This window comes from Pelomonas lactea (assembly GCF_043555885.1).
Lineage (GTDB): Bacteria > Pseudomonadota > Gammaproteobacteria > Burkholderiales > Burkholderiaceae_C > Pelomonas > Pelomonas lactea.
The window spans coordinates 112836-170506 of the sequence record NZ_JBIGHX010000002.1 but is presented as its reverse complement, the minus strand read 5'-3'; the positions used below and the strand labels follow the sequence as shown (position 1 = coordinate 170506).

45 protein-coding genes and 1 riboswitch (2 of these 46 cut by a window edge) are annotated in these 57671 nt (G+C 70.8%); of the genes, 23 read left to right on the top strand and 22 right to left on the bottom strand.

The window, feature by feature from the left end:
- The 10 genes in view from ACG04Q_RS05150 to ACG04Q_RS05105 are tightly spaced (at most 17 nt apart) and all read left to right on the top strand, a layout consistent with a single transcriptional unit that may run on beyond the window.
- Positions 1 to 339: the 3' end of a chemotaxis protein CheW gene (locus ACG04Q_RS05150; protein ID WP_394509800.1), read on the top strand. Its footprint begins 1293 nt before the window's first position; 339 of the gene's 1632 nt are visible here — the last part of the coding sequence; its start codon lies beyond the left edge, outside the window; it ends in the stop codon at positions 337 to 339.
- Positions 340 to 356: 17 nt separating this feature from the next.
- Positions 357 to 1472 carry a chemotaxis-specific protein-glutamate methyltransferase CheB gene (gene cheB / locus ACG04Q_RS05145; protein ID WP_394509799.1) on the top strand — a complete coding sequence of 372 codons (1116 nt, stop codon included), beginning with the start codon at positions 357 to 359 and terminating at the stop codon, positions 1470 to 1472.
- Between the two features lie 13 nt (positions 1473 to 1485).
- The gene (locus ACG04Q_RS05140) at positions 1486 to 2109 is read left to right on the top strand and encodes a HEAT repeat domain-containing protein (protein ID WP_394509798.1); all 624 of its coding nucleotides are present in this window, start codon (positions 1486 to 1488) and stop codon (positions 2107 to 2109) included.
- On the top strand, positions 2106 to 2987 hold the full coding sequence (locus ACG04Q_RS05135) for a CheR family methyltransferase (RefSeq protein ID WP_394509797.1): 882 nt from the start codon (positions 2106 to 2108) through the stop codon (positions 2985 to 2987). Before ACG04Q_RS05140 ends, ACG04Q_RS05135 begins: the two co-directional genes overlap by 4 nt.
- Positions 2984 to 3421, top strand: a complete 438-nt coding sequence (locus ACG04Q_RS05130) for a response regulator (protein ID WP_394509796.1) — start codon at positions 2984 to 2986, stop codon at positions 3419 to 3421. Before ACG04Q_RS05135 ends, ACG04Q_RS05130 begins: the two co-directional genes overlap by 4 nt.
- Positions 3418 to 5757, top strand: a complete 2340-nt coding sequence (locus ACG04Q_RS05125) for a chemotaxis protein CheA (protein WP_394509795.1) — start codon at positions 3418 to 3420, stop codon at positions 5755 to 5757. Before ACG04Q_RS05130 ends, ACG04Q_RS05125 begins: the two co-directional genes overlap by 4 nt.
- A complete protein-coding gene (locus tag ACG04Q_RS05120) occupies positions 5757 to 6017 on the top strand; it encodes a hypothetical protein (RefSeq protein WP_394509794.1) in 261 nt (86 codons plus the stop codon). The genes ACG04Q_RS05125 and ACG04Q_RS05120 overlap by 1 nt, the downstream gene beginning before the upstream one ends.
- The gene (locus ACG04Q_RS05115) at positions 6014 to 6382 is read left to right on the top strand and encodes a response regulator (RefSeq protein ID WP_394509793.1); all 369 of its coding nucleotides are present in this window, start codon (positions 6014 to 6016) and stop codon (positions 6380 to 6382) included. Before ACG04Q_RS05120 ends, ACG04Q_RS05115 begins: the two co-directional genes overlap by 4 nt.
- A gap of 12 nt (positions 6383 to 6394) precedes the next feature.
- Entirely contained in the window at positions 6395 to 7681 is a 1287-nt protein-coding gene (locus ACG04Q_RS05110; RefSeq protein ID WP_394509792.1) for a methyl-accepting chemotaxis protein, read from the top strand.
- Between the two features lie 15 nt (positions 7682 to 7696).
- A complete protein-coding gene (locus ACG04Q_RS05105; protein WP_394509791.1) occupies positions 7697 to 8938 on the top strand; it encodes a patatin-like phospholipase family protein in 1242 nt (413 codons plus the stop codon).
- On the opposite strand, the gene ACG04Q_RS05100 is transcribed toward ACG04Q_RS05105, so the two are convergent.
- The 6 genes from ACG04Q_RS05100 to glk all read right to left on the bottom strand — a co-directional run bounded on the left by ACG04Q_RS05100 (position 8930) and on the right by glk (position 18946).
- Complete coding sequence (locus ACG04Q_RS05100) at positions 8930 to 9664, bottom strand: sugar nucleotide-binding protein (RefSeq protein WP_394509790.1); 735 nt, start codon at positions 9662 to 9664, stop codon at positions 8930 to 8932. The genes ACG04Q_RS05105 and ACG04Q_RS05100 overlap by 9 nt on opposite strands.
- A complete protein-coding gene (locus tag ACG04Q_RS05095) occupies positions 9661 to 10959 on the bottom strand; it encodes an alpha-amylase family glycosyl hydrolase (RefSeq protein WP_394509789.1) in 1299 nt (432 codons plus the stop codon). The genes ACG04Q_RS05100 and ACG04Q_RS05095 overlap by 4 nt, the downstream gene beginning before the upstream one ends.
- A gap of 8 nt (positions 10960 to 10967) precedes the next feature.
- Positions 10968 to 12965, bottom strand: coding sequence for a S9 family peptidase (locus ACG04Q_RS05090; RefSeq protein ID WP_394509788.1), 1998 nt, complete (start codon positions 12963 to 12965; stop codon positions 10968 to 10970).
- A gap of 9 nt (positions 12966 to 12974) precedes the next feature.
- The gene (locus ACG04Q_RS05085) at positions 12975 to 14495 is read right to left on the bottom strand and encodes a tryptophan halogenase family protein (RefSeq protein ID WP_394509787.1); all 1521 of its coding nucleotides are present in this window, start codon (positions 14493 to 14495) and stop codon (positions 12975 to 12977) included.
- A 96-nt stretch (positions 14496 to 14591) separates the two neighbouring features.
- Positions 14592 to 17471, bottom strand: coding sequence for a TonB-dependent receptor (locus tag ACG04Q_RS05080; RefSeq protein ID WP_394509786.1), 2880 nt, complete (start codon positions 17469 to 17471; stop codon positions 14592 to 14594).
- Between the two features lie 482 nt (positions 17472 to 17953).
- Positions 17954 to 18946, bottom strand: coding sequence for a glucokinase (gene glk / locus ACG04Q_RS05075; protein WP_394509785.1), 993 nt, complete (start codon positions 18944 to 18946; stop codon positions 17954 to 17956).
- A gap of 321 nt (positions 18947 to 19267) precedes the next feature.
- Between glk and ACG04Q_RS05070 the strand changes: the two genes are divergently transcribed.
- The 5 genes from ACG04Q_RS05070 to ACG04Q_RS05050 all read left to right on the top strand — a co-directional run bounded on the left by ACG04Q_RS05070 (position 19268) and on the right by ACG04Q_RS05050 (position 27090).
- Positions 19268 to 21187, top strand: coding sequence for a glucokinase (locus ACG04Q_RS05070; protein WP_394509784.1), 1920 nt, complete (start codon positions 19268 to 19270; stop codon positions 21185 to 21187).
- 183 nt (positions 21188 to 21370) lie between these two features.
- Positions 21371 to 22528: an efflux RND transporter periplasmic adaptor subunit gene (locus ACG04Q_RS05065; RefSeq protein WP_394509783.1), complete on the top strand. Its 1158-nt coding sequence runs from the start codon at positions 21371 to 21373 to the stop codon at positions 22526 to 22528.
- 328 nt (positions 22529 to 22856) lie between these two features.
- On the top strand, positions 22857 to 24872 hold the full coding sequence (locus tag ACG04Q_RS05060; protein WP_394509782.1) for an ATP-binding cassette domain-containing protein: 2016 nt from the start codon (positions 22857 to 22859) through the stop codon (positions 24870 to 24872).
- A gap of 5 nt (positions 24873 to 24877) precedes the next feature.
- Entirely contained in the window at positions 24878 to 26260 is a 1383-nt protein-coding gene (locus ACG04Q_RS05055) for a TolC family protein (RefSeq protein ID WP_394509781.1), read from the top strand.
- 35 nt (positions 26261 to 26295) lie between these two features.
- Positions 26296 to 27090, top strand: a complete 795-nt coding sequence (locus ACG04Q_RS05050) for a glutaminyl-peptide cyclotransferase (RefSeq protein WP_394509780.1) — start codon at positions 26296 to 26298, stop codon at positions 27088 to 27090.
- Here ACG04Q_RS05050 and ACG04Q_RS05045 read toward each other — a convergent pair.
- Genes ACG04Q_RS05045 through ACG04Q_RS05010 form a run of 8 tightly spaced genes read right to left on the bottom strand, consistent with a single transcriptional unit; the run spans position 27074 to position 32385 of the window.
- The gene (locus ACG04Q_RS05045; RefSeq protein ID WP_394509779.1) at positions 27074 to 27868 is read right to left on the bottom strand and encodes an ATP-grasp domain-containing protein; all 795 of its coding nucleotides are present in this window, start codon (positions 27866 to 27868) and stop codon (positions 27074 to 27076) included. The genes ACG04Q_RS05050 and ACG04Q_RS05045 overlap by 17 nt on opposite strands.
- On the bottom strand, positions 27865 to 28350 hold the full coding sequence (locus ACG04Q_RS05040) for an SMI1/KNR4 family protein (RefSeq protein ID WP_394509778.1): 486 nt from the start codon (positions 28348 to 28350) through the stop codon (positions 27865 to 27867). Before ACG04Q_RS05040 ends, ACG04Q_RS05045 begins: the two co-directional genes overlap by 4 nt.
- Before the next feature lie 5 nt (positions 28351 to 28355).
- The gene (locus ACG04Q_RS05035; RefSeq protein WP_394509777.1) at positions 28356 to 28841 is read right to left on the bottom strand and encodes an SMI1/KNR4 family protein; all 486 of its coding nucleotides are present in this window, start codon (positions 28839 to 28841) and stop codon (positions 28356 to 28358) included.
- 5 nt (positions 28842 to 28846) lie between these two features.
- Positions 28847 to 29332 (bottom strand): SMI1/KNR4 family protein, encoded by a 486-nt coding sequence (locus ACG04Q_RS05030; protein ID WP_394509776.1) that lies wholly within the window; start codon positions 29330 to 29332, stop codon positions 28847 to 28849.
- A gap of 15 nt (positions 29333 to 29347) precedes the next feature.
- Positions 29348 to 30229 carry an HNH endonuclease gene (locus ACG04Q_RS05025; protein ID WP_394509775.1) on the bottom strand — a complete coding sequence of 294 codons (882 nt, stop codon included), beginning with the start codon at positions 30227 to 30229 and terminating at the stop codon, positions 29348 to 29350.
- Positions 30230 to 30231: 2 nt separating this feature from the next.
- Entirely contained in the window at positions 30232 to 30645 is a 414-nt protein-coding gene (locus ACG04Q_RS05020) for a hypothetical protein (RefSeq protein ID WP_394509774.1), read from the bottom strand.
- Between the two features lie 39 nt (positions 30646 to 30684).
- Positions 30685 to 31146: a YybH family protein gene (locus ACG04Q_RS05015; protein ID WP_394509773.1), complete on the bottom strand. Its 462-nt coding sequence runs from the start codon at positions 31144 to 31146 to the stop codon at positions 30685 to 30687.
- A gap of 60 nt (positions 31147 to 31206) precedes the next feature.
- Entirely contained in the window at positions 31207 to 32385 is a 1179-nt protein-coding gene (locus ACG04Q_RS05010) for an acyl-CoA dehydrogenase (RefSeq protein ID WP_394509772.1), read from the bottom strand.
- A 143-nt stretch (positions 32386 to 32528) separates the two neighbouring features.
- On the opposite strand from ACG04Q_RS05010, the gene ACG04Q_RS05005 reads away from it, so the two are divergent.
- Positions 32529 to 33446: a LysR family transcriptional regulator gene (locus ACG04Q_RS05005; RefSeq protein WP_394509771.1), complete on the top strand. Its 918-nt coding sequence runs from the start codon at positions 32529 to 32531 to the stop codon at positions 33444 to 33446.
- Here the strand turns inward: ACG04Q_RS05005 and ACG04Q_RS05000 are convergent.
- Positions 33436 to 34209 (bottom strand): hypothetical protein, encoded by a 774-nt coding sequence (locus ACG04Q_RS05000; protein WP_394509770.1) that lies wholly within the window; start codon positions 34207 to 34209, stop codon positions 33436 to 33438. The genes ACG04Q_RS05005 and ACG04Q_RS05000 overlap by 11 nt on opposite strands.
- Positions 34210 to 34374: 165 nt before the next feature.
- Here ACG04Q_RS05000 and ACG04Q_RS04995 point away from each other — a divergent pair, with 165 nt between their 5' ends.
- The 7 genes from ACG04Q_RS04995 to ACG04Q_RS04965 all read left to right on the top strand — a co-directional run bounded on the left by ACG04Q_RS04995 (position 34375) and on the right by ACG04Q_RS04965 (position 42517).
- Positions 34375 to 35493 carry an ABC transporter substrate-binding protein gene (locus tag ACG04Q_RS04995; protein WP_394509769.1) on the top strand — a complete coding sequence of 373 codons (1119 nt, stop codon included), beginning with the start codon at positions 34375 to 34377 and terminating at the stop codon, positions 35491 to 35493.
- 30 nt (positions 35494 to 35523) lie between these two features.
- A complete protein-coding gene (locus tag ACG04Q_RS04990; protein ID WP_394509768.1) occupies positions 35524 to 36645 on the top strand; it encodes an ABC transporter substrate-binding protein in 1122 nt (373 codons plus the stop codon).
- A 95-nt stretch (positions 36646 to 36740) separates the two neighbouring features.
- The gene (gene kynB, locus ACG04Q_RS04985; RefSeq protein ID WP_394509766.1) at positions 36741 to 37388 is read left to right on the top strand and encodes an arylformamidase; all 648 of its coding nucleotides are present in this window, start codon (positions 36741 to 36743) and stop codon (positions 37386 to 37388) included.
- A gap of 250 nt (positions 37389 to 37638) precedes the next feature.
- On the top strand, positions 37639 to 38892 hold the full coding sequence (gene kynU, locus ACG04Q_RS04980) for a kynureninase (protein WP_394509765.1): 1254 nt from the start codon (positions 37639 to 37641) through the stop codon (positions 38890 to 38892).
- 2 nt (positions 38893 to 38894) lie between these two features.
- Complete coding sequence (gene kynA / locus ACG04Q_RS04975) at positions 38895 to 39725, top strand: tryptophan 2,3-dioxygenase (protein ID WP_394509764.1); 831 nt, start codon at positions 38895 to 38897, stop codon at positions 39723 to 39725.
- A 51-nt stretch (positions 39726 to 39776) separates the two neighbouring features.
- Positions 39777 to 41588 carry a M24 family metallopeptidase gene (locus ACG04Q_RS04970; RefSeq protein ID WP_394509763.1) on the top strand — a complete coding sequence of 604 codons (1812 nt, stop codon included), beginning with the start codon at positions 39777 to 39779 and terminating at the stop codon, positions 41586 to 41588.
- A complete protein-coding gene (locus ACG04Q_RS04965) occupies positions 41585 to 42517 on the top strand; it encodes a DUF3616 domain-containing protein (protein ID WP_394509762.1) in 933 nt (310 codons plus the stop codon). The genes ACG04Q_RS04970 and ACG04Q_RS04965 overlap by 4 nt, the downstream gene beginning before the upstream one ends.
- On the opposite strand, the gene ACG04Q_RS04960 is transcribed toward ACG04Q_RS04965, so the two are convergent.
- The 7 genes from ACG04Q_RS04960 to ACG04Q_RS04930 all read right to left on the bottom strand — a co-directional run.
- On the bottom strand, positions 42507 to 43694 hold the full coding sequence (locus ACG04Q_RS04960) for an MFS transporter (protein ID WP_394509761.1): 1188 nt from the start codon (positions 43692 to 43694) through the stop codon (positions 42507 to 42509). The two genes, ACG04Q_RS04965 and ACG04Q_RS04960, sit on opposite strands and share 11 nt — an antisense overlap.
- 12 nt (positions 43695 to 43706) lie before the next feature.
- Positions 43707 to 43785: riboswitch (S-adenosyl-L-homocysteine riboswitch) on the bottom strand.
- A gap of 59 nt (positions 43786 to 43844) precedes the next feature.
- Positions 43845 to 44666: an efflux RND transporter periplasmic adaptor subunit gene (locus ACG04Q_RS04955; protein WP_394509760.1), complete on the bottom strand. Its 822-nt coding sequence runs from the start codon at positions 44664 to 44666 to the stop codon at positions 43845 to 43847.
- On the bottom strand, positions 44663 to 46654 hold the full coding sequence (locus ACG04Q_RS04950) for a preprotein translocase subunit SecA (RefSeq protein ID WP_394509759.1): 1992 nt from the start codon (positions 46652 to 46654) through the stop codon (positions 44663 to 44665). Before ACG04Q_RS04950 ends, ACG04Q_RS04955 begins: the two co-directional genes overlap by 4 nt.
- 640 nt (positions 46655 to 47294) lie before the next feature.
- Positions 47295 to 49439: a hypothetical protein gene (locus tag ACG04Q_RS04945; protein WP_394509758.1), complete on the bottom strand. Its 2145-nt coding sequence runs from the start codon at positions 49437 to 49439 to the stop codon at positions 47295 to 47297.
- 17 nt (positions 49440 to 49456) lie between these two features.
- Complete coding sequence (locus tag ACG04Q_RS04940) at positions 49457 to 51298, bottom strand: HlyD family efflux transporter periplasmic adaptor subunit (protein ID WP_394509757.1); 1842 nt, start codon at positions 51296 to 51298, stop codon at positions 49457 to 49459.
- 69 nt (positions 51299 to 51367) lie between these two features.
- Positions 51368 to 51937: a hypothetical protein gene (locus tag ACG04Q_RS04935; RefSeq protein WP_394509756.1), complete on the bottom strand. Its 570-nt coding sequence runs from the start codon at positions 51935 to 51937 to the stop codon at positions 51368 to 51370.
- Between the two features lie 25 nt (positions 51938 to 51962).
- On the bottom strand, positions 51963 to 57671 hold the 3' portion of the coding sequence (locus ACG04Q_RS04930) for a tandem-95 repeat protein (protein WP_394509754.1). Its footprint extends 39945 nt past the window's final position; 5709 of the gene's 45654 nt are visible here — the last part of the coding sequence; its start codon lies off the right edge, out of view — the gene reads right to left on this strand; its stop codon occupies positions 51963 to 51965.

Here is a 57671-nt window from a genome sequence, read left to right as displayed (position 1 = left end):
CCGGTCATCGACCAGCGCATGCGGCTGGACCTGCCGCCGCTGCCACGCAACGACCGCCAGCGCATCATGGTGTTCACGCTGGGCGAGCAGCGCACGGGCTTCATCGTCGACTCGGTCGCCGAGGTGCTGCGCGTGCCGCGCCAGTGCATCGCGCCGGCGCCGGCGCTGTCGGAGGCCCAGAGCCGCATGATCCGCGAGGTGGCCCGGCTGGACGGCCAGCAACGCCTGATCATGCTGATCGATCCGCCCCAGCTGCTGCAGTGGCAGCAGAACACCGCGCCGGCCCCGGCCCTCGCGGCGGTGGCGGACCTTCCCGAGCTTCACCGCGAAGCCGCCTGACGTCGGGGAGACATGCCATGGGCAACAAGGTACTCGTGGTCGACGACTCGGCGCTGATGCGCCGGGTGCTGCGCCAGTTGCTGAGCGAGGCCGGGTTCGAGGTCGAGTCCGCGCGCAGCGGCCGGGAAGGGGTGGAGATGGTCGAGGCGTTCCAGCCCGACGTCGTCACGCTGGACGTCAACATGCCGGAGATGGACGGGCTGACCGCGCTGTCGCTGATGATGGCCACGCGGCCGACGCCGGTCATCATGGTCTCGTCGCTGACCGCCGCCAACGCGATGCCGACGCTGGAAGCGCTGGCGCTGGGCGCGGTGGACTATGTCGCCAAGCCCGGCGGCACCATCTCGCTGAACCTGCATGAGGTGGCGGGCGATCTCATCCGCAAGGTGCGCGCCGCCAGCGGCGCCCGCGTGCGCGGCGTGCCGCCCCGGACGCTGCGCGATCGTGACGCCGCGCGGACGCCCGCACGCATGCAACCGCGTTCGCAGCGCCCGCCGGCCGCCGTCCACGCCACCCTGCCGGCCCCGGTGGCCGGCCATGTGGACGGGCTGGTCATCATCGGCGTCTCCACGGGCGGGCCGCGCACGCTGGAGGACATCCTGCCCACGCTGCCTGCCGACTTTCCGTGGCCGGTGCTGGTGTGCCAGCACATGCCCGCCCAGTTCACCGCCACCTTCGCCCGGCGCATGGACAGCCTCTGCGCGCTGGACGTGCGCGAATGCGACGGGCCCATGCCGCTGCGGCCCGGCCAGGTGCTGGTGGCGCAAGGCGGCTTCGACATGGTCGTCACCGAGCGGCTGGGGCGGCTCGTCGCCCAGCCCGCCCCCGAGGCGGCCAGCGAGCCGTGGCACCCCTGCGTCGACGTGCTGGTGGACAGCGCTCTGCGCGCACTGCCGGCCCCGCGGCTCGTGGGCGTGCTGCTCACCGGCATGGGCTACGACGGTGCGGCCAGCATGGCACGGCTGCGCCAGCAGGGCGGCCGCACGATCGCCGAGTCGGCCGAGACCGCGATCGTGTTCGGCATGCCGCAGGAGTTGATCAAACGCAGCGGCGCCGACTGCGTGCTGCCCAGCTCGCGCATTGGCGAGCAGCTGTGCCATTGGGTGCCGGGCACCCCGTGGCGCGCCCACTGAATCGAGCGACACCATGGCCCTGCGCAAAACCTCCCCCACCCCGCTGCACCCCGTGCAACCCCGCCAGCACCCGCGCGACCTGCCGGGCCTGCAGCAGCAACTGGGCGACCCCGACCCGCGGCTGCGCCGCCTCGCCGCCCGCGACCTGGCGCACTACCCCGCCGCCGCGCTGGCGCTGGGCCACGCGCTGTCGGTGGAGGCCGATGCCAGCGTGCGCGAGGCGCTGTTCACCAGCCTGGGTGCCGTCGCGGGCGATGGCGCCGTGCAGGCGCTGCTGCCGCTGCTGCGCACCGAGGACCCCGGGCTGCGCAACGGCGCCATCGAGGCACTGGCGGCCATGCCGCTGGCGGTTGCCCCGAGCATCGACCGGCTGTTGCTGGACCCGGACGACGATGTCCGCATCTTCGCCGTCAACCTGCTGGGCGAACTGCGCCACCCCCAGGTACCGCGCTGGCTGGTGCAGGTGCTGCAGCAGGACCCGCATGTCAACGTCGTCGCCGCCGCGCTGGAGGTGCTGGCCGAGGTGGGCAGCCCGCAGGAGCTGCCGGCGCTGCAGGCCGTGCGCGAGCGCTTCGGCAGCGACGCCTTCATCGACTTCGCGGCCGAACTGGCCATCAGCCGCATCGAGGCATCATGACGTCCGCCGTGCGCTCCGCCCCTGCCCGCGCCCAGCCCGCGGTCACCGATGCCGACTTCCAGAAGTTCCGCGAGTTCTTCTACCGCAAGACCGGCATCCATTTCGACGAGAACAAGCGCTACTTCGTCGACAAGCGCCTCGTCGACCGCATGCAGGCCACCGGCGCGACCGACTTCCGCCAGTACTTCATCGGCCTGCGCTTCGAGTCTGACGGCCAGGAGCTGCAGCACCTGGTGAACACGATGACGGTCAACGAGACCTACTTCCTGCGCGAGGCCTACCAGTTCGACTGCATGAGCAACAACCTGCTCGATGAACTGGTGCACACCCGGCCCGCCGGTGAGCGGCTGCGCATCTGGTCCATCCCGTCGTCCACCGGCGAGGAGCCCTACTCCATCGCGATGCACCTGCTCGAGCGCTGGCCCGGCATCCACCGCCATGATGTCGAGATCCTGTCCTCCGACATCGACACCCAGGTGCTCGACGCGGCCCAGCGCGGCGTCTACAGCGCCCGCTCCGTGGCCAATGTGCCGCGGCCGTGGCTGGAGAAGTACTTCCGCCGTGTCGGCGACCAGGAATGGGCGATCTCCCGCGAGCTGGTGGCCGCCGTGGAATTCAGCCGCGTCAACCTCAGCGACCCGGCGGACACGCGCCGTTTCCGCGACGTCGACCTGATCTTCTGCCGCAACCTGCTCATCTACTTCGACGACGTGTCGCGCCGCAGCGCCGCGGAGGCGATGTACGACGCGCTGCGCCCGGGCGGCTTCGTCTGCCTCGGCCACTCGGAGTCCATGAGCCGCATCAGCGCGCTGTACCGCGTCCGCCGCTTCGCCGACGCCATGGTCTACCAGAAACCCCTGAACGGAGAGGCACCATGACCGCTGCCCGCATCCTCGTGGTCGACGACGCGGCCACCGTTCGCATGTACCACCGCAAGCTGCTGACCGACGCCGGCTGGCAGACCGACGAAGCCATCAACGGCCTGGAGGCGGTGGAGAAGGTGGTGGCCGCCGCCGACGAACGGCCCTTCGACCTCTACGTCGTCGACGTGAACATGCCCAAGCTCGACGGCTACGGCTTCGTGCGCGAGCTGCGCCGCCTGCCGGCCGCGCACCAGGCGCCCGTCATGATGGTCTCCACCGAGGCGCAGCTGCAGGACGCCTCGGCCGCCCAGGAAGCCGGCGCCAACTGCTACCTCGTGAAGCCCGCCCGCCCCGCCGAGCTGGTGCTGACCGCCGCCCTGCTGCTGGGCGACGCCCCCGCCGCCGCGCGCGCCGCGGCCGCCCATCCGCTGCCCGGAGCCGCCCGATGAACGCCGGAACCGACATCCTCGAACAGTTCGTCCTCGAGGCGCGCGAGTGCCTGGAGACCATCGGCCAGCGGCTGCTGGACATCGAGCGCCGCCCCGACGACCCCGCGCTGATCAACGACCTGTTCCGCTCCGTCCACACGCTCAAGGGCAACTGCGGGCTGTTCGAGTTCGGCGCGCTGGAGCATGTGGTGCATGCCGGCGAGGACCTGCTGGACCAGGTGCGATCCGGCCGCCTCGTCTACGACACCGCGATGGCGGACGCGCTGCTCGCCGCGATGGACCACAGCGCCGAGCTGATCGACGCCATCGCCGCCCACGGCCAGTTGCCGGACGGTGCGATGGCGCGCTCGCAAACGCTGGCCGCGGCGCTGCGTGGCTTCCTCGGCAAGCCGGGCACGCCCGCCACGCCGACGCCTCCTCCCGCAGCGCCCGCTGCCCCGCCATCCGCTGCCGCTGTCCCGGCGCCCCCGCCCCTGCCCGGCTGGGCACGCGCCCTGCCGGCCGACTGGCAGCCGCTCACGCTGCCGGGCCACACGCTCGTGCGCTACCAGCCCGAGCCGGAATGCTTCTTCAAGGGCGAGGATCCGTGGCAGCTGGTGCGCGCCACGCCCGGGCTGCTGGCGCTGCAGGTGCTGCCACCGGCCGCGTGGGCGGCGCCGCAAGCCCTGGACTGCTACCGCTGCGAGCTGGGCTTCCTGGTGCTGAGCCGCGCCCCGGCGGCCTACCTGCAGGAGCACTTCCGCTACGTGCCGGAACAGTGCGAGATCATCACGCTGCCGGCCTGCGCACCGGCTGACACGGCCGCGGCGCACGCCGAGCTGGCCGAGGGCCACCAGCAGCTGCTGGCACAGCGCCTGGCCCAGCTGTGGAGCGACCAGCTGGCCGTGCTGCAGCGCCCGGCACCGGCGGCTGGCACCATCGCCGCCGTGCGGCAGGTGCTGACGCAGCTGCTGGGTGTGCGCAGCGGACTGCCCGACGCACATGGCGCGGCGCTGGTGGACGCGCGCAGCAGCCTGCCCGGCAACGAGGCCAGCGCCGCGGCGCTCGCCGCCTGGGCACGCCAGCATCACCCGCTGGGCCCGGTGCCGGCCGACGCCCCGGCGGCGCCGCGCAGCAACCCGGCGCCGGCGGCGCCCGAGGACGGCGGCACCGAGCGCGGCAGCCACAAGGTGCTGAAGGTCGCCCAGGACAAGATCGACCGCCTGATGGACCTGATCGGCGAGATGGTCGTCGCCAAGAACGCCCTGCCCTACCTGGCACAGCGCGCCGAGACGCAGTTCCGGCAGCGCGAACTGGCCCGCGAGATCAAGAACCAGTACGCGGTCATCAACCGCATCGCCGAGGACATGCAGCACGCCATCATGCAGGTACGCATGCTGCCGGTGGGCACCGTGTTCCAGCGCTTCGGCCGCCTGGTGCGCGACATCTCCAAGCGCCTGGGCAAGGAGGTGCAGCTGGTCATCGAGGGCGAGGACACCGAGGCGGACAAGAACGTCATCGAGAGCCTGGCCGACCCGCTGATCCACATCCTGCGCAACAGCCTGGACCACGGCATCGAGACGCCCGACGTGCGCCTGGCCGCCGGCAAGCCGGCCCACGGCACGTTGCGCGTGAGTGCCCGCCAGGACGGTGACCGCGTGGTGCTGGACATCCGCGACGACGGCGCCGGCGTGGACACCGCCCGCGTGCGCGCCAAGGCCGTGGAGCGCGGCCTCATCCCTGCCGACCGTGCCGACGCGCTGACCGATGCCGAGGCCGTGCAGCTGGTCTTCCTGCCGGGCTTCTCCACGGCCGACAGCATCTCCGACCTGTCCGGCCGCGGCGTGGGCATGGACGTGGTGCGCTCCGCGGTGGAGCGCGTCAACGGCACCGTGCAGCTCAGCAGCGTGCGCGGCGAGGGCACGACGTTGACGCTGACGCTGCCGCTGTCGATGGCGGTCACGCACGTGATGATGATCCGCTCCGCCGGCTGCCGCTTTGGCGTGCCCATGGACCTGATCGTCGAGACCGTGCGCGTGCCGGCGGAAGACATCCACCGCTTCAAGGCGGCCCAGACCGTCGTGCTGCGCGGGCGCATCGTGCCGCTGCGCAGCCTCAATGCGCTGCTGGGCATGGACGAGCCGCAGACGCTGAACACCGAACGCGAGCACGCCGTGCTGGTGCTGCGCTGGGGCGGCGAGCCGGTGGGGCTGATCGTCGACGAGTTCGACGGCACCTCCGACATCATCCTGCGCCCGCTGGAAGGCGTGCTGGGCGGCATGACCGGGTTCGCCGGCTCGGCGCTGATGGGCGACGGCAGCGTGCTGATGATCCTCAACCCCAAGGAGCTGCTCTGATGGCCATCCGCTACCTCAAGACCTACGCGGCGCTGGAGGGGCACCTCGGCGCCGAGGACGCCGAAGCGCTGCTCGCCTGGCTGCGCGAGCAGGCCCGGCCGCAGGTGCACCTGGGCCGCTGCGAGTCGCTGCACACCGCGCTGCTGCAGACGCTGCTGGCGCTGTCGCCGCGCATCAAGGCGCCCCCCGCCGACCCCTGGCTGTGCCGTGCCCTGGGCCTGGCCACGCCGTCCACCCCTGTTTCCGGGAGCCCCGCATGAACAAGACCATCCTCCTCGTCGACGACTCGGCGACCATGCTGATGAGCCTCAGCAAGACCCTCACCATCAGCGGCCTCACGGTGGAGACCGCCAGCGACGGCAGCTCGGCGCTGGACAAGCTCAAGGCCGGGTTGAAACCGGCGCTGATCATCACCGACATCAACATGCCCAAGCTCGACGGGCTGGGCCTGATCAGCGAGGCCCGCAAGCTGCTGCGCTTCACGCCCATCCTGGCGCTGACCACCGAGAGCCAGCAGCAAAAGCGCGACGAGGCCAAGCGCCAGGGCGCCACCGGCTGGCTGGTCAAGCCGGTGGGCGGCAACGAGCTGCTGCAGGTCATCCGCCAGGTCATCCCCGGACTGTGAGGAGCACATGCCATGGACTCCGATCCCCATGTCATCAAGAACCGCCCGGCGCTGAGCGCATGGGGCGGCCCGCTGGCCCGCCAGGGCGCTCGGCTGCTCGGCGCGGGCCTGGGCATCGCGCTGGTGGCCTACGCGCTGCAGGGCCTGCCCGGCTGCCAGGCGGCCGGCGTGCCGCTGGCCTGGGCCGCCGGCGGTGCGCTGGCCGGCTGGCAGCTGCGGCGCTGGCAGGAGCGCCGCCGCAGCGCCGACCCCCGTGGCCAGCACCCGGAGGCCGCCGGCGTCGTCGCGCAGGACATCTCCACGCTGCAGCAGGCCTTCGCCGTGCTGGGCCAGCAGGTGAATGCCACCATCCAGACGTCGGAGACCGCCGTCATGGCGATCGGCGACCGGCTCTCCCGCGTGCATGACCGCAGCCTGGACCTGCGCCAGCGCGTGGTGGACGCCGTGGCGCGCTCCGAACAGCTGTCGGCCAGCTCGCTGGCGCAGTCGCAGCACCATGCCACCGCGGTGGCCCAGCTCGCCACGCACCAGCAGAGCTTCGAGCGGACCCGGCTGGACTTCCTGGCGCGCGTGCGCAACTCGGCCGACCAGGTGCGCCACCTCGCGCCGCTGGCCGAGCTGATCAGCGACATCGCCCGCCAGACCAACATGCTGGCCATCAACGCGGCCATTGAGGCTGCCCGCGCCGGCAACGAGGGCTCGGGCTTCAAGGTGGTGGCCGCCGAGGTGCGGCGCCTGTCCACGCAGACGGCCGATGCCGCCCAGCAGGTGACGGACGGCATCCAGCAGGCGGCGATGGCCATCGAGCGCGAAGCCGCGCAGCTGGAGACCGAGGTCAGCGACAGCCCGGCGGCCCAGCTCGGCGAGATCGCACTGCACATCCAGGCGATGAGCCAGACGCTCTCGGAGGTGGTGCCCTACCTGGGCCAGCTGTCCGCCGAGATGGACCTGGGCATCGCCGACATGTCCTCCGACATCGTCGACATCCTCGGCCACATGCAGTTCCAGGACATCAACCGCCAGCTGCTGGAGCAGATCAACAACGCGCTGGCCAGCCTGTCCAGCCATTTCTCGCAGCTGTACCAACTCATCGACGGCCAGGCACCGCCGCCGCCGCTGCTGCTGGAGGAGCTGCTGCAGCGCTGGACGCAGGACTACGTGATGCATGCACAGCGCGTGGCCCACGTGCTGGCCGTGGCCGGCCCGCGCGGCAACGTCGTGCCGCTGCACGGCGCCGCTGCCGACGAGGCGCCCATGCAGCTCGCCGTCGCGAACGGCCCCCGCATCGAACTCTTCTGACCCCGGGAGGCCGCCATGCACGCACTGCCCATGACAGGACTGGTCCTCAGCGGGGGCGGCGCCCGGGCGGCCTACCAGGTGGGCGTGCTGCGCGCGATCGCCCGCATCCGGCGCGAGCTGCAGGCCGGCCTGCCGTCCACGGACAACCCCTTCGCCGTCATCTCGGGCACGTCGGCCGGCGCCATCAACGGCGCCGGGCTGGCCTGCCAGGCCGACGACTTCGACAAGGCCGTCGAGCGACTGGTGTCCGTGTGGGCGGGCTTTCATGCCGACCAGGTGTACCGCTGCGACACGCTGGGCCTGCTCACCAACGGGCTGCGCTGGATGGGCGTGATGTCCATGGGCTGGGCCATGCGCCGTCTGCGGCCGCGCTCGCTGCTGGACAACTCCCCGCTGGGTGCGCTGCTGCGCGAGGTCGTGCCCATGCACCGGCTGCCCAGCCTGCTTGCGCGGCGCCACCTGCATGCGCTGGCCATCAGCGCCTCCAGCTACTCGACGGGGCAGCACGTCACGTTCTACCAGAGCGCGTCGCCCATCCCGCCCTGGGTGCGCACGCAGCGCATCGCGGCGCCGACCATGCTGGTGCACGAGCACCTGCTGGCCTCGTCGGCCATCCCGTTCATCTTCCCCGCCACCCGGCTGCACCACGAGGGGCGCGGCGCCTGGTATGGCGACGGCTCCATGCGCCAGGCATCGCCGCTGTCGCCGGCCATCCACCTGGGGGCCAAGCGGCTGGTCATCATCGGCGCCGGCCGCGCCCACCAGCCGCAGGACGACATCAATGACGATCCACGCTACCCCAGCCTCGCGCAGGTGGCCGGGCACGCGATGGCCAGCATGTTCCTGGACGCGCTGTCCGCCGACATCGAGCGCATGCAGCGCGTCAACTGCACGCTGGACAACCTGACGGCGGAGCAGCGCGCCGCGCACCCGCTGCAGCCCATCGAGTCCATCGTCATCGCGCCCAGCGAGCGGCTGGACGAGATGGCATCGCGCCACATCCACCGTCTGCCGCGCGCGGTGCAGCTGCTGCTGCGCTCCAGCGGCGTGCGGCACGGCCAGCGCCAGGGGGCGGCGCTGGCCAGCTACCTGCTGTTCGAACAGTCGTACACACGGGAGCTCATCGACCTGGGTGAGCAGGACGGACTGGCCCAGCGCGAGGCGCTGGCGCGCTTCCTGCAGCCCAGCGAGTTCACGGTTGCACGCGCGCAGCGGCTGCAGGCCAGCGCGCTGGTGGGGCTGGTGCCGTCAGCGTGACAGCCTCGCCGACAGCGGCGGCAGCCGGCTCGGCCCGCCGACCAGGCGCTGGTCATGGTGGTAGTCGTCCGTCGGCTCGACGCGCCAGTCGCGCCCATGCGCGCGGGCCAGAGCCCACGCCAGCTCGTCGAAGCGCCAGCCCTCCTGCGCGTTGCTGTCCAGGTGGTGCACGCCGGGCTGCGGCCGCTCGATCAGCGCCAGCAGCGCCGCCGCCGTGTCGGCCATGAAGGAGCAGGCCGGCGTCCACCGCCGGCTGGCGGCCACGCGGCCGTCGCGGCGCTGCCAGTCGTCCAGCGCCATCAGCATGTTGTTGCCGGACTGGGTCGGGTCGATCTGCCAGCCGATGCGGGCAACGGCAGCGGTGTCACTGGCGCGGCCGATGGCATCTTCGCAATCGATCTTGTAGCGGCCGTAGTCATCGCGCGCGGTGCGTGCATCGGCCACGTCATGCGGCCCGTCAGGCGCATGGTCGAACACCATCGCCGTGCTCGTGAACACAAAACGCTCGCAGCGCGCGGCGAGGAAGCCGGCAAAGCGCGCTGAGCCCATGCCCAGGTGGGCGACGGCATCGGGCTGCACGCCGGCCAGCCAGGCTGCGGACGCCGCTTCGTCATCCGGATTCACCGCAGCGCGGTCCCAGCCGACAACCTCGTGCCCGGCGGCTCGCGCTGCCTCGGCCAGCCGCGGCGCCAGCGTGCCGTTCAGGCCGGTGACAAGGATCTTCAAGACAGCGCCCAGCCCCAGGGCTTGAGCGGCCGGCCCTGCCAGGTCTGCGACTGCGCAGACAGGTTGACGGCCACGCGCACCACGTCCACGCCCAGCCGGCGCTCGAACGCGACGACGCCGGCCGGCGCCTCCAGCAGCGTCACCGGCGCGCCGTACTGACCGGCCGCCAGCGCCGGGTGCTGGTGCTTGAGCGCGATGAGCTGCTGATAGAAGCCGGTCAGCTCGTAGCTGCCCCACGCGATGGCGTCCTTCTCGAAGAAGGCCAGCCGCTTTGTCAGCCGCGACTCCTGGCCGTTGTAGATCAGCGGCATGCCGGGCAGCGTGAACGTCAGCACGGCCAGCGCCTGGTACGCGTCGCCGTACAGCTCGGCATCGGTGCCGTGCCAGGAGTTGAAGTCGTGGTTGCTCGTGAAGCGCATGCGGTAGGCATGCGCCGGGTAGCCGGCCGGCTGCCTCTGCAGCCAGGCTTTCAACAGGGGCTCGCCGGCCTCGCCCTTGCCGATCTTCTTGAACACCTCGTCGGCCAGGTCCCACGAGTAGGTCATGTCGAAGGCCCCGCTGGTGTGCAGCTCCTTCGCATCGGACTCGGCCAGCATGAACATGGGCTTGAGCGCATCCAGCTCGCGGCGCGCGCGCACCCAGAAGTCCGTGGGCACCAGGCTGGCCACGTCGCAGCGGAAGCCGTCCAGGTCCACCTCGCGCACCCAGAACTTCATCGCGTCGATCATCGCGGTGCGCAGCGCCTGGCTGCCGTAGTTCAGCGCGATGACGTCGTCCCAGTGCTCCGCGCCGGGCTGGCCCTCGTTGAACGTGACGGCGTAGACCTCGCCCTTCGCGTTGAGCTTGAACCAATCCTTGTGCGCGGTGGCCCAGGGGTGGTCCCAGGCGGTGTGGTTGGCCACCCAGTCGAGGATGACCTTCAGCCCCAGCTTGTGCGCCTCGGCGACGAACGACTTCGCGTCGGCCAGCGTGCCGAACTCGGGGTTCACGGCCGTGTAGTCGCTGATCGAGTAGTAGCTGCCCAGCGTCCCCTTGCGGTTGAGCTTGCCGATGGGCTGCCAGGGCATGACCCACAGAATGTCCACGCCCAGCGCCTTCAGCCGCGGCAGGTCCGCCTGCACGGCGGCCAGCGTGCCGGCGGCCGAGTACTGGCGCACGTTGACCTGGTAGATGACGGCCTGGCGGGTCCAGGGCAGGTGCGGCATGTCGACGGTGGCGGGCGTGGCGGCGGTGGCGGTCATGGCGGGCAGCGCGAGGGAGGTGGCGGCGGTGAGCACGGTGCGGCGGGTGGGCATGGCGGGCCTCAGCGGAGGTGGGTGGCGAGAAACAGCGCGACGCGGTTGTAGAAGTCGACCTCGTTGGCGGGCTTGCGCCAGCCATGGCCCTCCCTCGCGTAGCTGATCCATTCGACGCGGCGATTGCCGGCCTCCTGCAGCGCGCGCAGCATGGCCTTGCCGTGCTCGACCGGCACGCGCTGGTCGTGCTCGCCGTGCGCCAGCAGCACCGGCTGCCGGATGCGGGCGGCCACCGTGATGGGCGAGTTGGCCTTGAGCTCGGCAGCATCCTTCACGCGGTCGCCGATCAGCCGCGGCATGCCGTACTTCTTGTACGCGTCGCTCATGTCGCTCCAGTGGGCGCTGTACATCAGGTCCAGATCCGTGACAGCCAGCCAGGCCACGCCGCAGCGGTACAGCTCGGGCTCGCGGGCCAGCCCCATCAGCGTGGCGTAGCCGCCGTAGCTCGCACCCATCAGCGCGATGCGCCCGGGGTCGGCGATGCCTTCGGCGATCGCCCAGCGCGTGGCGTCGGTGACGTCGTCCTGCATGCGGCGCCCCCACTGCCGCCAGCTGGCGGTGAAGTGATCAGAGCCAAACCCCAGCGTGCCGCGGAACTGCGGCTGGATGACCGCGTAGCCCAGCGCGTTGAGGAACTGCACCTCCGGGTACCAGCGCCACGCGGTGTTCTTCACCCAGGGGCCGCCATGCACCAGCACGGCGGTGGGCAGGTTCTTGCCGGCCCCACCCTTGGGCAGGCTGACCCAGGTGGGCAACGAACGGCCGTCGCGCGCCTTCAGCCACTGCAGGTCCATGGCCGACTGCTGTTTCGCGTCGATGTCGGGCCGCTGCCCGCCCAGCCGCGTGAATTTGCGCGTGCTGCGGTTGAACAGCAGGTACATCGTCGGCTGGATGTCGGCGAAGGCCTCCACCAGCACCCAGGGCTCGTCACCCGTCCAGGGCACCGACAGCCGGTTCACCGTGCGCGGCAGTGCCTTGTCGATGAGCTGCTGCAGGGCCTGCATGTCCGCATCCAGCCACTGGGTGACCTCGGCGTCGATGCGAAAGCGCAGACCCAGCACGCGGTCACGGCGTTCGACGACGGCGGCCTCCACGTCGAACTGCGGCGAGCTGGCCAGCGGCTGCGCCGAGAAGGCGCCCGTGGCGGGATCGACCGTCCACATCGCCAGCCGGTCGCTGCCACGCCGGCTGGCGACGAACAGGCGGCCGTCGGCGCCGACATGGCTCACCTGCAGGTTGCCGTCCTCCTCGAAAGGATCGAATTCGGCCAGCAGCTTCCAGGCGCCGCTGGCCGGGTCTCGCCAACGCACGCTGGCCTGGTTGCCCTTGTGCGTCGTCACGACGCGCAACTGGCCGTCGCGGTCGGCCCACCAGCCGTTGCTGTGCAGCGGCGCGTCGATCTCGAGCGTGCGGCCCGTCAGCGTGTTCAGCCGCATCAGTTTGATGTGGCCGATCTCCTTCTCGGTGATGGTCTCGGGCCGCCACACCAGCACCTCGTTGCCCTGGCGCTGCGTGCTGCCGTTGAGCAGGAAGGTGTTCCAGGGCTGCAGCGCCGCGTCCGTGCCGTCGCGCAGCCAGAGGTGCTGGCGCTCCACCAGTTGCTTGAAGCGCTTGCCGTCATGATCCACGGCGAACAGCCCCGGGGCGCTGTCCTGCTCGGCATCCGCCGCGGTCGTATCGGCCAGGTCGAAGGCCAGGCGGTCGTTGTTGACCCAGACGAAGCGGTCCACGTCGTCGGTGTCGGAGATGAACACCACCTGCGGCTGAAGCGTATCCAGCGGCAACACGGACAGCACCGCGCGGCCTTCCTTGCCGATGCTGCGCATGGCCAGGCGCCGGCCGTCCGGCGAAAGCGCGGCCCCCGTCATCTGGGCGCGAGCGAAGAAGCGGGCGGCGTCAACGGGCAGCGGCGACTGCGCCAGCGCGCAGGGGCTGGCGGCTGCCAGCGCGGCAGCGGACAGCAGCGCTCGGCGGGTCAGCGCCGCATCAGGGAAGGAATGTGTCAAGGCGGGGACTCAGTGTCTCGGGGCCGCGCAGTGCTCGGCGATGTACTGGGCGTGGTCGGGCATCACGTCCACGCACTTGGCAATGACGTCACGAACGCTCTCCAGGTAGTCCACCGTGGCCTGCTCGTCCTGCAGCGCCGCCAGCGGGTGGTGGCGCTGCGGCCGCAGGTTCTGGCCTTCCATGACCTGCAGCCAGCCGACCTCGGTGAACAGCTCGTTGTTGAAGCGCTGGATGCGGCCGTGGCTCTTGAAGAGTGCGATCTTTTCCTGCAGCGCCGCCGGGATGCTCATGTCGGCGCACGCCTGCCAGAACGGCGCGTCGTCGCGCTGGTTCACGTGGTAGTGCAGGATGATGAAGTCGCGGATGCGCTCGTAGTGGAAGCGGCTGTTGCGGTTGAACTCATCGATGTCGGCCGCGTCGAAGCCGCGGTCCGGGAAGAAGTCGATGAGCTGCTGGATGGCCGACTGGATCAGGTGGATGGACGTGGACTCCAGCGGCTCCAGGAAGCCGCTGGCCAGGCCCACGGCCACGACGTTCTCGTTCCAGATCTTGCGCCGCATGCCGGTCGTGAAGCGGATGGGCCGCGGGTCGGCCAGCGGCTTGCCGTCCAGGTGGGCCAGCAGCGTGGCGGCGGCCTCGTCGTCGGAGATGAAGCGGCTGCAGTACACGTGGCCGTTGCCGGTGCGGTGCTGCAGCGGGATGCGCCACTGCCAGCCGGCGCGATGCGCGGTGGAGCGGGTGTAGGGCGTCAGCGGCGACACCGACTCGCAGGGCATGGCCAGCGCGCGGTCGCAGGGCAGCCAGTGCGTCCAGTCCTCGTAGCCGGTCTTGAGCTCCTGCTCGATCAGCAGGCCACGGAAGCCCGAGCAGTCGATGAACAGCTCGCCCTCGACGCGCTGGCCGCTTTCCAGCACGACGGCATCGATGTGGCCGGGGTTCGCGCCCTCGCCGCGGCGCGTGGCGTGAGTGATCTTGCCCTCGATGCGCACGACGCCGCGCTGTTCGGCCAGCCGGCGCAGGTAGCGCGCGTACAGACTCGCGTCGAAGTGATAGGCGTAGTTGATGTCGGCCAGCGGCGAGTTCGGGATGTCCGGCCGCGCGGGCATAAACCTGTTGGCCAGGCTGGCCATGCGCGTGATGGAGTAGGCCTCCAGCGGCGCGGCCTTGCCCAGCGCGCGCAGGCGGTGCCAGTACTGTTCGAACGGCACGGTCCACAGGTCCTGCCCCACGCGGCCGAAGCCGTGCATGTAGCGGTCGCCCACGCGGCCCCAGTTCACGAACTCGATGCCCAGCTTGAAGCTGCCCTGTGTCTCGCGCAGGAACTCGTTCTCGTCGATGCCCAACACGCGGTTGAAGCGCTGGATCATCGGGATGGTGGCCTCGCCCACGCCGACGATGCCGATCTCGTCGGACTCGACGAGGCGGATGCGGTAGCGGTCGCGCAGCACCGTCGACAGCGCGGCGGCCGCCATCCAGCCGGCCGTGCCGCCGCCGACGATGACGATGTCTTGGAGGAGTTGCTCGGGCATGTTGATCTCAAGGAAAAAGGCCCCGCCGACGATATCGCCGCGGGGCCCGGGTCGTCACACCAGCGGGGCAGGGTTTGACCCCTGCCCCGGTGACGATCAGAACTTGTAGTTCACGCCCAGCAGGTAGGTCTTGCCGTACTTGACCGACTCGACGATGTTCTCGTTGCCGTTGGCATCGGGCAGGTAGCGCTGGAACTCGGTGTTGCCGAGGTTCTGCGCCGAGAAGTTGATCGACAGGCCCTTCATCCAGCCGGTCTGGAACTCGTACGCCACCTGCAGGTCGACGATGGCCTCGCCCTTGACGAAGGTCAGCTTCTTGGTGTCTTCGTAGTCGCGGATCTCGCCCAGGAACTTGGAGCGGTACTTGCGCGCCACGCCGATCTGGAAGCCGTTGGCCTCGTAGTACAGCTTGGCGTTGGTGACCTTGCGCGACAGACCCGGCATCGGGATGTCCAGGTTGCCCAGGTCGGCACCGTTGAAGCCCGTGACCGGCAGCTTGACCGAGCTCTTCGTGTCGGAGTGGTTCAGCTGCAGACCGAAGCCATCCAGCCAGCTGGTGACCAGCGAGAACGGGATGTCGGCGTTCAGTTCCACACCCTTGATGTTGCCGCCGGAACCGTTGAACGGCGACGTCAGCACACCGATCTTGGAGCCGCTCGGCGGCAGCGGCGTGCTGGCCGTCACGTAGGGCGTGAAGTCGAAGCGGCGGCCGATGTTCAGGATGTAGCTGTCCAGCTTCTTGTAGAAGCCGGCCACGCTGATGACGCCCTTCTTGCCGAAGTACTTCTCGTAGGACAGGTCGAACGACTTGGCGCGGAACGGATCCAGCTGCGGGTTGCCGCCGCCGCCGGACAGCTGGGCGGGCGTGTCGCCCTGCGCTTGCGACAGGTTGAACGACAGACCGGCGCGCAGGTCGTTCATGACCGGGCGGGCCAGCACCTTGGCCATGCCCAGACGCACCACCTGGTCACCACCCAGGTCGAACGCGAGGTTCAGGCTGGGCAGCACGTCGGTATAGCTCTTGTCGCCGTAGACATAGTCGGCCGGGCACGAGGCCGCGGTGTTGCCGGTGCACTTGTTGCGGTCCACCGAGTAGCCGCCGCCGTGCTGGTCGGTGCTGACCACCTGCAGGCCCACGTTGCCGCGGTAGTTGAAGCCGAACAGTTCGCCGTCCAGGTCGCCCTTGACGTAGGCCGTCGTGACCTTCTCCTTCACGTCCCAGAACTTGACGCGGATGGGCTCGTCGACCTTGTTGACCAGGTCATAGATGGTGTTCTCGGAGCCGGTCGGGTCCCACGAGATGATGGGCACGCCGCTGTAGCTGGCGACGACCGTCTTGCCGTTGGGGATGCTGGCCGCGCCGTAGGGGTCGCCGCCCTTGATGACCAGGCGGTACTCGTCGGAAGTGCGGATCTTCTTGCGGTCGGACGCGTTGACGCCGAACGTGGTGGACTTGAGCGGGCCGAACTCGGTCGTGTTCGTGAACGCGAGGCGCACGTTGTTGATCTTGTCCGTGGTCACCGGGTTGGCCAGGTAGCCGGCCTGCGGAGACGACGGGCCACCACTCCAGCCTTCCACGTCGGTCAGCTTGGCGACGTTGGGGCTGGAGAAGTCCAGGCTGGTCTTGTACTGCACGTCCTGGAAGTTGTTGCCGGTGTAGCCGGTCCAGGAGATGGTGCTCAGCTGCGAGGCGGGCGTGTTGCCGGCCTGACCGGCCGTCGTCTCGTAGCGGTTGGTGTGGCGGGTGCCCTTGGAGCTGGACAGGTCCAGGTTCACCGACCAGTCGTCGTTCAGGCGCAGATCGCTGTTCCAGCCGACGTTGGTCAGCTTGTCCTTGTCGGTTGTCAGGTGGTTGCGGATGACGGCCTTGTAGTTGGACATCGTGCCGGCCGTGACGACGCCGTTGGCGATGGTGGCATTCGTCAGCGCGCCGTTCGGGTCGTACTGGCCGCTCAGGCTGCCGGCGCCGCTGGCGCCGCCGGGGATCGCGCCTTCCAGGCCGGTGCGCTTGAGCTTGTTGGTGCCGTTGGAGCGGAAGAAGTCGACCGTGCTCTTGAATTTGTTGTTGGGCTTGAACTGGAACACGCCCAGCACCGCGTCGCGCGTGTTGTCGTTGGTTTCCACGTCGGCCTTGAAGCCGCCCGGCACCTTGGCCTTGGCCGTGGCGCAGGCCTGGCCCGGCTTGCTCGTATCACGCAGGAACTCGCCGCCGTCCGGGCAGCCTTCCGCAGCCCAGCCGCCCCAGCTGTCGAACTTCAGCTGCTGGTTGTTCTTCTCGTCCAGGCGGGTCACGGCCAGCGCGACGCCGATGGTGCGATCCGCGAACTGGTCGATGTAGGAGAACGAGAACTTGTCGCCCTTGCCTTCTTCCGGCGCGCCGGAGCTGACGCCCGTCTTGGAGTGGCGATAGCCACCGGCCAGCACGCGGGTGGCGAAGTTCAGCGGCTGCACGGTCGTCAGGTTGACCGTGGAGGACAGGCCCTGGCCCACCAGCGTGGCATCGGGCGTCTTGTGCACGACGATGCCCGACAGCACTTCGGCCGGGTAGACGTCGAACTCGGGCGAGCGGCTGTCGCCGGTGGAGGCTTGCTCACGGCCGTTGAACAGCGAGCCGTTGAAGTCCGGCGACATGCCGCGGATGCTGATCGTGGAGGCCTTGCCGGTGGACTTGTTGCGCTGCACGGCCACGCCGGGCAGGCGCGACACCGATTCGGCGACGCTGTTGTCGGGCAGCTTGCCGATGTCTTCCGCGGAGATGGCGTCGACGATGGAGTCGCTGTTCTTCTTGATCGAGATGGCGGCTTCGATGCCCTTGCGGATGCCGGTCACCGTCACGGTTTCGAGCTGCTGGGGTTGCTGCGCCTGCTGGGCGGTGGCACCCGCGGCGGCGATCAGCAGCGTGCAGCCGATGGCCACCGGGCTGATGCGGAAGGAAGCCACGGCGTCAACGCCACGCTTGTCTCTGTTCAGGGTCATGAATGTCTCCTCTGGTTCATTGGAAAGCGGCTTGGCCCGCAACCGGCGCCAGCACCCCGGCGCACAACTTTTGGGCGAGAACCCAACGTCTCGGGCTAGTTTGTATCAAAACTAGATTTTTATCCGCACCTGCGTAAACCCTAGACGTTGCGAAGAAACGACCCGATTTCGGCGCAATACCAAGGGTTAACACGCATAGAATTGATAGTTATGCGCCATCGAACACCGGGTCAACCCCGATCAATCCAAGAATCTGTAGCTCAACTACATCACCACCTTGGCGCATGACAACGCTGGACACCGGGAACAAAGTCACGCCCGTCGTCGACCGCGTGGCAGCCACTGCTGCAGCCAATGCCGCATCCGAAGTGGGCAGCCCATGGCAGCGCGCCGCCCGAAGGCGGCGCGCAGGAGGCAGATAAGCGAGGGAGAGAGGACGCGAAGGCGGAGCCCAGCGCGGCGGGCACCGCCCGCCGCCTGCGTCAGGCGTCGGCCTGCTCCAGTGCCAGGGCGGCACCCGACAGCGCGGCGAGCGTGTCGGTGATCAGGGACGTGGGGATGGCGGCCAGGAAGGGCTGGAAGCGGCCCTTGGCCTCGAAGCGGCGGCGGAATTCGGACTGGAAGAAGCGCTCGCCCAGCCGCGGCACGATGCCGCCGCCGATGAACACGCCACCCCGCGAGCCCAGCGTCAGCGCGACGCTGCCCGCAAAGCCGCCCAGCATCGCGCAGAACACGTCCAGCGTCCGCGAGCAGGCCGCCGACTCGCCGGACAGGCCGCGCGCGACGATCTGCTCGGTGGTCAGCGCCGCCACGTCCTCGCCCTGCCCGAGCGCGGCCGCGACCGAGCGGCACAGCACCGGCAGGCCGATGCCCGACAGGAAGCGCTCGGCCGACACATGCGGGAACTCGCGGCGCGCGTGGCCGAGCACGGCGCTCTCGAAGTCATCGGCCGGCGCCAGCGTGGCATGGCCGCCCTCGCCCGGCAGCGTCAGCCACAGGCCCGGCGCGCGCACGACACCGCCCACCCCCAGCCCCGTGCCCGGGCCGATGACGGCCATCACCGTGCCGGTGGGCACGGCCTGCGTGTCCGCCGGCGCCTCGCCCCAGGCGCGCAGTTGCTGCGGCTTGAGCCGCGGCAGCGACAGCGCCTGCGCCTCGAAGTCGTTCAGGCACAGAAAGGTCTTCAGGCCCAGCTCGGCCTGCGTGGCCGACCGGGAGAAGTCCCAGGCGCCGTTGGTCAGCGCGATGCGGTCCAGGTGCACCGGCGTGGCCAGTGCGAAGGCGGCACTCTGCGGCCGGGGGCGGCCCGCGCGCTGCTCGGCCAGGTAGGCGCGCACCGCGGCGGCGGGCCCGGCATGGCCGGCCACGGGCAGCACGCGCACATCCTCCACCGGTTCACCGGGCGCCGTCACGGTACCGAAGCGGGCATTGGTGCCGCCGACGTCGGCGACGAGCCAGGGGTAAGGCGCGCTCATGCCCGCGCTCCGGCGGCAGCAGTGAAAAGCAACGGGATCATGAAAATGGCTTGGGCTGGCACAGATACAAAGGGGTGGAATTTCGGCGCGGCGGACGGTAGCAAAACTACACCCGTTCGACAATCCAAACTCGCCCCAAATGCACCAAAATGCGGCGGAAAACGCTTTCACGATCGCCCATAACCGCCTTCTTCCCAGGGAAACCGGCCACGAGCAGGCTGTAGTGAAGCTACAAGCCGAGTGACGCATAACGTCGCCGCCGGGTTTCGTTGCGGACTGCTCAATAATCCGCCGCTTCCGCGCTCCAGTTTCCCTCTGCCCATGGCCCGTTTCGACAGCCCCCGCCTGCTTGCCGACATCGGCGGCACCTATGCCCGGTTCGCGCTGGAAACCGGCCCCGGCGAGTTCACCCAGATGGCCTCGCTGCGCTGCGCCGACCACGCGGACTTCCATGCCGCCGTCAGCGCCTATCTGGCGGGCCTGAGTTGGCAGGAACTGGGCGGCCCGCAGCAGATTGCGCACGCGGCGATTGCCATCGCCAACCCGGTGGAAGGCGACCGGGTGCGCATGACCAACTACCACTGGCAGTTCTCCATCGACGAGATGCGCCAGCGCCTCGGGCTGGACACGCTGGTGGTCGTCAACGACTTCACCGCGCTGGCGATGGCGCTGCCGCGGCTGGCCGAGGTGGACGTGCGCCAGGTGGGCGGCGGCCAGGCCCGGCGGCCGAGCGTCATCGGCCTGCTGGGCGCGGGCACGGGCCTGGGCGTGTCGGGGTTGATCCCCGCCGGCGAAGGCTGGATCGCGCTGGGCACCGAGGGCGGTCACGTGAACTTCGGCCCGCGCGATGAGCGCGAGATGGACATCCTGAAGTTCGCGTGGAAGCACCTGAACCAGGACCACGTGTCCTACGAGCGCCTGATCTCCGGCCCCGGCCTAGAGCTGATCTACCGCGCGCTGGCCCATCGCCACGGCGTGGCAGGCGCCGAGCCGTTGCTGGCGCCGGCCATCACGCAGCGCGCGCTGGAAGACGGCGACGCGCTGTGCCTGGAGACGCTGGAGGTCTTCTGCGGCCTGCTGGGCACGGCCGCGGCCAACCTGGCGGTCACGCTGGGGTCGCTGGGCGGCATCTACATCGGCGGCGGCATCGTGCCGCGGCTGGGCGAGTACTTCGACCGCAGCCCGTTCCGCGCGCGCTTCGAGGACAAGGGGCGCTTCCGCGAGTACGTATCGGCCATCCCGACCTTCGTCATCACCGCCGAGCACGCGACCTTCAAGGGCGCGTCGGCCATCCTGGACAACCAGCTGCGCAACCTGCAGGCGTCGCCCGGTTCGGCCATCCTGGGGCAGATCCGCCGCGCGCGCAGCGAGCTGTCGCCGGCCGAGCTGCGCGTGGCCGACCTGGTGCTGGCCCAGCCGCGCTCGGTGCTGAACGACCCCATCGCCGAGATCGCCCGCGCCGCCGGCGTCAGCCAGCCCACCGTCATCCGCTTCTGCCGGTCTCTCGGTTGCGAGGGCCTGTCTGACTTCAAGCTGCGCCTGGCCTCGGGCCTGACGGGCACGGTGCCGGTCACGCACACGCAGGTCAACACCAACGACTCCATGCTGGAGCTGGGCGCCAAGGTGCTGGGCAACACGGCCAGCGCCATCCTGCAGGTGCGCAGCCACCTGAACCGCGACACCATCGACCGCGCCACCGAGATGCTGCTGGCAGCCGGCCGCATCGAGTTCTTCGCGCTGGGCCACTACGGCGTGGTCGCGCAGGACGCGCAGTTCAAGTTCCTGCGCTTCGGCATGCCCTGCGGCGCCTACACCGACCCGCGGCTGCAGCTGCTGGCCGCCGACGTGCTGCGCGAGGGCGACGTGGCTGTCGTCATCAGCAGCGGCGGGCGGCTGCCGGAGCTGCTGCAGGTTGTCGAGAAGGCGCAGGAGCGCGGCGCCAAGGTCGTTGCCATCACGGCCAGCCAGAGCCCGCTGGCCAGGCGAGCCGATGTGGCGCTGATCGTGGACCACGTGGAGGACATCGAGACCCACCTGCCCATGGTCAGCCGCATCCTGCACCTGCTGGTCATCGACATCCTGGCCGTGGGCGTGGCGATGCGCCGCAGCCCGGGCAGCATCGCCGCACTGGCTGTGGGGGGCGAAGACGAAGAGGCCCGGCCAGCGCGCGGCGCCAGCACGGTGGCGCCGGGCGTCAGTGCCGCCTCGCCACTGGCGCGGCTGACGTCGCACAGCCGCTAGGGAGGGCCTGCCGCGAGGCAAGTCCTGACCCCGACCGCGACCACCTTGCGTGCATGACTTTCGCCAAGCCCGCCATCGCTCAGCAGCATCCGGCGCCGGCGCAACGCTGCCGCTGACGCACCGGACCGGCCCGTCGCCGGACTGTCGACCCTGGGGCCCGGACCCCGACGTCCTGGGAGGGACATGAAGACCTCTTTGCTGAAACGCTGGCGCAAGCGCCTGATCGTCGTCGCGTTGATCGCCGGCGGCATCGCCGCGGCCGTCTGGGCCTTCCACAAGCCGTCGGCCCCGCCACCGCCGCCCAGCGGCGTCGTCGCGCTCGCCGACATCACGCAGGCCGTGCAGGCCGCCGGCGTGCTGCAGGCCAAGACGCGGGTGGACGTCGGCGCGCAGGTCAGCGGGCAGATCCAGACCATCCACGTCGAGCTGGGCCAGCAGGTGAAGAAGGGCGACCTGCTCGTCAGCCTGGACCCCGACCTGGCCCGCAGCGACGTCGCCCAGGCCGAGGCCGCCGTGGCCCAGGCCAGCGCCGCGCTGGACAGCCGCCGCATCGACGCCGACGCCGCGCGCCGCGAGCTCAAGCGCCAGCAGCGCCTGCTGGCCGGCCAGGCGACGTCCGGCAATGAGGCCGAGCGCGCCGAGACCGAGCTCGCCAAGATCGAGGCCGACCTGCGCGGCCAGGCGGCCAACCTGCAGCGCCTGCAGGCCGACCTGGACAAGCGCAAGGTCAACCTCTCCTACACCCGCATCACGGCGCCGATGAACGGCACCGTCGTCAACCTGCCGGTGCAGGTGGGCCAGACGGTGATCTCGGTGCAGGTGACGCCGGTCATCCTGACGCTGGCCGACCTGGACACCATCACCGTGCGCACCAAGGTGCCCGAGGCCGACATCCAGGCGATCAAGGTGGGCCAGGTGGCGCGCTTCTCGACGCTGTCGGGCGAAGGCAAGCGGTACGAGGGCAAGTTGCGCGTCATCCAGCCGGTGCCCGAGCGCGCGGGCAACGCGGTGTTCTACAACGTGCTGTTCGAGGTGGACAACCGCGACCGCGCGCTGTTCAGCGACATGACGGTGCAGGTCGACATCGAGACCGGCGCGGCCAAGCAGGTGCTGGCCATGCCCATCGTCGCCCTGGGCGAGCGCGGCAAGGACGGGCGCTTCACGGTACAGGTGCTGGACGCGGCCAACAAGCAGTCGCCGCGGCAGGTGAAGGTGGGCCTGCAGGACGGCGCCAAGGTGCAGGTGCTGGACGGCCTGAAGGCCGGCGAGAAGGTGCTGCTGGCCCCGCCGAGCGCGGCGGATACGGCAGCCTCGGCCGCGGCCAGTGCCGCGAGCAACTGATGACGCCGGCAGTCAAGCCCGAAAGCCGACTGTCGACGGCTGTTCGGTATGCCCCCTTGAGCACCGCCGAGGAACGCAAGACCCGAAGCCCGCGAGCGCAGCTCGCCTCAAGCACTGACTCACGACGACTGTTTGAGCAGAGCGTAGCGGCGCGAGTTCGGCGTGGGGCTTCGGGGCTTGCGTTGCTCGGGCACCCGAGCGAAGCGAGGGCGGTGCGGTCGGGGGGAGCTCTTTGCCTACTTTCTGGCGGTCCAGAAAGTAGGTCGCCCGCCGGGGCGAAATCCCGGCACGACGCTCGCCGCCAGCGCACCGCACCGGAGGCCTACCCATGCCTCTGATCGAACTCAAGCACGTCGCCCGCCACTACCAACTTGGCGAGATCGACGTCCCCGCCCTGGACGGCGTGTCGCTGGCCATCGAAGCCGGCGAGTTCGTCGCCATCATGGGCCAGTCGGGCTCGGGAAAAAGCACGCTGATGAACGTGCTGGGCTGCCTGGACAACCCCACGCACGGCCACTTCCTCATCGACGGCCGCGACGCCTCCACGCTGGGCCCCGACCAGCTCGCCGCGCTGCGCCGCGAGCGCTTCGGCTTCATCTTCCAGCGCTACCACCTGCTGCCCCACCTGGACGCGCGCGCCAACGCCGCGCTACCGGCCGTCTACTCGGGCGTTGCCAGCGGCCCGCGCACCAGCCGCGCCGAGGCGCTGCTGGAACGCCTGGGCCTGGGCGAGCGGCTGCACCACAAGCCCAACGAACTGTCGGGCGGCCAGCAGCAGCGCGTGTCCATCGCGCGGGCGCTGATGAACGGCGGCCAGATCATCCTGGCCGACGAGCCCACCGGCGCGCTGGATTCGGCCTCCGGCGCCGAGATGCTGCGGCTGTTGAAGGAGCTCAACGGCCGCGGCCACACCATCATCCTGGTCACGCACGACCCCAGCGTCGCCGCGCACGCGCGCCGCGTGATCGAGCTGAAGGACGGCAAGGTCGTCGCCGACAACGGCACGCCCGCCGGCCATGTGCCGCCTACCGAGCTGCCCAGCGATGCGCCGCCGGTGAAGGAAGGCGGCCGGCTGCGGCGCCTGCAGGTGCAGTGGCGCGAGGCCGTCGCGACGGCGCTGCTGGCGCTGAAGGGCAACCGGCTGCGCACGGCGCTGTCCATGCTGGGCATCAGCATCGGCATCGCGTCGGTGGTCAGCATCGTCGCGCTCACCACCGCGGCGCGGGCCTCCATCGAGACCGACCTCAGCAGCCTGATCTCCGGCCGCATCCCGGTGTGGCGCGGCAACCCGGCGCTGCCGCCCGGCGCGGTGCCGCAGCCGTTCCGGCCCCACGAGATCGACTCGCTGCGCGCGCTGGCGGGCGTCAAGGGCATCACGCTGAACCGGCAGATGCAGCTCACCGCGCGCCACCAGTCGCGCGACGCGATGCTGGAGGCCATCGGCGGCGACGCGAACACGCTGAAGGCGCGCAAGCTCAAGCTCGTGCAGGGCCGCTACCTCGGTGCAATGGACTTCGAGACGCGCAGCCAGGTCGTCGTGCTGGACGAGAAGGCGCGCGACGCGCTGTTCAAGAAGGGCGAGTCGCCGCTGGGCAAGCTGGTGTTCGTGAACCCGACGCTGGGCACGCCCGAGGCGCAGCCGCTGCTGCCCGGCATGGCGCCGCCGCCGGTGGCCGCCCTGCCCTTCACGGTGGTCGGCGTCGTGGCACCCGAGGGCGGCGCGTTCAGCTTCGGCGGCTGGCTGGGCCAGCTCTACCTGCCGCACACGACGTTCTCGCGCAAGCTCGACGCCCGCGCCGATGTCGACAACTTCGACGTGCTGCTGGACCTGACGGTGCCGCCGCAGCAGGTGCGCGAACAGATCATCCACCGCCTCAAGGCGCTGCACGGCGCCGAGGACTTCGGCACCTGGAACGGCGAGGAGGAGTTCCGCAAGTTCCAGAGCGTGACGAGCGCGATGGCGGCGCTGTTCGCCGGCGTGGCGGCCATCTCGCTGCTGGTGGGTGGCGTGGGCGTCATGAACATCATGCTGGTGTCGGTGTCGGAGCGCACGCGGGAGATCGGCATCCGCATGGCGGTGGGCGCCCGCCAGGGCGACGTGCGGCTGCAGTTCCTCATCGAGGCCGTCGTGCTCTGCTGCCTGGGCGGCCTGGTGGGCGTGCTGCTGAGCTGGCTGGCCGCGCAAGGCCTGAACGCCGCGCAGCAACACCTGCAGGTGACCATCAGCTGGGCCGCGCTGGGCGTGGCGTTTGCGGTGTCCAGCGGCGTGGGCCTGGTGTTCGGCACGCTGCCGGCCCGCCGCGCCGCGGCGCTGAGCCCGGTCGACGCGCTGGCAAGAGAGTGAAGACGATGAAGACAACCCTGATCTCGCTGACCGCTGCGCTGCTGTTCACCGGCTGCGCGCTGGGCCCCACGGCCCGCGCGCCGGACGTCGCCATGCCCACCGCCTGGAGCCTGGCGGCCGGCGATGCCGCGCCCGACTGGGCTGGCCTGCTGGACCCGACGCTGGCCGCGCTGCAGGAACGCGCGCTGGCCGCCAACCTGGACCTCGCGATCGCCGCACAGCGCTGGAAGCAGGCGCAGCTGCTGGCCGAGCAGAGCGCGCTGCGCTGGACGCCCAGCGCCAGCCTGTCCACCAGCGCCAGCCGGCCCGTGGAGACGCAGAACAGCACGCGCAACGTCGACGTCGGCGGCGGCATCACGGTGCCCGTCACCACGTCCACCGGCTGGAACCGCAGCTACGGCGCGTCGCTGGGCGTGGGCTACGAGCTGGACCTGTGGGACCGGCTGGCGCAGACCACCGCCGGCCAGCGCGCCAGTGCCGAGGCCGCGCGCACCGACATCGAGGCCGCGCGGCTGTCCATCCGCAGCCAGGTGGCCGAGGCCTACTGGACGCTGGCCGCGCTGCGCGCGCAGCAGCCGCTGGCCGAGACCCAGCTCGCGCTGACCCGCGAGACGCTGGCGCTGACCCGCCTGCGCGTGCGCGAGGGCAAGCTGCTGCCGGTGGAGCTGGACAAGATCGCCGTCACCGTGCAGGCCGCCGAGAACCGCATCGCCGACCTGGCCGCCGACACGCTGCTGCAACGCCAGCGCCTGGCGCTGCTGCTGGCCGAACCGCTGCCCGGCCCAGCGCCCGAGGCCACGCTGCCCGCCGCCGAGCCGCCGCGCTGGCGGCTGGCCGAGCCCGCCGAGCAGCTGGCCCGCCGCCCCGACGTGCAGCGTGCCCGGCTGGGCGTGGACCAGGCTCTGGCGCAGCTGCGCGTCAGCGAGGCCGAACGCTACCCGCGGCTGAGCTTCAACGCCGGCCTCAGCACCGGCGGCACGCAGGCGCGCGACTGGTTCGCCCAGCCGCTGGCCAACCTCGGCGCCAACCTGGCCGTGCCGCTGATCGACTGGCGGCGCCTGAACCTGCAGCGGGACAGCGCCCGCAGCCAGCTCGACAGCGCCGCGCTGTCGCTGCAGGACACGCTGCAGAAGGCGCTGGCCGAGATCGAGACGCAACGCATCGAGGCCCAGCGGCTGACGCAGCAGCTGGCCGCCAACGCCGGCCGGCTGCGCGAGGCCACCGAGAACGAGCGCCTGGCGCAGCTGCGCTACGACACCGGCGCCATCGCCCGCGCCGACTGGCTGCAGGCCCGCAGCGCCCGGCTGGATGCCGAGCAGAACGCCGTCCAGCTGCGGCTGCAGCAGTGGGTGCGGCAGGCGGCGCTGTTCAAGGCGCTGGGTGGCTGACAGCTCCGCGCCGCGGCTTGATTTACGCTGCCGGGATGCAACTGATCTCTGACCTGCGGCGGCGCACGCTGCTCGCCGCGCTGGCCAGCGCCGCCCTCGCCTGCCTGGCCCCGCCCGCACTGGCCGCCACGCCCGTGCAGGGCTTCAAGGTCGTGCGCAGCTACCCGCACGACCCCGACGCCTTCACGCAAGGCCTGTTCTTCCACGACGGCTTCCTGTTCGAGGGCACCGGCCTGCGCGGGCGCTCCAGCATCCGCAAGGTGGAGCTGGAGACCGGCCGCGTGCTGCAGGGCGTGGAACTGCCGCCCGAGGTGTTCGGCGAAGGCATCACGCGCTGGGGTGACCGCCTCGTCGGCATCACCTGGCAGGAGCAGACCGCCTTCGTGCTGGACCTGAAGACCTTCAAGCTGTGGCGCAAGTTCAGCTACCCCGGCGAGGGCTGGGGCATCACGCACAACGAGCGCGAGCTGGTCATGAGCGACGGCAGCGCCGAGCTGCGCTTCCTGGACCCGCTGACCTTCAAGGAGCTGCGCCGCGTCAAGGTGACGGCCGATGGCCGGCCGGTGACGCAGCTCAACGAGCTGGAGTGGGTGGAGGGCGAGATCCTCGCCAACGTGTGGCAGACCGACCGCATCGCCCGCATCGACCCCAAGACCGGCCGCGTGACCGGCTGGATCGACCTGACCGGCCTGCTGCCCGACGGCCAGCGCCCGCACCCCGACGCGGTGCTCAACGGCATCGCCTACGACGCCAAGGCCAAACGCCTGTTCGTCACCGGCAAGCTGTGGCCCAAGCTGTTCGAGATCCAGCTCGTCAAGACGGCGCGCTGAACGGCTCCACGGCCACCTCGCCCGCCGCCGGCCGCCAGCGCAGACTGGCCTCGCTGCCGGCGTCGCCTTCAAACAGGCCCGCCTCGGTCGACGGCCCCCAGGGGTTCAGCTCGATCAGCAGCGGCGCCTGGCCGGCGTCGCGCAGCCAGACGTCGAAGACGAAGTCCGGCCGGGCCAGCGCGCGGCTCAGCTGAGCGGCCCGGCGCCACAGTTCCGGCAGCGCCGCCCGGGCCCGCCCGGCATGAGCGGACGGCAGCACCTGCGCCGCGTGGTACTGCCCCACGCCCACCAGCCGCCCGCCGCGCACGAAGCAGCGCCACTCGTCCGCCCAGGGGATGTCCTGCCATTCGCGCAGCCAGATCCACGGCGTGAGTTGCTGCTGCAGCGCCCAGGCCAGGTCATGCGCCACGCGCCGCGAGCCGCTGCTCAGCAGCCGCAACGCCTGCGCGCCCGTGCACGCCTGGCCGCCCGAGGCCAGGCCCAGCGGCGTGTCCTTGGCGCTGCGCGAGCCTAGCCGCACGAAGGCGCCGCCGGGGAACTCGGCGAACAGCGCATCCAGCGCCGCTTCCACGACACGCAGCGTGCGGTCGCCATCCGGCAACGCGTCGAAGCGGGCCGGCTGCACGCCATTGGCCCGGCCCAGCGCGTGGACCTGCGCGGTGCCCAGCGCCAGGCCGCGCTGGCGGAACGACCCGGCCTGCACCTCGGCGGGCCAGTGCTCGATCCAGCTCCAGGCAGGGTCCGGCAGCGGCGCGACCGGGGTGCCGGTCGAGCTCACGGCGTCTCCGTCAGCCGGCGCTCGACGAAGTCCGCGAAGCTATCGGCGACAACCCCGACGTTGTCATAGCCCGGTGCCTCGTCGTCGCTGGCTTCGTGGCCCTTGATCCACAACAGCAGCTTGCCGACGTGCGGGCCGCAGAGGGCCAGCAGCAACTGGTTGCCACCGGCATCGCTGGCGATGGCCAAGGTGCCGGTCGGCAGACGACCGACAAAGTCAACGCGATTGGTGGTCACCAGGTTGCAGACGTCGCTGTCCGAGATCTCGTAGAACCAGGACATCGATGTGCGCCGCCAGTGCTGCCCGCACACCTGCTCCGGCGCCCAGTCCACGTTGAAACCGCGAGGGTCGGGGAACCCGCCATTCACGCGCAGCAGGAACTCGCGGTAGTCCGGCGGGAAGCTGACACCCAGCGCCTGCTCGGCGGACTGCACCTCTGCATCGGCCAGCGGCCCGTTGCCTTTGCAAATGGTCGCTGCCATCGACGTCACGCGGGAGGTGTCAGCCGGTTCTGGATGAAATCCTCGAAGCTGTCGGCCACGAAGCCCACGTTGTCGTAGCCAGGCGTCTGGCCATCGCTGGCTTCGTGGTCCTTGATCCACAGCAGCACCTTGCCGGCGTGCGGGCCGCCAAGGGCCAGCAGCAGCTGGTTGCCGCCGGCATCGCTGGCGATGGCCAAGGTGCCGGGCGGCAGGCGACCGGCGAAGTCGACGCGATTGATCTTCAGCAGGTCGCCGACGTCATCGTCCGTGATCGCATGGAACCAGGACATCGACGTGCGCCGCCAGTCCTCGCCGCACACCTGCCCAGGGGCCCACTGGATATCGAAGCCATCGGGCTCCGGGTAGCCGCCGTTCAGGCTCAGCAGGTAACCGCGGTAATCGGCAGGGAACTTGACCCCCAGCGCCTGCTCGGCAGCCTGCACGTCGGCCTCGGCCAGCGGCCCCTTGCCCTCGTGGATCGTCGCCGCCATCGGTGTCAGGGCTTGTCGGTCAGCCGGTTCTGGATGAAGTCCGCGAAGCTGTCCGCCACGAACCCAACGTTGTCGTAGCCGGGCGTCTCGCCGTCGCTGGCTTCGTGGTCCTTGATCCACAGCAGCACCTTACCGGCGTAAGGTCCATCAAATGCAAGCAGCAATTGGTTGCCAAAGGCATCCGGACCGATAGTCAGCGTCCCGCGCGGTAAACGCCCCTCAAAAGTCACTCGGTTGGATCGCACAAGATTCCCGATGCGTTCCTCCGTGATGCAGTAAAACCAAGACATCGCCGTCGTGCGCCAGTCCTCACCGCAGGCTTGCCCCGGCGCCCATTCGATCTTGAAGCCTTCTGGCTGCGGCCTGCCGCCATTCAGGGAAAGCAGGAACGCGCGGTAGTCAGGAGGGAAACGCACACCAAGGATCTGTTCGGCAGCTTGAACACCTGCCTCAGCAACAGGGCCGGCACCGCCATGAATTACTGCTGGCATCTCATCTCCCAATGGTCAATATGAAGGGTCTTTGGCGACGGATACACCGCCGCTATGAGGCACGTTGGTATGGAGGGCAGAGGGCACCAATTCCATCGTCGTGCCGTCCTCCTTGTGGTGCCAGGTCCAGCCTGGAGGCTCCGCAAACGAGTCTTTGCCCAGACGCTCCGCCATCGCACGATTTGCCTCCATGGCATCTTTCGCACGATTGCCGGTTGAGTCCAGCTTGATCTCGACCGACGCATCCACCATCTTGCCGTCGGCGCCGGGGGTCTTCATCGTGTAGTCGGAGAAGTCGGGGTTGCCGTCCTTCCACTGGATGGGCTTGCCGCCCGTCACGCTTTCGATGTCCTCGACCTTGTCCTTGCTCAGGCCGGACTTCGCCGGGTCCCACTCGCCATGCCCGCGCTCGCCCTTAACCCAGCCCTCCTTGGGGCTCTGCGTACCGAAGCGGTTGCCGCCCACCTTGCAGCCCTGCACGACGCCTTCTTCGATCTTCTCGGCCTTCTGGGCCGCGCGGCGCGCGCGGATGGCGGCGGCGTCCTTCTTCAGCGCATTGGCCACGATCTGGCGGCCGCGCACGACGTTGTCGGCGATGCGCTCCTTGAGCTTGACGATCTTGGCGGCCAGCTTTGCGCCCTTGGCCGTCTTGCCCAGCGCGTCGCCGGCGTAGGGAATCATGGACACCAGCGACATGCCGGCACCGAACCAGTCGCCGCGCGCCGCGCTGAACACCGCGCCGCAGGCATCGCTGATGGGCGTCGGGTCCACCAGGCCGGCGGCGTCGATGGCGGCCTGCGCCATGTCCAGCTTCAGCTCGCGGGCGGCGGCGTCGGTGTCGGCCTTGAGGCCGTCGAGCTTCTTGGCGACCTCGGGGTCGCGCAGGCTGGCACCCATGGTCAGCCCTCCTGCACCACGGCGTCGCGCCGCTCGGGGTACCAGGTCTGGCGGTCCAGCGCAGCCTCGCATTCGGCCCAGACCGAGGCGGGCAGCGAGTTCAGGATGGTGTCCAGCTTCTCCTGCGGCGTCGGGCGGGCGTCCTGCAGCACGGCCTGGATGGCCGCGTGGCGGTGGAACTCCGGCCCCACCTCGAACTGCAGCAGCACGAAGGTGGCCAGCTGCTGGGGTGTCTGCAGCCCGTAGCCGCGCGCGGTCGTCATGCCGCGCCGCACGAGGTCCTGCAGCATGTCGCCAGGCAGGCCGTTGACGACGTAGCCATGCTCCTCGCGCACGAGGTTGGCGATGGCCAGTTCCAGCATGCTGTCGGAGCCGGCGACGAGACGCTGCAGATGTTCGGCGGTGAGCTTGATCATGAGGCAGTCAGTAGCGCCGCTGTGCCGGCTGGCGGCATGTTAGCGGCAGACTTCCGCGCCCTGGTCGAAGACGATCTCCCAGCCGCCGCCGGCCTTGCGCCGCCACACCGACTGGAAGCGCGCCGTGACGACGCCGGCCGGGTTGCTCACCGGCCCGCTGCTCTGCGCCAGGTCGCCGCTGGGCAGCACGACGACGAGGTCGGGCGCCCAGGAGAACGGCGCCGTGGGGCCGTCGAAGAAGCGGGCCCACGCGGCCACGACGGCCTCCGGCCCGTTCAGCGGCTGCCGGCCGTTCAGCCAGATCGTGTCGGCCGCGAGGAAGCGCCGGAACGCCGCCAGATCGCGCTCGGCCATCGTTTTGGCGAATGCCTGCTCGGTGGCCGTGACCTCGGCGACGCGCCGGGCGATCGCTTCGGCGGGCGGCCAGGGCTGGGCGGGAGCCGCGCCGGCCGCGGCGGGCAAGGCCGTGGCGGCCAGCAGGGCATGGCGACGGGTGGTCATGGCGATCTCCTGGAGGGGACGCCGCAGCATGCGCCCCACCCGGCCCGGTGACTCAAGTCATCAGAACGCGGCGATGCCCGTCATCGCCCGGCCCAGGATTAGCGCATGGATGTCATGCGTGCCCTCGTAGGTGTTCACGACCTCCAGGTTGACGAGGTGGCGCGCGATGCCGAACTCGTCGCTGATGCCGTTGCCGCCCAGCATGTCGCGCGCGGTGCGGGCGATGTCCAGGCTCTTGCCGCAGGAGTTGCGCTTCATGATGGACGTGATCTCCACGGCTGCCGTGCCCTCGTCCTTCATGCGGCCCAGCCGCAGGCAGCCCTGCAGGCCCAGCGTGATCTCGGTCTGCATGTCGGCCAGCTTCTTCTGGATGAGCTGGTTGGCGGCCAGCGGCTTACCGAACTGCTGGCGGTCCAGCGTGTACTGGCGCGCGGTGTGCCAGCAGTCCTCTGCGGCGCCCAGGGCGCCCCAGGCGATGCCGTAGCGGGCGCTGTTCAGGCAGGTGAACGGGCCCTTGAGGCCGCGCACGTCGGGGAAGGCGTTCTCCTCGGGGCAGAAGACCTTGTCCATGACGATCTCGCCGGTGATGGACGCGCGCAGCCCCACCTTGCCGTGAATGGCCGGTGCGCTCAGGCCCTGCCAGCCCTTCTCCAGCACGAAGCCCCGGATCTGCCCGCCGTCGTCCTTGGCCCAGACGACGAACACGTCGGCGATGGGGCTGTTGGTGATCCACATCTTGCTGCCGGTCAGCTCGTAGCCGCCGTCCACCTTGCGGGCGCGCGTGACCATGGAGCCAGGGTCGGAGCCGTGGTTGGGCTCGGTCAGGCCGAAGCAGCCAATCCATTCGCCGGTCGCGAGCTTGGGCAGGTACTTGCGTTTCGTCGCCTCGTTGCCGAACTCGTGGATGGGCACCATGACCAGCGACGACTGCACGCTCATCATCGAGCGGTAGCCCGAGTCCACGCGCTCCACCTCGCGGGCGATGAGGCCGTAGCACACGTAGTTCAGCCCGGCGCCGCCGTACTCGGCCGGGATGGTGGGGCCCAGCAGGCCCAGCTCGCCCATCTCGCGGAAGATGCTGGCGTCGGTCTGCTCCTTGCGGAACGCGTCCAGCACGCGTGGGCGCAGCCGGTCGGTGCAGTAGGCGGCGGCGGCGTCGCGCACCATGCGCTCGTCGTCGGTCAGCTGCTCGTTCAGCAGCAGCGGGTCGTCCCAGTGAAAGCTTGCCTTGTGGGCCATGGCGGTCTCCTCGGTGTTCGGTGTGCGCCGGTCCGGCGCCGTCATCGTGAGGCACCCGGCTCGCCGCCGGGCGCGTATGACGCCGAGTATTCCCCCGCCGGCCGATTCGTGTCCAATTCAATCATCGACTCCGACGATTCGCGATGCCTATCGACACCTCCCGTTCCCTTGAGTTTCGCCACCTGCGCTATTTTCTGGCGCTGGCCGAGGAGCTGCACTACGGCCGCGCGGCCCAGCGGCTGGCGATCTCGCAGCCGCCGCTGTCGGTCGCCATCCAGCAGCTGGAGGCCAGCGTCGGCGCCCGGCTGTTCGACCGCGACAGCAAGGGCGTGCGGCTGACGCCGGCGGGCGCCGCGTTCCGCACCGGTGCGCAGGCGCTGCTGGAGCGCGCCGAGGACGCGTGCGCCCTCGCCCGCGACGTGCAGGCCGGCGAGGTGGGCCGGCTGCGGCTGGGCTTCGTCGGGTCGACGCTGTTCAACGGCCTGTCGGCGTGGCTGCAAGCCTTCCAGGCCAGCCATGCGAAGGTGGAGGTGGTGGTCGTCGAGCTGAACTCGCAGGACCAGATCGACGCGCTGCTGGCCGAGGAGCTGGACCTGGGCCTGGTGCATACCGACCGGCTGCCGCCGGCGCTGGCGGCCGCGCCGCTGTACAGCGAGCCCTTCGTCGCCTGCCTGCCCGCGCAGCACCCACTGGCGGCACGGGCGAGCATTCCTCTCGCCGCGCTGAGTGACCAGCCCTTCATCCTGTTCTCGCGCAAGGGCTCGCCGGACTACCACGCCCGCATCGTCGAAATCTGCCGCCGGCACGGTTTCTACCCGCGGCTGCAGCACGAGGGGCGGCACTGGCTGTCGGTCGTGTCGCTGGTGGCGCAGGGGCTGGGCGTGTCCATCGTGCCGGCGGCCTTCCAACGCTCGGGCATTCAGGGCGCCGTGTTCCGGCCGCTGGCGGAGGCCTTCGAGCCGTCCGCCGTGTTCGCCGCCTGGCGACGCGATGCGGCCGGCCCGCTGCGCGAGCGCTTCCTGGCCAGCGCGCCCGCCTGGCCGCCGCCGTTCAGCCCCTGAGCCCGTTCAGCGCCCCGCCCCGCGTGGCGAGCAGCCGCGCGATGACCGCCTCGTACAGCGCGTCGTCGGCCACCACGCCGTGCACGGGCTGGCCCTGCAGCGAGCCGCACAGGTTCACGGCGGCCAGCGGCCCCGGCAGTGCGCGCATGTAGTCGCCCACGCCCTCCGCCTGGCCCGCCGCGATCTCGGCCATGAAGGCCGGGCTCAGCATGCCCACCTCGGTGAGCAACGGGAACGGCAGGATCTGGCGCAGCGGCGACAGGAAGGCGGTGCCGACGTCCAGCTTGCCGATCTGCTCGCGCTGGCGGGCGATGCGCACGCACGCGTCGATGAAGAAGTCCAGGTGCAGGCTGCCGGCGCAGAACACCGCGACCGAGTTGTTGACCCGCTGGCTGACGCGGCGCGCCCCAGCCGCGTCGGCGTACAGCCACAGCTCCAGGCACAGCGCGAAGCCGCTCTGCGCGGTGATCTGCAGTGCGTCGGGGTCGAACACCAGCAGGTCGGCGTCCACCCAGACGGTGCGCTGCCAGCCGTCGGCCAGCAGCTCCTTGGCGACCACCAGCCGCGCCAGGTCCGTCACGGGGCAGATCTGCCCGGCGGCCTTCTGCCGGAACCAGTCCGGCGCGCGGGCCAGGAAGGCGTCGTCGTAGAAGCGGTACTCGAAGCCCTGCGCCTGCGCCCAGGCCTTCACGCTGGCCATGCAGGCGGTGATCCAACCGGGCACGTCCTTGTTACGAAATGATTGATAGACGACGGTTTTCACGGAGCGTTGACGATTGCGCAGCAATTTTGAGGGACAAGGCCCGGCCGGCCCCGCGAGGCGCTACCGTCATGATCTCGGCGCGCCGCGTGCAGCTGGCCGCCCCATCCAACAACGACTTCCCGGAATCCGGCGAGCGCCGCGGTTCCGGCTGGCCCGGAGACAAGCATGACCCCACGATGGCAGTTCACCCGCCGGCTTCTTGCAGCCGCCCTGATGGCCACCGGCCTGAGCGCCGCGCAGGCGCAGATCACCGTCGGCCAGACCGCCGGCCACACCGGCGCCGTGGCGGGCAGCGTCAAGGAGGTCACGCAGGGTGCGCGGCTGTACTTCGACACGGTCAACGCCGATGGCGGCGTCGGCGGACAGAAGATCACGCTGGTGTCGCTGGACGACAAGTTCGACCCCAAGCTCGCGGCGGCCAACGCCAAGACGCTCATCGACCAGGGCGTCATCTCACTGTTCCTGAACCGCGGCACGCCTCACACGCAGGCCATCATGCCGCTGCTGGCCGAGCACAGGATTCCGCTGGTCGCACCGTCCACCGGTGCGATGGCGCTGCACAAGCCGGTGAACCCGTGGCTGTTCAACGTGCGCGCCACCTACCAGCGCGAGGCCGAGCGCGCCATCGAGCACCTCAGCCTCATCGGCATCAACCGCATCGCCCTCGTGCAGGTGAACGACAGCTTTGGCGAGGACGCCGTGCTGGGCGCGCTCGCGGGCCTGGCCAAGACCAACAAGCAGCCGGTCGCTCACGAGAAGTTCGACCGCGCCAAGCCGGAACTGGCCCCCGTGGTGGCCAAGGTGGTGGCCACGCAACCGCAGGCGGTGGTGTTCATCGGCTCGGGCTCGGCGGTCGTGGACGGCATGAAGGCGCTGCGCGCGGCCGGCTCGTTGGCCCAGATGGTGACGCTGTCCAACAACGCGTCGGCCGGTTTCATCAAGGACCTGGGTGATGCCGGCCACGGCGTCATCGTCAGCCAGGTCTTCCCGTACGAACGCTCCATCGCCAAGCCCATCATCAAGGAGGCGCTGGAAGCCGCCCGCAAGGTGAATACCGAGCTGACGCCCAGCATGGTGGAAGGCTTCGTCGCCGCCAAGGTGCTGGTGGAAGGCATCAAGCGCGCCGGCCCCAAGCCCACCCGGGAGACGCTGCGCAAGGCGCTGGAAGGCATGGGCCGCCTGGACCTGGGCGGCATCGAGGTGGGCTACGGCCCCAATGACCACAGCGGCATGGACTACGTGGACCTGGCCATCATCGACCAGTCCGGCAAGTTCCGCCGCTGACGTTGCACTCACAAGAACAAGGAAGACACCATGGCTTTTGCGCCGCACACCGCCCACCGCTGGATCACGATGGCCGCGATGGCCGCAGGGCTGATGGGCTCCGCCCGGGCGGACCTGCTGATCGGGCAGACGGCGGGCATCACCGGGCCCGCGGCGGGCAGCGTGAAGGAGGTGACGCAGGGTGCCCGGCTGTACTTCGACGCCGTCAACGCGTCGGGCGGCGTGCACGGCCACAAGCTCAACCTGCTGTCGCTGGACGACAAGTTCGACCCCAAGCTTGCGGCCGCCAACGCCAAGGCGCTGATCGACAAGGGCACCATCGCCCTCTTCCTGACGCGCGGCACGCCGCATACCCAGGCCGTCATGCCGCTGCTGGCCGAGCACAAGATCCCGCTGGTGGCGCCGTCCACCGGCGCGATGGTGCTGCACAAGCCGGTGAACCCCTGGCTGTTCAACGTGCGCGCCTCCTACCAGCGCGAGGCCGAGCGGGTCATCGAACACCTGGGCTCGCTGGGCGTGACGCGCGTCGCCCTCGTGCAGGTGGACGACTCCTTCGGCGAAGACGCGATGACCGGCGCCCTCGCAGGCCTGAGCAAGGCGAAGCAAAAACCCGTTGCGCATGAGAAGTACGCACGCGACAAGCCCGACCTCGGCCCCGTCGTCAGCCGCGTGCTCGCCGCGGCACCGCAGGCCGTGCTGTTCGTCGGCACGGGCGAAGCCGTGTCGCAGGGCATGAAGGCCATGCGGGCCGGGGGTTCGACGGCGCAGCTGGTGACGCTGTCCAACAACGCGTCGGCGGGTTTCATCCAGTCCTTGGGCAAGGTGGCCCACGGCGTCGTCGTCAGCCAGGTCTTCCCGCCTGAGCGATCCATCGCCAAACCGCTCATCAAGGACGCGCAGGACAGCGCCCGCAAAGCCGGCCTGGAGCTCACGCCCAGCATGATCGAAGGCTACGCCTCGGCCAAGGTGCTGGTGGAGGCGATCAAGCGGGCCGGCCCCAAGGTGAACCGGCAGTCGCTGCGCGACGCGCTGGAGGGCATGAAGCTCTACGACCTCGGCGGCCTGGAGCTGGGCTACAGCCCCGGCGACCACAGCGGGCTGCAGTACGTGGACCTGGCCATCCTCGACGAGACCGGCAAGTTCAGGCGCTGAGCGCCCGCGCGAGTTGGACGGCGGCGGCTGGCAGGTGCAGAGTTGGAATAAACCGACACCACGATCCGCCAGGCAACGCTAAGGTGCCGCCCGCCATGCCAAGCTCCCCTCGCCTGTGGGACATCTCTCCCACCGTCTCGCCCGACGCACCCATCTTCCCGGGCGACGAACCCTACCGCCTGCACTGGACGGCGCAGCTCGCCCCGGGCTGCCCCGTCAACCTCAGCGCCGTCACGATGTCGCCGCACGTGGGCGCGCACGCCGACGCGCCGCTGCACTACGCGAACGACGCGCCCGCCATCGCCGACGTGCCGCTGGACACCTACCTGGGCCGCTGCCGCGTCATCCACGCCATCGGCGCCGCGCCGCTGATCACCGTCGAGCACCTGCGCCACGCCGAACAGGCGCTGCCGCCACGCGTGCTGGTGCGCGTCTGCGAGCGCGCCGACACCACCTGGAACCCGGCCTTCACCGCCTACGCGCCCGAGGCCGTCGACTGGCTCGCCGCGCGCGGCGTGAAGCTCATCGGCATCGACACGCCCAGCGTGGACCCGGCCGACTCCAAGTCGCTGGACAGCCACCAGCAACTGCGCCGGCTGGACCTGCGCGTGCTGGAAAACCTCGTGCTGGACGACGTGCCCGCCGGGGACTATGAATTGATCGCCCTGCCACTCAAACTCCAAGGCGCCTGTGCCAGCCCGGTGCGCGCCATCCTGAGGGAACTGGGGCCTATTGAGGTATGAATCACCCCCACGTGAGGCCCCGCATCGGGCCAAATCTAGGCGCAAGGCGGAGCCGGGTTCAATACCCGGCGAGCACTTGCAACAACGAGTTGGCCCGATGCGGGGCCTCACCCTCCGGGCTGGGAGGCGGCAGGGCGCAGCGCGTTGTTGCAGCCCTGGCCCAGGCGTCCAGCCTGGGCTGCGCGCTGCGCCTAGCTCTGCGCCCTACCGCCTCCCAGCGTGGGGGCGATTCACACCTCAAAAGGCCCCTATGAATCTCGACGATGCGAAGCGGCTCGATGCCGCCGACCCGCTGCGCTCCCTGCGCGACCTGTTCCAGCTGCCCGAGGGCATCACCTACCTGGACGGCAACTCCCTCGGCGCCCTGCCCCGCGCCACGCCGGCCCGCATCCAGCGCGCCGTCGAGCAGGAATGGGGCCAGGGCCTCATCAAGAGCTGGAACACCGCCGGCTGGATCGACCTGCCGCGCCGCCTGGGCGACCGGCTGGCGCCTTGGCTGGGCGCGCGGCCCGGTGAGGTGCTGGTGGCGGACTCGACGTCCGTCAACCTCTACAAGGTGCTGCACGCCGCGCTGCAGCTGCAGCAGGGCCAGCGCCGCGTGATCGTCAGCGAGCGCAGCAACTTTCCCACCGACAACTACATCGCGCAGAGCGTGGCGCGCGCGCACGGCGGCGAGCTGGTGCTGGCCGAGTCGCCCGAGGACATCGCCGGCCTGCTGGACGAGCGCTGCGCCGTGCTGATGCTGACGCACGTGAACTACCGCACCGGCCGCATGCACGACATGGGCCTGCTGACGCGCTGGGCCCACCAGGCCGGCGCGCTGGCCGTGTGGGACCTGGCGCACAGCGCCGGCGCCGTGCCCATCGACCTGCTGGGCTGCGCGGCGGACTTCGCCATCGGCTGCGGCTACAAATATCTCAACGGCGGCCCCGGCGCGCCGGCCTTCGTGTGGATGCACCCGCGCCACGAGGGTCAGGTCTGGCAGCCGCTGACCGGCTGGCTGGGCCATGCCCACCCGTTCGACTTCGACAGCGAGTACCTGCCCGCGCCCGGCATCCAGCAGTACCAGTGCGGCACGCCGCCGGTGCTGGCCATGTCGGGCCTGGACACCGCGCTGGACGTCTTCGATGCCGCGCAGAAGCTGGGCGGCATGAAGGCGCTGCGCGCCAAGTCGCTGGCGCTGACGGAGGCCTTCATCGACAGCGTGGAGGCCCGCGTGCCGGGTGCAGCCATTGTGACCCCGCGCGACTCGGCGCTGCGCGGCTCCCAGGTGTCGTTCTCGCTGGCCCAGGGCGTGGACGGCTACGCCGTCATGCAGGCGCTGATCGCGCAGGGTGTCATCGGCGACTTCCGCGCCGGTGATCCCGAGCTGCTGCGCTTCGGCTTCGCGCCGCTGTACAACGGTTTCGCCGACGTGACGCATGCCGTCGACGTGCTGGCCGGCATCGTCGAGAGCGGCTCGTGGAACGCGCCGCAGTTCACCAGCCGCTCCAAGGTGACCTGACCGTGACACAGACCCTCGAACACCACGGCGCGCAGCTCGACTTCTCGCGCGACATGAGCTACGGCGACTACCTGCAGCTCGACGCCATCCTGACCGCGCAGAAGCCGCTCTCGCCCGACCACAACGAGATGCTCTTCATCGTGCAGCACCAGACCTCGGAGCTGTGGATGAAGCTGATGCTGCACGAGCTGCATGCCGCCGTCGCCCACGTCGCCGCGGACCGGCTGCACGAGGCCTTCAAGATGCTGGCCCGCGTGTCGCGCATCATGGAGCAACTGGTGCACGCCTGGGACGTGCTGGCCACGATGACGCCGCCCGAGTACTCGGCCGTGCGGCCCTACCTCGCCAAGAGCAGCGGCTTCCAGAGCGCGCAGTACCGGCGCATCGAGTTCATGCTGGGCAACAAGAACGCCGCGATGCTCAAGCCCCACGAGCACCGGCCCGACCTGCTGGCGCAGGTGCAGGCGGCGTATGACGCGCCGTCGCTGTACGACGAGGTGCTGAAGTTGCTGGCCCGCCGCGGCATCGCCGTGCCCGCCGCGAACCTGGACCGCGACTGGACCCAGCCGCATGTCGCAGACGAAGGCGTCAAGCAGGCCTGGCTGACCGTCTACCGCGATCCGCAGCAGCACTGGGACCTCTACCAGATGGGCGAGGAGCTGGTGGACCTGGAGGACGCGTTCCGGCTGTGGCGCTTCCGGCATGTGACGACCGTGGAGCGCGTCATCGGCTTCAAGCGCGGCACCGGCGGCACCGGCGGCGTCAGCTATCTGCGCAAGATGCTGGACGTGGTGCTGTTCCCGGAGCTGTGGGCATTACGAACGGAGCTTTGAGCGCCCAAACCTAAAATCCGCCCACCGCTCCAGTTGAAAAGGTCCGCCACCATGGACACCCGCACCTCCGAGACCCGCCTGCGCATTGAGCGCCTGCGTGATGCCCTGACCGCCGCCGGCGCCCATGCCGTACTGGTGCCCTCCGCCGACCCGCATCTCTCCGAGTACCTGCCCGGCCGCTGGCAGGGCCGGGAGTGGCTGTCGGGCTTCACCGGCTCGGTGGGCAGCCTGGTCGTCACGCGCGACCGCGCCGCGCTGTTCGCCGACAGCCGCTACTGGGCCCAGGCCGAGGCGCAGCTGGCGGGCAGCGGCATCCAGCTGGAGAAGATGGCCTCCGGCGCGTCGACGATCTACATCGACTGGATCGCCAACCAGCTGCAGCCCGGCGAAGTGCTGGCCGTGGACGGCCAGGTGTTGGGCCTGGCGCTGGCCAACGCGCTGCGCGCCGCGCTGGCGCGCAAGGGCATCACGCTGCGCACCGACCTGGACCTCGTGCAGGCCGCCTGGGACGACCGCCCCGGCCTGCCCACCGAGCCCGTCTACGAACACCTGCCGCCGCAGGCCGCCGTCAGCCGCGCCGACAAGCTGGCCCGCGTGCGCACCGCGATGGCCGGCATCGGCGCGACACACCACCTCGTGTCCACCGTCGACGACGTGGCCTGGCTGCTGAACCTGCGCGGCAGCGACGTGGAGTGCAACCCCGTCTTCATCGCCCACCTGCTGCTCGATGCGGCCGGCGGCCGCCTCTTCATCGCCGATGGCAAGGTGCCGGCCGATGTGGCCGCACGCCTGGCCGCCGACGGCATTCAGCTCGCGCCCTACGACGCGGCGCGCCCGGCGCTGGCCGCGCTGCCCGCCGGCGCCACGCTGCTGGTGGACCCGCGCCGCGTGACGCTGGGCCTGCGCGAGGCCACCGCGGCGGGCGTCAAGGTCGTCGAGCAAATCAACCCCAGCACGCTGCTGAAGAGCCGCAAGACGCCGGCCGAGGCGGTGTTCATCCGCGACGCCATGGCCGAGGACGGCGCGGCGATGTGCGAGTTCTATGCCGAGTTCGAGGCCTCGCTGGCGCGTGGCGAGCGCTGGAGCGAGCTGGATGTCGACGCGAAGCTGTCGGCCCGACGCCGCCAGCGCAAGGGCTTCGTCGGCCTGAGCTTCAGCACCATCGCCGGCTGGCAGGCCAACGGCGCCCTGCCCCACTACCGCGCGCTGCCCGAGTCGTTCGCGTTCATCGACGGCGACGGCCTGCTGCTGATCGACTCCGGCGGCCAGTACCTTGGCGGCACGACGGACATTACCCGCGTGTGGCCCATCGGCAGCGTCAGCGCCGCGCAGAAGCGCGACTACACGCTGGTGCTGAAGGGCACCATCGCGCTGTCGCGCACCCGCTTCCCGCGTGGCACGCTGAGCCCCATGCTGGATTCGATAGCCCGCGCGCCGCTGTGGGAGCATGGCCTGGACTACGGCCACGGCACCGGCCACGGCGTCGGCTATTTCATGAACGTGCACGAAGGCCCGCAGAGCATCAGCAAGGCCATCGCGGAGCCGGCCATGGCCATGGAGCCCGGCATGATCACGTCCATCGAGCCGGGCCTGTACCGGCCGGGCCAGTGGGGCGTGCGCATCGAGAACCTGGTGCTCAACGTCGCCGTCGAGACGCCGGAGAACAACGCCTTCGGCGAGATGCTCGAATTCGAGACGCTCACGCTGTGCCCCATCGCCACCGACTGCATTGACCGCAGCCTCCTGCGTGCCGACGAGATCGCGTGGCTGAACGGCTACCACGCCACCGTGCGCGAACGCCTGCAGCCGCTGGTGAGCGGCCCGGCGCTGGCCTGGCTGCTGGCCCGGACCGAACCGCTGTGAAGGCGCTGGCCGCGCTGCTGCTCGTGGCGGCCGGCGCGGCCACGGCGCAGGCCGCGCCGGCGCGTTACGACGGCCTGTGCGACGCCTCCGCCGCGGTGGCGCTGGACGAGCGCCATTTCATCGTCGCCGACGACGAGCACAACCGGCTCACCGTCTACCGGCAGGGCCACGCGAAGCGCGTCGGCGAGGTGGACCTGGACAAGTTCCTCGGCGCGAAGAAGGAGTCCGACCTCGAAGGCGCCGCGCAGCGCGGCGACCGCATCTACTGGATCAGCTCGCATGCCCGCAACAGCCGCGGCGAGTTGCGCGAGGACCGGCACCGCTTCTTCGCCACCGACATCCGCGGCGACACGGTGGCACCGGCCGGCAAGCCGTACACCCGGCTGCTGGATGACCTGCTGGCCGCGCCGTCGCTGGCCCCGCTGAAGCTCGCGGACGCCGCCGCGCGGGCCGCCGAGGCGGACGGCGGCTTCAACATCGAGGGCCTGGCCACCGCAGCCGACGGCAGCCTGCTGATCGGGCTGCGCAACCCGATCCCGCAGGGCCGGGCGCTGCTGATCCCGCTGCTGAACCCGGCCGAGCTGGTTGACGGGCGCGGGCCGGCGCGGTTCGGTGCCGTCATCCGGCTGGACCTGGGCGGCCGCGGCGTGCGCTCCATCGAACGCGTCGGCAACGCCTACCTGATTGCCGCCGGCCCGCCGGCCGACGACGGCACGTTCGCACTGTTCCGCTGGAGCGGCCAGGCCGGCGACGCGCCCACGCCCGTGAAGGCCGACCTGGGCTCGCTGCGCCCCGAGGCGCTGTTCGCCTGGCCCGACGGGCGGGTCACGCTGCTCAGCGACGACGGCGGCGTGATGGTCGGCAAGAAGGCCTGCAAGGACGCGGACAAGGGCAAGCGCGCCTTCCGCGCGCTGGACCTCAGGCCTTGACCGGCAGCACGGGGTAGCGCCACACCAGCGCCGCGCTGGCGAGCAGCTGTACCAGCACGCCGCAGAACACCGGTACCGCGCTGTCCGCGTCGCCGAGGAAGGGCGCGACGACCTGCGTGCCCAGCGCGCCGGCCGCCAGCAACGCCAGCACCAGCAGCGCCGTCGCGCGGCCCATCTGCGCGGGCGGCACGGTCAGCGCGTCGACAAACGTGGCCGGCCCGCGGATGGCGAGCGCGCCGCAGAAGCACATCCAGTAGGCCGCCACGACGGCATAGGGCGGCGCCCCGGAAACCCACGCGGTCAGCAGCGCCAGCGCGCAGGCCACCACCTGCACCGTGCTGCCCAGCTTCACCGCGCGCGCATGGCCCAGCCGCTTGGCCACCCGGCCGGACTGCGACGCGCCCAGCATGAACGACCCGACGCCCAGCACCTGCAGCAGCGCAAACGCGTTGCCGCCCAGGCCCAGCGTGTGCTGCAACAGCTGCGGGGCGCTGGCCAGGAAGGTCAGCAGCGCGCCGATGCACAGCGCATGCGACAGCGCCAGCCGCACGTAGTGGCGATTGCGCAGGATGCCCGCGTAGCTGGCGTCATGGGCCAGGTCCAGGCCAGGCAGCTGGCGCGGCGCGATCCGGACGACCCACGGCAGCACCAGCAGCGACAGCGCCGCCAGCACCCAGAAGGTGCCGCGCCAGTCCGTCACCTGCAGCAGCAGCACGCCCAGCACCGGCCCGGCCGCCGGCACGATGGCCTCGACCATGGAGATGGCGGCGATGCCGCGCACGACGTCGGCATCGCCCAGCGTCGCGCGCACGACCGTGGGCGCCACGACAGTGGCCGCCGCCGCGGCCACGCCCTGCAACAGGCGCAATAACAGCAGCATCTCGATGCCCGGCGCCAGCGCGCAGCCCAGGCTGGTGACGGTCAGCAGCGCCAGGCCGATCTGCAGGCTGCGGCGCGGGCCGAGGCGGTTCAGCAGCTCGCCCCACAGCAGCTGCGCGCCGGCCAGGCCGGCGAGGTAGACCGCGACGGTGGCCTGCGCCAGCGACACGCTGATGCCCAGGCCGGTCTGCAGCGCGGGCACGGCGGGCAGGTAGAGGTCCATCGCGGCCATGCTGACGCCGGTGACGAAGGCCAGCGGCAGGATGGTGCGTATGGACGCGGAAGATGACGAAGACACGGACAACCCTTTTCACAAAGGGCGCCCTTGATCCATCGTCCGCGCCGAGCGTGGCGGAGGGCTCACCTCCGTCGCAGCACCCCTCGGCGGGACGGCGCCGAAGCACGGCGCGGTGCGAATTCTAGGAGGCGTCCCGGCGCGGGCCGTTCGTCACAGGAAGCGCACCTTGCAGCGCACGCCGGCCGGGATGTCGCCGCCCGGGTTGGGCAGCTCCAGCCGCACGCCGAACGAGCCGCTGGCGGAGTCCATCACGCGGTCCACCACCTTCACCTGCGCCTGCCAGCTGCCCTTGAGCGGCGCCTCGGGCGTGATCTCGGCCGGGCGGCCGGCCTTGATCTGGCCCAGCACCGACACCGGCAGCACCACCTCCACGCGCAGCGGGTTCGTCTGCGCCATCTTCAGGATGGGCCGCGAGCCCTCGCCGGTGAAGGCCAGCTCGCCAGGGTTCTGCAGCCGGTCGGTGACGACGCCGCTGAACGGCGCCTTCAGCGCGCGCTGCTTCAGCACGGCGTCCAGCCGGCGCGACTCGATGCCGGCCAGGCGGCGGTTGTCCACCGCCAGCGCCAGCTCGGCCTCGGCGACGCGCAGCTCGGCCTGCGCCTCGTCGCGGTCCTGCGCGGTGATGTAGTGCTGCTCGCGCAGGTCCTCGCGGCGGCGGAACTTCTCGCGCGCGTAGTCGGCGCGGGCCCGGGCCACGCGCAGCTCGGCCTCGGACTCGGCACGCTGCTGCGCGCCGGCCAGCGCCTCGCGCTCGACGCTGCCGTCCAGCAGCACCAGCGTATCGCCCGCCTTCACCGCGCTGCCGCGCTCGACGAGGATCCTGTCGATGAGCGCGTTCGTGGGGCTGCGGATCTCGATGCGCTGGTTGGGCTCGATGAGGCAGTCGTAGCCGGCCGGCGCGGCGGGCGCCGCGGGCTTGGTCGATTGCGCCAGCGCGGCGGCGGGCAGCAGCAGGAACGGAAGCAATCTCATATCTGGTTTCCGGCGAATCCGAGCAGATTGTCGAGTTGGCGGTCGGCCTTGAGCGTGCGGCGGCGCATGGCCGCGTGCAGCCGGCCGGCATGGCCTTGCGCGGCGCGGCGCAGCAGCGCCAGCGCCCAGCCGGGCAGTTCGTCGCGGCCGGCAAAGAGGCGGCCCAGCAGCGCCTGCAGCGTGGCGGCATGGGCGGTGAAGATCTCGTCGTCCAGCGCCACGATGGCCAGCGCGACGCCGGGGTCGCCCTGGCGGGCGCCGCGGCCGACGAGCTGGCGGTCGATGCGCGCGGAGTCGTGGAACTCGGTCAGCAGCACGGCGAGGCCGCCTTTCTCGCGCACGCGGTCGTCGAGGTGGATGTCGGTGCCGCGGCCGGCCATGTTGGTGGCCACCGTCACCGCGCCGGGCTCGCCGGCGCTGGCGACGATGTCGGCTTCCTCCTGGTCCTGCCGCGCGTTCAGCACCCGGTGGACCTGACGCGGCCCCAGTTCGTCCGAGAGCGCGACGGAGGCCTTCACCGAGCGCGTGCCGACCAACACTGGCCGGCCGGCCGCCAGCTGCTGCGCGATGGCCTCGCGCACCGCCGCCCATTTGGCCGCCTGCGTGCGCACGAGGCGCGGTGGGTGCGTGATGCGCTGGTCGGGCTTGTGCGTGGGCAGCCGCACGACATCGAGTCGGTAGACCTGGTTCAGCTCCGGCGCCACCTCGGCGGCCGTGCCGGTCATGCCGGCCAGGCGCAGGTAGCGGCAGAAGAAGCGCTGGAAGGTGATGCGCGCCAGCGTGCGCGCAGGCTCGGTCAGGTCCAGCCCTTCCTTGGCCTCGATCATCTGGTGCAGCCCGCCCTCCCAGCTGCGGCCCTCCAGCACGCGGCCGGTGTACTCGTCGACGATCTGCACGGTGCCGTCGATGACGACGTAATGCTGGTCGCGGTGGAACAGGTGCAGCGCGCGCAGCGCCTGGCCGACGAGATGCTCGCGGCCGCGCGCGACGCCCCAGATGCCGCCGAGGCCTTCCGCTGCCTCGCGCACCGCGGGCAGCCCGGCGGCCTCGAAATGCAGGCTGTGGCGGGCGGCGTCGATGCCGAAGTGCTCGCCGAGCTTCAACGTCGCGGCGATCCTGAGCGCCTGCTGGTAGTCGGTGGCATCCGGCGGCTTGCCCTGCTTCTCGGACAGGATCAGCGGCGTGCGTGCCTCGTCGATGAGGATGGAGTCGGCTTCGTCGACGATGGCGAAGTGCAGGCCGCGCAGCAACAACGGCTGCGGCAGCCGCCCGTGCAGCAGGCGCGCCTGCATCTGCGCCGGGCTGACGCGGCCGCCGGCTGACACGCGGTCGCGCAGGTAGTCGAACACCAGGCTCTGGTTGGTGCAGTAGGTGATGGGCCGCTGGTAGGCCACGCGCTTGGCCTCGTGCTCCAGCGTGGCCCAGACGACGCCGGCCGTCATGCCGAAGAAGCCGAACAGCGGCTGCATCAGCTCGCAGTCGCGGCGGGCGAGGTAGTCGTTGACGGTGACGACATGGGTGGGCAGCCCGGCAGCGCCGGCGATGGCGGCGGCCAGGCCGGCGGTGAGCGTCTTGCCTTCGCCGGTCTGCATTTCGGCCAGGCGCCCTTCGAGCAGCACGGCGGCGCCCATCAGCTGGGTGTCGAAAGGCCGCTTGTTGAGCGCGCGGCGGGCGCCTTCGCGAACGAGGGCCATCACTTCGGCAAGGCCTTGCGCCTTGCCGGCCTGCACGGCGGCAGGCGCGGCCCGGAACAGGCGGCGGCGCAGTTCGTCGTCGGTCTGCTGCTGGATCTCTTGTTCCAGCTCGCCGGCGGCTTGCGCCATCTTGCGAAGCGTGGGTACGGCGGGGATGAGGCGGCGCTTCAGCCGCCAGAGGACACCGCGGGCAAAGCGGTCGTGCACGGGCTCGTCGACGTCGCGGCGCTCGGGGAAGATGCCGTGGGCGAGGGATTCGCCGATGTCCAGAGGGAGGGTGGCGGCTGTGCTCATGCGTGACTGCTCGTTGCCGCGTGAGTACCGTGCCGGGAATTCGCCCCGGCGGGCGACCTACTTTCTTGTGTCGACAAGAAAGTAGGCAAAGAAACGCCCCCCGACCGCACCGCCCTCGCTGCGCTCGGGTGCCCGAGCAACACAAGCCCCGAAGCCCCACGCCGAACTCGCGCCGCTACGCTCTGCTCAAACAATCGTCGTGAGTCAGTTGTCGAGGCGAGCTGCGCTCGCGGGCTTCGGGTCTTGCGTTGCTCGGCGGTGCTCAAGGGGGCAACCCGAGCAGCCGGCGCCAGCCGGCTTGCGGGCCTGGCTGTTGGCTGTCGGGCTGTTGGGGTTCGGCTGTTCATTCACCCCCCTTTTAGCGACGCCGAGGAGCACAGCGGCTTGCAACCGCGCGCGCAGCGCGCATCAAGCACTGACTCCGCGCAGCTGTCTGACCGGAGCGTAGCGAAGGGAGTTCTGCGCGGGGTTGCAAGCCGCGAGCACCGCAGGGCACCCCGAAGCGCAGCGCAGGGGCGTCGCGGTCGGGGGCGACTTTTTGCCTTCTTTTTTGGTCGCTCAAAAAGAAGGTCGCCCGCCGGGGCGACGTCCCGGCTGGGCCTGGGCGACAAGTCAAAGCACCGAGAAGCCAGCCCCGCACTCATAGCTGGAAATGCGACAGGAACAGCCGCCGCAGCCCTTCCCACGCCCTCACCGCCACCGGCTCGGCCGGATGCTTCAGCCGCACCAGCACGCGTGCCCCGATCTGCCGGTAGGGCATGTCCTGCCCCAGCTGCAGCTCGTGCTCGAACAGCGTCTGCAACGCCTGCAAGCCCTTGGGGTCGTGCGGGTCGAGCGGGATGTCGCCGCCCGCCGCCGTGCCCAGCGCGGGGCTGGGCAGCTCGCGCGCCGCGGCCGGCACGCTGCGAACCAGCCTGGCGTCAAAGCTCTGCCCGGGCTGCTGCGGCGCACGCACCTCGATGCCCTGCACCGCCGCGCTTTGCCATTGCGGCAGCACGACGCGCACGCGCGGCGGGCCGGCGGTGTCCAGGTGGCCGAGCACCTCGCCGCGCTTGAAGAAGCGGCCCGCCAGGTCATCCGGCCGCGTCAGCAACAGCACGCCCGCGGCCTCGGCGCGCACGACCAGCCGAGACGCCTCGTCCTCCAGCACCGCCAGCGCTGCCTGCTCGCGCCGTACCTCCTCGGCCAGCAGCGCCGCGCGCGCCGGCGCGATGCCGATGACGCCGAACGCCGCGTCGTGCTTGGCCTGCGCCAGCGCCAGCCGGCCGCGCTGCTCGTCCACGCGTGCATCCAGCGCCGGGTCCACCAGCTCCGCGACGGGCTGTCCCTCCAGCACCACCGCGCCGGGCCGCACCAGCAGCCTGGAAAAGAAGCCGGCGCCCTGCGCGCGCAGCACCGCGTTGTCGCTGGGCCAGACTACGCCCGTCGCCACCGAATGCCGCGGCATCGGGATGACGAACAGCAGCAGCACCAGCGCCGCACCCGACGCCCACAGCACTCGCCGCACGCGGCCGGCCTGCGGCTCCAGCGCGGGGTCGCCGGCCAGCTTCTTGAGGCCGCGGGCCCACGGCAGCAGGCAGCTGGCGACAAGGCCCCAGGCGGCGATCAGCACGCCGATGAAGAAATAGCGGCTCGCGATGAACATCGCGATGCTGACCATGACGAAGAGGCGGTAGGCCAGCGCCAGCGGCGCGTAGACCAGGAACCAGCGGCGCTCGCCGGGCGTGGACAGCGGCGGCTCGGCCTGGTGCTGGCCGAACAGGTGATGGCGCAGCAGCCAGCCCCAGTACTCGGTGGACCGCTGGCCCAGGTTGGGGCTCTCGATGGCGTCCGCAAAGATGTAGTAGCCGTCGTAGCGCAGCAGCGGGTTGGCGTTGAACATCAGCGTCGTCACGCTGGCCAGCACGATGACGTTGAACGCCAGCGAGCGCACGAAGCCCGGCTCCAGCGCCAGCCACAGGTAGAAGGCCAACGCCGCGATGAACAGCTCGGTCAGCATGCCCGCCGCGCCCACCAGCATGCGCGGCCAGCGGCTGGCGAACGCGGCGGAGCTGGACGCGTCCACATAGGGCACGGGGAAAAACACGAGCAGCATGACGCCCATCTCGTGCACCTCGCCGCCAAAGCGCTTGGCCACCAGGCCGTGGCCGATTTCGTGGGCCGCCTTCAGCAGCGGGAACAGGATGGCCAGCAGCAGCAGGTTGTCGACGGCCAGCAGGCGCTCGTTGATGTTGCCGGTCAGCTCGCGCCAGTGGCTGGGTGCCAGCAGCACGGCCGGCAGCACGACGGCCAGCCACAGCGCGACGCCGGCCCAGCCCTTCAACGGGCCGGCCTTGGCGATGACACGCCCCAGCCACGCGTCGGGGTCCACCAGCGGGAAGCGCAGCGACACCGGGTTCGCGAAGCGCTGCATCAGCTTGGAGCGGCGCTGCTTGCCGCCGCGCTCGAACAGCTCGGCGACGTCGGGCGTCACGTCGCACTGGATCAGGTCGGCCGCGTAGAGCTGGCCGAACAGCTGCACCAGCTCGTCCTGGCTGGGCGTGTGCTCGTCCATCGCGGCAGACAGCCGCTCCCACACCTGCTGCAGCGTGCGCTCGCCGTCCAGCAGGCCGATGACGCGGTAGCTGCCGGGGTTGAAGCGGTGGTACTTGCCGGACACGCGGTCCTCGACGACGTACCAGATCTCGCCGCGGTAGACGTGCCGGTGGATGCGCACATGGCCGCGCAGCCGAGGCTTCAGCGTCGCGACGCGGTACCAGTTCGCTGAAAAGAGCGCGTCGCCCAAAGGACGCTGCGGTGGCGCTACGGCGTCCATTGCCATAGCGCCAGCTTGACCCAGTCGGTGAACCGGTGCGTCCACACCCACAGCAGGCTGCGCTCGCCGACGACGACCTTGGCGACGCCTTCCATGTTGGGCTTGAGCTGGACGCCCTCCTGCCCCACCAGCTCAGCCTCGGCGCGGAAGTAGTTGCGGCCTTCCTCTACGACCGACACCGGCGTGACGGACTTCAGCGTGAAACGCCAGCGCTCGCCCGGCGCGCCGGTCAGCACCAGCTCGCCGCCTTGGCCCGGCTGCACGCGCGCGATGTCGCGCTCGTCGATCTTCAGCATCACGCGCCAGCTCGCCAGCGGCGCCAGCTCGAACAGCGTCTTGCCCATCTCCAGCGGCGCGCCCAGCTGCTGCGACAGGTCGCCCTTGACGACCACCGCATCGAACGGCGCCACCAGCGCCACGCGCGACAGCTTGGACAGCGTCAGGTCCAGCTGCGCGCGGGCCTGGTTGGCCTGCGCCGCGGACAGGCGCTGGTTGACGCGGTCGGACTGCGCCATGGCCTCGCGCTCCTTGCGCTGCGCCATCTCCAGCTCGGTTTCCCAGCGCACCTTCTCCAGCTGCAGCTCGCGGTCGTCCATGCGCGCCAGCACCTGGCCGGCCTTGACGGTGTCGCCCGCCCGCGCCGGCGCGTCGCGCAGGAAGCCGTCGAACGGCGCGACGGCAGCGCGCTGCACGGCGCCCTCGACGATGGCCGGTGCCGACACGCGGTGCTCCACCGGCACGAGCGCCGCGATCAGCAGCCCCAGCGCCAGCACACCCGCGCCGAGCTTGAGGCCGGGGTGGGAGGCGTCGGTCAACCGCGCTGCGGCGTGGCGCAGGCTGCGCCGCGCGTGGCGGGCCAGGCTTTCGTCCCGCGCATGCTTGTGCTCCAGCACCGGCGCCAGCACGCCGGCCAGCAGCGCCATGCCGTTCAGCTCCGCCGGCTGGAACACCGTGTTGCGCTCGAACAGCAGCACCGCGAACGGCGGCGCCGCGCCCAGCGCCAGCGGCTGCGACGCGAGCGCCAAGCTGCCGGAGTCGGCCGCGTACCGGCCGTGGGCCATGCGCAGCGTGTTCAGGTCCGGCGCGTCCTCCGCCTCCGGCCAGACGACCTGGCGGCGCTGGTCGAAGGCCTCGGTCATCGCGGCGCGGGCCAGGCTGGTGAGGTTGGCGCGCTCGTCGAACCACGCGGAGTGCGACACGGCCGCCGTCTCCAGCGCCGGCCCCTCGGCCAGCGCCAGCTGCACCTGGTGGCAGCCGAAGCGCGCGGCCAGCTTGTTGACCAGCGTGAGGCCAGCCTGGCGGAAGTCGGGCTCGGCCAGCGCGGCCAGCGACACCTCGAACAGGAAGGCCGATTCATCGAGCCGCTGGCGCGCCTGCGCCAGCTCGCGCTGCGCGAACAGGTCGGCCATCCAGCCGGCGCCCCAGTGCGTCAGGCGCGCGGCGAGGCGGGCCGCTTCGGGGCTCGCGTCCAGCAGCTCCAGCACGACGGCGCCGTGCAGCGCGTCGCCCGACGCCAGCGGGTAGGCCAGCTGCACCGGGTGGCCGGCATGCTGGCGGCGCACGCCCTGGCGCGTGGCCAGGCATTCACGGGCGATGTCGGCCAGGCGCTGCAGCTCGGTGCCCTCGGGCCAGGCGGCGGCGGGCACGTAGGCCCCGCCAGCGTCCTGCAGCAGCAGCAGGCCCACCTGCGCGTCGGGCACCAGGCTGCACAGCACGGCCAGCCAGGCGCGGCACAGCGCCTCGGCCGAGCCGGCGCCGGCCAGCGACGCCCAGGCGGCGTCGGCGCCAAGCGCCGGGTTGTGGGCGGGAAGATCGTGGCGGGCGTTCATCGCATCGTCAGCAGGGCTTCCAGCTCGCCGCCCAGCCCGCGCGGACGACGGCGAGCAAGGCCTGCGCCATCAGGCGCGGCGGCGGCGGGCCAGCAGGCCCAGGACGCCCAGGCCGGCGGCCAGCATCATCGCCGGGTGCGCCTCGGGCACGGCGGAGACCGTGACGCTGGAGCTGCCCAGCACCGAGAAGTCGGCGCCGCCGGCCGGGTCACCCAGGTCCAGCGAGTAGTTGACGGCATGGGTGCCGGCAGTCAGGCCGGTGAAGGCGATCTTGACGGCAAAGGCGCCCCCAGGCAGCGCGGGTGCTTCGGCGAAGACGGACACACCCAGTTGGTTGGTGCCCGGCGTGATCATCGTGAAGTCGGAGTTGAGGATGCCGCTGCCCGCGAGGGCATCCCAGCTCAGCCCGAATGCCGTGGACTTGCTGGTATCCAACCCCAGGCCGCCGGCCCAGTCCAGGTTGAACGTGATCGAGGTCGGCGTGAACGCTTCCGAGATGTCCAGCGTCAGCGTGACAAACCCGGTGCCGCCAACGGTGGTGGCCCCCGGCGTGGCGCTGCCGGTGACGGTCACGGCCTGCGCCGGCAGCGAGAGTGCCAGCGCAGCCGCGGCGGCCAGCGTGGTGATGACGTGCTTCATGTCCTTGTTCTCCTTCGTGAAACGTTCAGATCGTCAACTTCCAGTCATTGGGCGTCGTCGGCTTGGAACCGGCAACCCAGTCATTCACCCATGTGCTGCTGGGCAACGGGGCGTTGAGACCGAAGTCCAGCGCCGCGCTGATGCGCACCACCGGCCCGGGCGCCGCCACCAGCATGGCCGCAGCCGCACCACCAACAGGCATTGGGCTGCCGGAGCCGGTGGACGCGGTATCCCTTGATTCGGTGGGCAGCGGTGCCACGAGGCTGGCGGCGGCGAGCTGCGTCTGCTGCCCCTGCTGCCGGGACCGCTGGTAGGCCAGGCCCGAATCCGTCGCGGTGATGCGGCCATCGCGGTTCAGGTCGGCGATGAGCACCGGGTCGATCAGCGGCTGGGCGGCAAAACCCGTGTCGCCTCTTGTGGCGACACGCTGTATCAACGTGACGTCAGCCATCTGCACCGCACCGTTGCCGTCGGCGTCACCCGGCACGCCCACCCACTGCAAGCCGAGGTCGGCGCGAGCCGTGGCGCCGTCGACCTGCTGGTCCAGCAGGCGCAGCAGCCGGGCGCTGCCGGCCGCCGCGCCCGCCGGCACGCTGGTCGTCAGCGTGACCAGCGCGCGCAGCGCCGCATCGGGCAGCGCGCTGCCCAGCGTGAGCTGCACGCCCAGGCGGCCGGCGACGCTGGTGTCCAGGCTCATGACGCTGCCGAGCGGCGCGCCGGCGCCGAGGTTCACCGCGTCGATGTGCAGCAGCGCCGGGTCGTAGGCCAGCTGCACGTAGACGCTGCGGGCGCCGGCGGCGTCGCGCAGCTGCAGGTTCAGCGCCTGGCTGGCCGCGCCCGCGGGGGCGACGAGGTTGCCGATGCTGACGACGGCGCCGCTCGCCGCGCCCACCGTGAAGCCGGCGACGAAGTCGTCCCCCGTCGTGCCGTCGGCATTGCCGTCCAGCAGCTGGCCGTCGGCCAGCGCCGTGAAGCCGGCGGCGCCGGACTTCAGCGTCAGGCTGTAGTTGCCGCTGGCCAGCACGCCACTGGTGGTGACGAAGCGCAGGCCTTGGCCGTCGGCATCGAAGAAGACGCTGCCGCCGACGCGGCCGGACGGGCCGTCCAGCCACAGGTCCTGGCCGCCGGTGCCGGCGCCGTAGGCCTGGATCAGCGCCGTGTTGATGGCACGGTCGAAACGCAGGCTGAAGCCGTCGGCCTCCGGCGTGACACGGCTGACGACCGGGCCCACCGGCGGCGCCACGGTGGCCGGAATGGCCGGCACCACCAGGCCCTTGCTGGCATTGAAGACCAGCCCCGAGTCGGTGGCCGTGACGCGACCGTCGCGGTTGACGTCGACGATACGGGTCGGGTCGATCAGCCCGTAGGCCGCGAAGCCGGTGTCGGCGCGTGTGGCGACGCGCTGGATCAGCGTCACGTCGTCGGTCGTCAGCGTGCGGCTGGCGTTGGCGTCGCCCAGGTTGGCCACCACATGCAGGCCATCGTCGGTGCGCAGCGCGCCGGCGTTGCCGCTGACGTTGGACAGGCGCAGCACCTCGGCCGCGCCGTAGCCGGCGGACAGCGGCACCGTGGCATGCACCAGCACGACGTTGCGCAGCGCCGCGTCGGCCACCGCGCTGCCCAGCGTGACCTGCACGCGCAGCAGGCCCGGCTGGACCAGCGTGCTCGTGATGCTGCTGCCGGCGGGCAGGCCGCTGGCCAGCGTCGCGCCGGTGACCTTCAGCAGCGCCGGGTCGAAGCCCAGGTCGAAGCCGAGGGTCTGGAAGCCGGCGCCGCGCTCCAGGCTGATGGCGAAGGCGCCCAGCGCGGGGTCGTAGCTGGCCGCCTGGCCCGGGCCGCGGGCGAACTCCTGCACCGCCAGCACGGCAGCGGTCGACGGGGCGACGGTGAAGCTGCGGGTGTAGGCGTCGCCGGCCGTGCCGTCCGCGTTGCCGTCCAGCCGCAGGCCGCCCAGGCTGACGAAGCCGTCGGCGCCCGCGTTCAGCGACAGCTGGTAGTTGCCGGCTTCCAGCAGGCCGCCGGTCTTGACGAAGCTGAGGCCGCGGCCGTCGGCATCGAACACCACGCTGCCCGCCACGCGGCCTTGCACGCCGCCGGTGGGGCCGGTGAAGACAATGTCGGGCACGAGGTTGCCGGCGCCGTATTGCTGGATCAGCGCCGGGTCGACGGCCTGGTCGAAGCGCAGGCGGAAGCCGGTGTCGGTGGCCTGGAAGCTGCTGACGTGCAGCGCGGGCAAGGCCGGCAACACCTTGATGTCGACCCGCGCCGTCGTGACACCACCCAGGCCGTCGCCGACGCGGTAGCTGAAGCTGGTGTTGCCGCTGAAGCCAGGGGTGGGCGTGAACTGGATGCGGCCGTCCGCGTAGGCCTGCACAACGCCCTGTGTGTCGGTGATGTCAAGGGACAGGATGGCAAGCGCGTCGCCATCGGCGTCGCTGTCATTGGCCAGCAGACCGGGAGCGGGAATGCTGAGGGTCTGGCCGGCGACGACGGTGTAGCTGTCGTTCACCGCGACCGGCGCGGTGTTGGTGACGGCGATACGCACGATGCCCGTGGCCGTGCCACCGAAGCCATCCTTCACGCTGTACGCAAACTGCGTGTTGCCCGAGAAGCCGGCCGTGGGCGTGAACCGGAAGCCGCCGTCGGGCAGCGCCACCACCGTGCCCTGTGTGCCGGTCACGTTGATGGCCGTGACGGTCAGCGCGTCGCCGTCGGCGTCGCTGTCGTTGCCCAGCAGGCCCGGCGCCGCGATGTCCAGCACCTGGCCGGCATGCACCGCGTAGCTGTCGTCCAGCGCCACGGGCGCGGCATTGACGACCTGGATGCGCACGATGCCCGTGGCCGTGCCGCCCACACCGTCCTTCATGCTGTAGCTGAACTGCGTGCTGCCAGTGAAACCGGCGGTGGGCGTGAACCGGAAGCCGCCGTCGGGCAGCGCCACCACCGTGCCCTGCGTGCCGGTCACGTTGATGGCCGTGACGGTCAGCGCGTCGCCGTCGGCGTCGCTGTCGTTGCCCAGCAGCCCCGGCGCCGCGATGTCCAGCACCTGGCCCGGGCGCAGCGTGTAGCTGTCGTCGACCGCCACCGGCGCGGCGTTGGTGACGGCAATGCGCACGATGCCCGTCGCCGTGCCACCGAAGCCATCCTTCACGCTGTACGCAAACTGCGTGTTGCCCGAGAAGCCAGCCGTGGGCGTGAACCGGAAGCCGCCGTCGGGCAGCGCCACCACCGTGCCCTGCGTGCCGGTCACGTTGATGGCCGTGACGGTCAGCGCGTCGCCGTCTGCGTCGCTGTCGTTGCCCAGCATGCCCGGCGCCGCAATGTCCAGCACCTGGCCGGCATGCACCGCGTAGCTGTCGTCCAGCGCCACGGGCGCGGCATTGACGACCTGGATGCGCACGATGCCCGTGGCCGTGCCGCCCACACCGTCCTTCATGCTGTAGCTGAACTGCGTGCTGCCAGTGAAACCGGCGGTGGGCGTGAACCGGAAGCCGCCGTCGGGCAGCGCCACCACCGTGCCCTGCGTGCCGGTCACGTTGATGGCCGTGACGGTCAGCGCGTCGCCGTCGGCGTCGCTGTCGTTGCCCAGCAGGCCTGGTGCCGCGATGTCCAGCACCTGGCCAGGGCGCACCGTGTAGCTGTCGTCAACCGCCGCCGGCGCGGCATTGGTGACGGCAATGCGCGCGATGGCTGTGGCCGTGCCACCCTTGCCATCCGCAATCGTGTAGGTGAACTGCGTGTTGCCGACGAAACCAGCCGTCGGTGTGAACACCAGACTGCCGTTCGCGTTGACGGCCACCGTGCCCTCAAGGCCGGTGGTGTCGATGTGGGTCACTGTCAGCGTGTCGCCGTCGGCGTCGCTGTCGTTGGCCAGCACGCCCGGTGCCGCGATGGTCAGCGTCTGGCCGGCGTGGACCGTGTAGCTGTCGGCCTGGGCGACGGGCGCGCTGTTGTTCTGCTCGACGGTGACGGCCACGGCGGCCGCGTTGAACGTGCCGTCCTCATTGGTGGCCGAGGCCTGGATGCTGAAGCTGCCGGCGGCCGTGAACACGTGGGTGGCGCTGGTGGCGCCGCCCGCGACGGTGCTGGTGCTGCCGTCGCCCCAATGGATGGTCCAGCCGCTCAGCGTGTCCTGACCCGGGTCGGTGGCGCCCAGCGTCAGCGTGTAGGTCTGGCCGGCGTCGATGGTGGCGGCGCCGGTGGCGATGAGCGTCGGGGCGACGTCCTTCACGTCGACGTCGAAGCTGGTCGTCGCCAGGCCGCCGGCGCCGTCGTTGGCCTGCACGGTGAAGCTGTAGGTGGCGTTGCCATCGGTGGCCGTCCAGCGGATGAGGCCGGACGCGGCGTCGATGGTGGCGCCGGCCGGCGCGCTGGTGAGCGACCAGCTGAAGGGGCCGGGGCCGTCCACGTCGGTGGCGGTGGCCGTGACGCTCAGCGTCTGTCCTTCGTTCAGCGTCTGCTTGGCGATGGCGGCGACGGCGGGCTTGTCGTTGACCGGGTTGACGACGAGGTTGATCGTCGCCGTGCCGGCCTTGCCGCCGGCGTCGGTGACGCGGAAGACGAAGCTGTCGATGCCGTTGTAGTCGGCATCGGGCGTGTAGGTGACCGCGCCGGTGTTCGGGTTGATGGCGCCCAGCGTGCCGTGGGCCGGGCCGCTGACGAGGCTGAAGGTCAGCGCGCCGCCTTCGGGGTCGGTGCCGGCGAGCGTGATGGGCTTGGCCACGTCCTCGTCGACCTGCACGGTCTGGCCGGTGGCGACCGGCGGGTCGTTGGCCTCCATGTGCAGCACCAGCGTGCTGGCCGGGTGGGCGCCGTCCTCGTTGGTGGGCGTGACGCTGACCGTGTAGTTGCCGTCCACGCCCGCGTAGGTATGGGTCAGGCTGCCGGGGTTGCCGGCGATGGTCTGCGTGCTGCCGTCGCCCCAGTCGACGAACAGCGACGTGATGGTGTCGGTGCCGGGGTCGGTGACGGTGTAGGTGAACGTGTAGGCCTGTCCGGCGACACCGTTGCCGCTGCTGGGCGCCGTGAAGGCCAGCGTGGGCGCGACGTCCTTGACGAGGATCTTGAAGATGGCGTCGGCGCTGCGGGCGGGCGAGCCGCCGTCGCTGACGCGCACGAGGATGTCGACGCTGCCGGGGCCGTCGGCGGGCGTCCAGCGGAACAGGCCGGTCGCGGCGTCCAGCGTGGCGCCGGCGGGGCCGCTGAGCAGCGTCCAGGTCTTGCTCGGGCCGTCGGGGTCGGTGGCGGTGAGCTGCACCTGGATCTGGCTGCCCTCAAAGACCTGCTGGTCGGCCACCGGCGCGATGACCGGCGCGTCGTTGACGTTGAGCACCGTGAGGCTGAACGTGGCGGTGGCCGACGTGGCGGCGTTGCCGGCCGCGCCGTCGGGGTCGCCGCGGTCCTTGGCGCGCCAGGTGAAGCTGTCGGCGCCGATGTAGCCGGCGTCGGGCGTGTAGACCCAGGCGCCGCCGGCGCCTTGCGTCACGGTGCCGTGGGCCGGGCCGGTGACGAGCTCGAACGTGAGGTTGGCGCGGGCGGTCTCGTTGTCGGTGGCGGCCAGCAGCAGGTTGAGGCTGCCGTTCTCGTTGACGCTGGCCGACTGGTTCTGCACCACCGGCGCCGTGTTGGTGGGCGTGACGTTGAGCGTGATGGTGGCCGAGGACACGCCGGTCTTGCCGTCGTCGACCTTGAAGACGAAGCTGTCCGGGCCGTTGTAGTCGGCGTCGGGCGTGTA

Excerpts from the sequence above, each read along its gene's own strand:
- cheB (WP_394509799.1), top strand. The coding sequence starts at position 357 with ATGGGCAACAAGGTACTCGTGGTCGACGACTCGGCGCTGATGCGCCGG.
- ACG04Q_RS05140 (WP_394509798.1), top strand. The coding sequence starts at position 1,486 with ATGGCCCTGCGCAAAACCTCCCCCACCCCGCTGCACCCCGTGCAACCC.
- ACG04Q_RS05135 (WP_394509797.1), top strand. The coding sequence starts at position 2,106 with ATGACGTCCGCCGTGCGCTCCGCCCCTGCCCGCGCCCAGCCCGCGGTC.
- ACG04Q_RS05130 (WP_394509796.1), top strand. The coding sequence starts at position 2,984 with ATGACCGCTGCCCGCATCCTCGTGGTCGACGACGCGGCCACCGTTCGC.
- ACG04Q_RS05125 (WP_394509795.1), top strand. The coding sequence starts at position 3,418 with ATGAACGCCGGAACCGACATCCTCGAACAGTTCGTCCTCGAGGCGCGC.
- ACG04Q_RS05120 (WP_394509794.1), top strand. The coding sequence starts at position 5,757 with ATGGCCATCCGCTACCTCAAGACCTACGCGGCGCTGGAGGGGCACCTC.
- ACG04Q_RS05115 (WP_394509793.1), top strand. The coding sequence starts at position 6,014 with ATGAACAAGACCATCCTCCTCGTCGACGACTCGGCGACCATGCTGATG.
- ACG04Q_RS05110 (WP_394509792.1), top strand. The coding sequence starts at position 6,395 with ATGGACTCCGATCCCCATGTCATCAAGAACCGCCCGGCGCTGAGCGCA.
- ACG04Q_RS05105 (WP_394509791.1), top strand. The coding sequence starts at position 7,697 with ATGCACGCACTGCCCATGACAGGACTGGTCCTCAGCGGGGGCGGCGCC.
- ACG04Q_RS05095 (WP_394509789.1), bottom strand. The coding sequence starts at position 10,959 with ATGCCCACCCGCCGCACCGTGCTCACCGCCGCCACCTCCCTCGCGCTG.
- ACG04Q_RS05085 (WP_394509787.1), bottom strand. The coding sequence starts at position 14,495 with ATGCCCGAGCAACTCCTCCAAGACATCGTCATCGTCGGCGGCGGCACG.
- ACG04Q_RS05080 (WP_394509786.1), bottom strand. The coding sequence starts at position 17,471 with ATGACCCTGAACAGAGACAAGCGTGGCGTTGACGCCGTGGCTTCCTTC.
- glk (WP_394509785.1), bottom strand. The coding sequence starts at position 18,946 with ATGAGCGCGCCTTACCCCTGGCTCGTCGCCGACGTCGGCGGCACCAAT.
- ACG04Q_RS05070 (WP_394509784.1), top strand. The coding sequence starts at position 19,268 with ATGGCCCGTTTCGACAGCCCCCGCCTGCTTGCCGACATCGGCGGCACC.
- ACG04Q_RS05065 (WP_394509783.1), top strand. The coding sequence starts at position 21,371 with ATGAAGACCTCTTTGCTGAAACGCTGGCGCAAGCGCCTGATCGTCGTC.
- ACG04Q_RS05060 (WP_394509782.1), top strand. The coding sequence starts at position 22,857 with ATGCCTCTGATCGAACTCAAGCACGTCGCCCGCCACTACCAACTTGGC.
- ACG04Q_RS05055 (WP_394509781.1), top strand. The coding sequence starts at position 24,878 with ATGAAGACAACCCTGATCTCGCTGACCGCTGCGCTGCTGTTCACCGGC.
- ACG04Q_RS05050 (WP_394509780.1), top strand. The coding sequence starts at position 26,296 with ATGCAACTGATCTCTGACCTGCGGCGGCGCACGCTGCTCGCCGCGCTG.
- ACG04Q_RS05040 (WP_394509778.1), bottom strand. The coding sequence starts at position 28,350 with ATGGCAGCGACCATTTGCAAAGGCAACGGGCCGCTGGCCGATGCAGAG.
- ACG04Q_RS05035 (WP_394509777.1), bottom strand. The coding sequence starts at position 28,841 with ATGGCGGCGACGATCCACGAGGGCAAGGGGCCGCTGGCCGAGGCCGAC.
- ACG04Q_RS05030 (WP_394509776.1), bottom strand. The coding sequence starts at position 29,332 with ATGCCAGCAGTAATTCATGGCGGTGCCGGCCCTGTTGCTGAGGCAGGT.
- ACG04Q_RS05025 (WP_394509775.1), bottom strand. The coding sequence starts at position 30,229 with ATGGGTGCCAGCCTGCGCGACCCCGAGGTCGCCAAGAAGCTCGACGGC.
- ACG04Q_RS05020 (WP_394509774.1), bottom strand. The coding sequence starts at position 30,645 with ATGATCAAGCTCACCGCCGAACATCTGCAGCGTCTCGTCGCCGGCTCC.
- ACG04Q_RS05015 (WP_394509773.1), bottom strand. The coding sequence starts at position 31,146 with ATGACCACCCGTCGCCATGCCCTGCTGGCCGCCACGGCCTTGCCCGCC.
- ACG04Q_RS05010 (WP_394509772.1), bottom strand. The coding sequence starts at position 32,385 with ATGGCCCACAAGGCAAGCTTTCACTGGGACGACCCGCTGCTGCTGAAC.
- ACG04Q_RS05005 (WP_394509771.1), top strand. The coding sequence starts at position 32,529 with ATGCCTATCGACACCTCCCGTTCCCTTGAGTTTCGCCACCTGCGCTAT.
- ACG04Q_RS04995 (WP_394509769.1), top strand. The coding sequence starts at position 34,375 with ATGACCCCACGATGGCAGTTCACCCGCCGGCTTCTTGCAGCCGCCCTG.
- ACG04Q_RS04990 (WP_394509768.1), top strand. The coding sequence starts at position 35,524 with ATGGCTTTTGCGCCGCACACCGCCCACCGCTGGATCACGATGGCCGCG.
- kynB (WP_394509766.1), top strand. The coding sequence starts at position 36,741 with ATGCCAAGCTCCCCTCGCCTGTGGGACATCTCTCCCACCGTCTCGCCC.
- kynU (WP_394509765.1), top strand. The coding sequence starts at position 37,639 with ATGAATCTCGACGATGCGAAGCGGCTCGATGCCGCCGACCCGCTGCGC.
- ACG04Q_RS04970 (WP_394509763.1), top strand. The coding sequence starts at position 39,777 with ATGGACACCCGCACCTCCGAGACCCGCCTGCGCATTGAGCGCCTGCGT.
- ACG04Q_RS04955 (WP_394509760.1), bottom strand. The coding sequence starts at position 44,666 with ATGAGATTGCTTCCGTTCCTGCTGCTGCCCGCCGCCGCGCTGGCGCAA.
- ACG04Q_RS04950 (WP_394509759.1), bottom strand. The coding sequence starts at position 46,654 with ATGAGCACAGCCGCCACCCTCCCTCTGGACATCGGCGAATCCCTCGCC.
- ACG04Q_RS04940 (WP_394509757.1), bottom strand. The coding sequence starts at position 51,298 with ATGAACGCCCGCCACGATCTTCCCGCCCACAACCCGGCGCTTGGCGCC.
- ACG04Q_RS04935 (WP_394509756.1), bottom strand. The coding sequence starts at position 51,937 with ATGAAGCACGTCATCACCACGCTGGCCGCCGCGGCTGCGCTGGCACTC.